This window comes from Kitasatospora sp. NPDC059827 (assembly GCF_042731675.1).
Taxonomy (GTDB): domain Bacteria; phylum Actinomycetota; class Actinomycetes; order Streptomycetales; family Streptomycetaceae; genus Kitasatospora.
Map to the genome: position 1 here is coordinate 113,064 of NZ_JBHWIV010000004.1, position 57,000 is coordinate 170,063.

A 57,000-nucleotide genomic window follows, 5' to 3' on the forward strand; every position below is an offset into this window, starting at 1 on the left:
CGGCGAGCGTGCCCTCGCGCCGTTCGGTGGCGGCGAGTTCGCGCCGGGTACGGACCAGGTCGGCGATCAGCGCGCGCTGCCGGGCGGCCTGCCGGGCCATGAACAGGAACACCCCGGTGGCCAGCGCGGCCACCGCGGGCGGCAGCAGGACGAGGGTGGCGTCCGCCGTGCCGGGCAGCCGGACCTCGGCGCTCACCACCAGCAGCGTCAGGGCCGCCACCAACGGGATCGCCGCCTTCGCGGGCAGCGCCCGCAGCCCGGTGTAGATCAGCGGGACGGCGCACCAGGCGAAGCTCGGCGCGAGCAGCACCAGCACCACCCAGAGCGCGACCACCAGCGCCAGCGGCCACCGGCGGGGCCGGCCCGGCGGGGTCGGGCGGCGGTGGTCGAGCCAGGAGGCGGCCGGCTGGGCGACGGCCAGGGCGGCGCTCAGCCCGATCACCCAGGGGATCCGGGGGCTGTCGGCGTGGTGGGTGAGGTAGCGGCTGAGCGCGGCGGCGAGCAGCAGCAGGAAGGCGGAGTCCAGCAGCAGCGCCAGCCGTCCGGCGTCCGGGTCACCGGCGTCGCGCCCGCCGGGGGGCGGACCGGCGGGCGGGCGGGGCTGCTGCACGGGGGCTCCTGGCGCTACGGGCTCCGGACGGGGCTCGGCCGACGGGGCGACGGTGTTCGGCCGACGGCCGACGCCCGAGCAGTGTCGGGCGGGCAGGTCGGGGCGGGGCGGTACGGGCCGGCGCCCGGTGCACTGACCTGCGCCGATCCCTCGATGCTGACCCGTCCGGCCCGGTCCCGCATCAGCCGATCGGTTGACGCCGGAGTCCTCCATCATGCCCGGACGGTCGCGCCGGACCGTCGATGCCGCGCACCCGGATCCGGCCGGAGGATCGGAGCAGAGCCGGGCGGTCCCCCCGCCGCCCGGCCCCGAACCCGCCGCGGACCCCGCGGACCCGCCGTCCCGTTGAGGAGCTGGACCATGAGCTGGACCATGAAGAAGACCTCCGTGCGCACCCGGGTGCTGACCGGCACCGCCGCCGTCGCCGCGCTCGCCGCCGCCGGCGTCGGCGCCGTCTCGGCCAGCGCCGAGACCACCGAGACCCCGGCCTCCCCGGCCGCGGTGAAGGTCGACGCCCAGAACAAGAACCTCGCCCAGAGCACCGGCCTGACCATCGACGCCGCCACCCGCGCCGCCCAGGCCACCCTGGACGCGGCGACCAAGGCCGGCCAGCACGTCTCCGTCGCCGTGGTCGACCGGGACGGCGTCACCCGCGTGCTGCTCAAGGGCGACGGCGCCGGCCCGCAGGCCCCGGAGTCGGCCGAGCGCAAGGCCTTCACGGCGGTCTCCTGGAACGCCCCGACCTCGGAGCTGGCCAAGCGCCTGGCCCAGGCCCCGAACCTCAAGGACATCCCGGGCACGCTGTTCCTGGCGGGCGGTGCCCCCGTGCAGTCCAAGGGCGCTCCGGTCGCCGGCATCGGTGTCGCGGGCGCGCCCAGCGGCGACCTGGACGAGCAGTTCGCGCAGGCCGGCGTGGCCGCCCTGGCGAAGTGACCCGCCCCGCCCGGTCGGCCCGCCGCCGGGGCCGACCGGCCGGGCGAACTCCCGTACCCGGCACCCGCCGTGCTCCCGGGCGACGGCCCGCGGCGGACTCGTTCGGGTGAACAAGGGGAGGGTCGCCGCAGAACAGGCGGTGACCCTTTGAAAAGCCGGTGTCGTTGTCAGTGCCGCGTGGCAGGCTTCCCGGTATGACGGCGTGGACCCTCAACGACATCGAACGTGCGATCCGCTCCTCCTGGGGTGTCGACACCTGCGCGCCCGAGGACCAGGCCCGCTGGCGTCCCGACAATCCCGCCCGCGGCCAGTGCGGGGTGACGGCCATGGTGGTGCACGACCTGCTCGGCGGCGAGCTGATGATGGGCGAGGTCCACGTCGACGGGGTCCGGACGGACCTCCACTGGTGGAACCGCTTCGCCACCGGCTTCGAGATCGACCTCACCCGGGAGCAGTTCGACCCGAACGAGCTGGTCGGCCCCGGCCGCCCGGTCGCCCGCCCGGCCCGCCCCGGCCGGCTCCAGGCCCAGTACGAGCTGCTGCGCCACCGCGTGGTCACCGAGCTGGAGCGCGGCGCCTCGGCCGGCCGCCTCCGCCGCCCGGCCCGGGTCGCGTAGCCGCCCGGCCGGGGCGGCCCGCCCGGCCAGGGAGTCCTTCCTGGACATCCCCGTCCCGCCGAACTCCCCTGACGTACAGTCGCTCCCGGACGAACCAACGTACGGTGACGGCGGCGGACGGAGTACGCGGATGAGCGGGGCGACGGTCGGTTTCGTGGGGCTGGGCGCGATGGGGCAGGGCATGGCCGGCAGCCTGCTGCGCGCCGGCCACTCCGTACGGGTCTGGAACCGCTCGCCCGAGCCGGTGGCCGCCCTGGTGGCCCTGGGCGCCGAGGCGGCCGGCTCGCTCGCCGAGGTGTTCGCCGCCGACACGGTGGTCTCGATGCTGGCCAACGACCAGGCGGTCGAAGGGCTGCTGCTCGACCCCGGGCTGCTGGCGGGCGCGAAGGCGACCCTGCACGTCAACATGGCCACCGTCTCGCTCGCCCTGGCCGAGCGGGCCGAGGAACTGCACGCCGAGCACGGCATCGGCTACGTCGCCGCGCCCGTCCTGGGCCGGCCGCCGGTCGCGGCGGCGGGGAAGCTCAACATCCTGGTCGCGGGCGCACCCGAACTGCTGGACCGGGCCGAGCCCCTGTTCGCCGCGATGGGCGAGCGCAGCTGGCACTTCGGCGACCGCCCCGGGCAGGCCAACACCGCCAAGATCAGCACCAACTTCCTGCTGGCCTGCGCGATCGAGTCGATGGCCGAGGCGTGCAGCCTGGCCGAGGCCCACGGGGTCCGGCCCACCGACCTGGTCGAGATGCTCAGCAGCACGCTCTTCCCCGGGCCGGTCTACTCCGGCTATGGCTCGATGGTGGCCGAGCGCCGCTACGAGCCGGCCGGGTTCCGGCTGCCGCTCGGTCTCAAGGACGTCGGCCTGGCCCTGGAGGCCGGGGCCGCCCGGCACGTCCCGCTGCCCTTCGGCGGCATCCTGCGGGACGCCTTCCTGGACGCGCTGGCGCACGGCGACGGCGAGAAGGACTGGGCGGCCGTCGCCGAGGTCGCCCGCCGCCGGGCCGGGCTGCCGGCCTGACCGACCGCCGGAACCCCTGGCCGACCGCCGGAACCCCTGGCCGGGGCCGCGGAATACCCGGCGGTCCGCCGGTGCTCGCTCGGGTGTCCACAGCACCTGACCGGGGGAGTACCGATGACCGACCAGCCGTCCGACGCCGGGGCGCCGCGCCGTTTCCTGTTCCTGGACGCGAGCTCGCGCGTCGGCGGGAACACTCAGCAACTCGCCCGGCTGGCCGCCGAGTCGAGCCTGCCCGAGGGCGCCGAGCAGCAGTGGCTGCGGCTCGACGAGCACCCGCTGCCGCCTTTCCAGGACCTCCGGCACACCGGTGACGGCCGCTACCCGGAGCCGGTCGGGCACGAACGGACGCTGTTGGAGGCCACCTTGGCGGCCACCGACCTGGTCCTCGTCGCGCCGCTGTACTGGTACACGATGCCGACCAGCGCCAAGCTCTACCTCGACTACTGGTCGGCCTGGTTCCGGGTGCCCGGGCTGGCCTTCCGGGACGGCATGCGCGGGGGCACCCTGTGGGACGTCACCGTGCTGGCCGGGACGGAGGAGCACGCCGAGCCGCTGATCGGCACCCTCAAGCTGACCGCCGAGTACATGGGGATGCGTTGGGGCGGCGCGCTGATCGGCAACGGGACCAAGCCGGGGGACGTCCTGCGGGACGAGCGGGCGCTGATCGCGGCCAAGTCCTTCTTCGCGGGCTGACCCGACCGGAGGTGGCCCGGGGCGGCCCGGGGCGGCCCGGGCCGCCTCCGATCGGACCGATGGATTCAAGCCACCCGGGCCCGTGCGCTACTGTCTTCGCGGGCGTGTACCCGTCACTTTGCGGTCGTCCTTTGCCGAGGTGCAAAAGCCCTACCGACGGACGGAGTTGGGCGATTCGGGCGCCCCGGGCCCGGTCGTGGAACGGAACCGGGCACCCGCCTTCCGAAGTGGCCGAATCGTTCGGTACTCTCCGTCGGAATTTCAGCTTCGCGGGGGAGTGGCGGCATCCACAGCCGCCCCCTCGCGCCCGGGCCTCGCCCGGACACTTCCGTGAGGTCTCCTTGTCCATACGTCGCAGTCTTGCCCTGGCCGGCGTCGCCGCGCTCACGTCCTCGCTGGTGCTCACCGGCGCCCAGGGCGCCATGGCCGTCGGTTCCACCGGCACCCCGTCCGCCGCCGCCCAGGCCGCGCAGGCGAACCACCAGAACCTCGACCTCTCGGTGCGGGGCGTCCCGGACACCTTCGTCGCCGGCGGTGACGCCCGCGTCTTCTCCTACCGGATCCAGAACTCGGCGAAGAACGACTTCGTCGCCTTCCCGCTCCTGAAGTTCAAGAACAAGGCCGGCTCGCTCAAGGCCAAGGACCTCAAGGTCGAGTACCAGCTGCCGGCCGGCCTGCCCGGCGGCGGCACCTGGCGGACCGGCTCGGTCGCGCCCGGTGGCGGCGACGGCGACGACAGCGCCGTGCTGATCCTGCTCGGCGGCGTGAACGACGGCGGCCCCGCCGACGACGCGCTGCTCTTCCTCGCCCCCGGCAAGCGGATCGACATCGACGTCCGGGTCTCCTTCACCAAGGACACCCCGCTGGGCAAGGCCGGTGTCGTCCCGGTGGTCTTCTCGGCCAACGCCGACGACGAGTCCGACAACGGCCACTTCAGCTGCGACGGCATCAAGGGCGCCGGCTTCACCATCAAGGCCGGTGGCGGCGGCAAGCCCACCCCGACCCCCACGCCCACCAAGACCGGCAAGCCGACCCCGACCACCAGCGCGTCGCCCTCGGCCACGACCACGGGGACCCCCACCACGGCGCCGACCACCCCGGCCCCGACCACCCCGGCGCCGACCACCTCCGCGCCGACCACCCCGGCCACCGGCACCGCCTCGCCGTCGGCCCCCTCGACCGACTCCGGCGCGCCGACCACCCCGGCCCCGACGGCCGGCGGCACCGACGTGCAGCAGCCGATCGACTTCCCGGTGGACGTGCCGAAGGTCACCCCGCCGAAGATCACCCCGGCCGTCGTCACCAAGGCCAAGACGGCCGCCGCCGACGCCGGCAAGACCCTCGCCACCACCGGTGGCGGTGACGACACCACCATGATCGCGGCCGCCGGTGGCGCCGTCCTGGTCGCCGGTGTCGGCACCCTCGTGGTGCTCCGCCGCCGCAAGGCCGGCCAGCAGGGCTGATCCGGGGCCGACCCGGGCCCGCCCGGAGCGGCTCCCGCTCGATCGACCCCGTGCCGCCCGGCCGCCGCCGGGGACGGACCTCCCGTCCCCGGCGGCGCGGCGCCGCCGCCCCCGAGGGGCTGCGGCGACGGGCGGCACGGGCGGTTCTCCTCCGTCACATAGGATGTCCGGCCGGAGGGGGCGGAACGGCGGGGAGAGGTACAGGTGCGGGGAGATCGCACGGCACGGGCCACCACCGACTACGAAGCCACGACCGGTCGGATCGCGGGTCTACCGCTCCGCCGGCACCACGTGCTGCTGACAGCGTGGACGGTGCTCTGGTTCTTCCTGGTGGAGCCCAGCGGCGGCTTCTCCTGGCACTACCTGCGCCAGGGCGAACAGCTGCTGTTCAGCGGCCAGCCCGACGGCGGCCTCTCGCTCTACGCCCACCACCCCGAGCTGCAGATCGGCCCGGTCAGCCTGGCCGCCGCCCGGCTCACCGCCCCGTTCTCGCCGCACGTCGGCCAGCTGATCGCCGAGGCGGCGAGTGCCGGGCTCGGCCTGGTGATGCTGGTGCTGGTCGGCCGCACCGCCGCCCTGTACTACCTCGGCACCGGCACCAACCACCGCCGGCTCCAGCAGCGGCTGCTGATCGCCGGGCTGGCGTTCATCCCGATGTGGGTCGAGGTGTCCGTCCGCTTCGCGCACCTGGACGACGTCCTCGCGCTGTTCTTCACCACCCTCGCCGCGCACGCCCTGGCCCGCGGCAAGCCCGTCCAGGTCGCGGTGTTCCTGGCCCTGGCGGTCGATTCCAAGCCCTGGGCGCTCGCCTTCGCCCCGCTGATCCTGGCCCTGCCCCGGCCCGCCTGGCTGCGTACCGTGCTCTGGTTCTGCCTGCTGGTCGCGGTCGCCTGGCTGCCGTTCTACCTGGGCAACCTGGACACCATGGCGGCGGCCAAGTTCACCATCCCGAACCAGCCCGCCTCCGCGCTGCGCTGGTTCGGGGTCACCGACCCGGCCACCCCCTGGTGGGACCGTCCGACCCAGTTCGCGCTGGGCATCGGCCTCGGCTGCGTGGCCGTCTGGCGCGGGCGTTGGCCGGCCGTGGTGCTGCTCGGGGCGGACGCCCGGATCCTGCTCGACCCGAGCGTCTACACGTACTACACGGCCTCGATCCTGCTCGGCACCCTGCTCTGGGACGCGGTCGGCCAGAAGCGGCTGGTCCCGTGGTGGAGCTGGATCGCGCTGGCGGCGCTGTACGGGGGCACACTGTTCCTGCCGTCCGACGCGGCCCGCGGCTTCGTCCGGCTCGCCTTCGTGGTGGTCTCCGCCGCGTACGTGCTGCTCTGGCCCACCCAGCAGTCCCGCCGGCCGCGGCCACCGGCCCAGGGCGGCGGGGAGGGCCGCCGGCGTTCCGCCCGGCGGCGCGAGCGGGAGCTGGTCGACGCCTGAGGCCTCCCGGAACACGGCTTGACCCTCACGCGACGTGAGAGCGGAGGGTGGTGGTCACCACCAGGGAGGAGCTCCGGATGAACGGGGACGAGGGCTACGCGGTCGGCGCCGTGGCGAAGATCGCCAAGGTGACCGTCCGCACCCTGCACCACTACGACGAGATCGGACTGCTGTCCCCCGCGGGACGCACCCGGGCCGGCTACCGCCGGTACGTGGACGCCGACCTCGACCGGCTGCAGCAGATCCTGTTCTACCGCGAGCTCGGATTCGCCCTGGAGGAGATCACGGCGATCCTGGACGACGACTCGGTCAGCCCGACCGAGCACCTCCGGCGTCAGCACCGGCTGCTGACCGACCGGATCGGCCACCTCCAGGAACTCGCCACCGCCGTCGAACACGCCATGGAGGCACGCAGGATGGGCATTCAGCTGAGCCCGGAGGAGAAGTTCGAGATCTTCGGCGAGGGCTACCGCGAGGAGTGGGAGCAGGAGGCCGAGCAGCGCTGGGGGAAGACCGAGGCCTGGGCCGAGTCCCAGCGGCGCACCGGCGGCTACAGCAAGGCCGACTGGCAGCGGATCCAGGAGGAGTTGGCCGGGCTCAACGCCCGCCTGGTCGCGGCCGTCACCGCCGGCGAGCCCGCCGACAGCACCGCGGCCATGGACCTCGCCGAGGAGCACCGGCAGCACATCTGCCGGAACTTCTACGACTGCACGTACACCATCCACCGCGGCCTGGCCTGCCTCTACGTCGAGGACCAGCGCTGGACCGCCACCTACGAGGAGCTGGCCCCCGGGCTGGCGCAGTGGCTGCACGACGCCGTCGTCGCCAACGCCGACCGGCACGAGAAGGCGTAGCGGCGCAGGCGCCCGCTACGCGACCCCGCGCCCGAAGGAGCGCCGGTAGGCGGTCGGTGAGGTGCGCATCACCCGGCCGAAGTGGTGGCGGAAGGTCGCGGCGCTCTCGAAGCCGACCGCCACGGCGACCTCCTCCACCGAGCCCTCCGGCGACTCCAGCAGCGTCAGACTGGCCGCGATGCGCTGGGTGACGACCCAGCGCATCGGGCTGGTGCCGTTGCGGGCGGTGAAGTGCCGCAGGTACGAGCGGTCCGACATCCGGGCGGCCCGGGCCAGCACCGAGACGGTGAGCGGCTCGGCCAGGTGGTCCAGCGCCCACTGCATGCTGCGGGCGACCCCGTCCTCGTCCTCCTCGACCGGACGGACCGCGGCCTCGATGAACTGCGCCTGCCCGCCGTCCCGGTGCGGCGCCACCACGAAGCGGCGGGCCACGCTGTTGGCCACCTTGGCGCCGTGGTCCCGGCGCACCAGGTGCAGGCACAGGTCGATCCCGGCGGCGCTGCCCGCGCTGGTCAACACGTCGCCGTGGTCGACGTACAGCACGTCCGGGTTGACCCGCACCCGCGGGTAGCGCTGCTGGAGGAGGTCGGCGTACCGCCAGTGGGTGGTCGCCTCCTTGCCGTCCAGCAGTCCGGCGGCGGCCAGCGCGAAGGCGCCCGAGCAGATCGAGACGATCCGGGCGCCGCGCTCGTGCGCCGTCCGCAGCGCCTCGACCAGGCCGGGGGAGACGTCGCCGCCGAAGGCGTTGCGCACGCCGGGGACGATGACGGTGTCGGCCGCGGCGAGTTCGTCCAGGCCGTGCCGGGCGGTCAGCGCGAAGCCGCCCACCGCGTCCAGGGGCGTGCCCGGCCGGTCCGCGCACACTTTCAGCCCGTACCAGGGCGCGGCCAGCAGCCCGCCCAGCTCGGGCCGGGCCAGCCCGAACACCTCGACCACCACGCCGAGTTCGAACGGTGCCATGCCCTCGAAGGCGTACACCGCGAGGTCGTGCACGGGCTCCGGGCGGCGGCCGATGGTGACGGCCACCGGCCGCGGCCGGGCGGGCGCGGCCGCGTCGACCGGCTCCTCGACGTACTGCTCGGCCATGCGAACCCCCTGCTCACGGGTGCCGGAACTGCCGGTGAGTCTAGGCCCTGTCCGGTCGTCGCGGCCCGCCCGGAACTTCCCGCGAACTTCCCGCGAATCCCCCTGCAACCTCCACCCGCGCCGCACGTCCATCACTACGGGGGCGGAGGGATCCGGGTCGGACGCGGCTGCGAGGATCTCCCCGATCTCGATCTTGATCAGGTGCCTGACGGTCCGGCGAGCACGCCGCCCACCGTCCCGGGGGAAAGCAGAACCGCACATGTCCATGGCCATCGGCCCGTCCGCCGCGCCACGGTGGGGGCGCGGCTTCTCCGGCCGCGCGGCCCGCGGAGTCCGGGGCGCGGTCGTCGCGCTGTTCGGTGCGCAGGAGGCCGGTGCACCGGCCTCCGTGCTCACCGCGGAGCAGCAGCAGCAGCCGGCGCAGCGCCGCTCCGGCTTCCGACTGGTGCGCGGCGGCCGCGGGCCCGCGGAGGACCGGCCCACGCTGACCGACCTGTACCACGCCCACCGGCTGGGTCTGGTCCGGATGGCGGTCCTGCTGGTCGACCACCAGGACCTGGCCGAGGACGTCGTGCAGGAGGCCTTCACCCAGCTCTACCAGCGTCACGGCGAGCACCTGGACGACCTCGACAACGCGCTCGGATACCTGCGGACCTCGGTGGTCAACGGCGCCCGCTCGATGCTGCGCCGCCGCAGGACCGCCCGGGAGTACGTGCCCCCGCACGAGGCGGACGCCCCCTCCGCCGAGGACCACGCGGTGCTCAACGACGAGCACCGACGGGTGCTCGTCGCCTTGCAGGAGTTGACCCCCCGCCAGCGTGAGGTGCTGGTGCTGCGCTACTGGTCCGACATGTCGGAGGCGCAGATGGCCGAGACCCTGGGGCTCTCCCGGGGCGCCGTGAAGTCCACTGCCAGCCGGGCCCTGGACGCCCTGGAGAAGCACCTGGAGAAGGTTCGATGACCGACAAGTTCCCCCGCTCGGGCGGCGGTGACGGCGGTGGGCCGGCCGAAACCGCTACCGAACGGCTGCTCCGCGAGGCGATGGACGCCCGTGCGTCCCTGATCACCGTCCACGACCTGCGCCCGGCCGCACCCCCGCGGGGCCGGGTCCGCAGGCTCCGCCCGATGTACCTGACCGCCGTGCCGGTCCTCGCCCTGGCCGCCTCCCTGGGGATCGGCCTGCTCGCCTTCCACGGCGACCCGGTCGCCAAGCAGGACGTCCCCCCGCCCCCGGCCGCGAGCATCACCACGCCCCCGACCCCCGGTCCGGACGCGACCCCCACCCCGGACGCGTCGCCCACCCCCGACGGCACCACTCCCACCACCGGCGGTCCCGCCGCGGACCGGCCGCTCTCCGACCTCGTCCCGTCCTCCTCCGGCTCGGGCGTGCCGACCGGGCCGGGCACGCCGTACACCTTCCGCGGCGTCAAGTTGAAGGTGCCGGCCGGCTGGAAGGCCGTGCCGCTCTCGGACCAGGCGGTCTGCCTGCTGAGCCCGGGCGCGCCGACCGATCCCCAGCGGAACTGGTCGTCGGCCGTGTGCGCGCCGTACGGCGTCCAGGTCACGGTCTACAGCTCGGCGGGCGAACTCCAGGGCGGTGCCTGGCCGACGACGGCCGACCTGGACGCCCCGGCCGGCTGGGCGCACCAGGGCAGTTGCCCGGTCTGGGGCAACCCCCACCCGCCGGCGGCGGGCGAGATGAACAGCGCGGGGCCGACGAAGAGCGCGGTCACCGTGGCGGGGAGTCCCGCGGTCAGGTCGCAGTGGCAGGTCACCTGCGGCAGCGACTCCTTCACGACCCAGCTGTGGGCCCTGCCCAAGGACCAGGTCTTCGTCTCGGCGCAGGGGCTCAGGTCCGATTACCAGCCCGGGCTGACGTCCATCGTCAACAGCCTGGACCCGAGCGGCCACCAGGCCCCGGCGGCGGCGGAGCCCGGCCCGAACGACCTCGCGGTCAGCATCGACGGCCTCTCCTCCGGCCAGCAGATGCGGATCGGCAGCGCGGTCGCCACCTTCTCGGTGACCTTCCGGAACACCGGACAGGGCACCTACGACCAGGTCCAGCCGCTGGTCTTCACCGACCGCTACGGGGGCACGCCGACCACGCCCGGCCAGCTGCTGCCCAACGACGGCAAGCTGGAGGTGCAGACGGACGGCGGCTGGTCGGTCCGGGCGATGTCCCGGGGGAGCGACACGTCCTACGCGGTGGCGCAGGACCAGGACGTCTTCTCGCTGGGCCCGGGGCAGAGCAGGCGGCTGACCTACCGGCTGACGATCGGGCCCAAGGACGGGACCGGGGACATGCCGCTGAGGGCGCAGGCCCTGGTGCCGTACCGCGGCAGCGGCGACCTGACCGTGCTCGGGCACCAGGACATCGCGCTCAGGATCGTCCAGTAGCGCGCGGGGCCCGGCCTCCCCGCGGTGGGGAGGCCGGGCCCCGGCTCGGGTTCGGGCTCAGTCTCAGGCTCAGGCCAGCGAGGCCATCCAGGCCTCGACCTCGTCGCCGCGCCGCGGCAGCCCGGCCGAGAGGTTCTCGTTGCCGTCGGCGGTGACCAGGATGTCGTCCTCGATCCGGACGCCGATGCCGCGGTACTCCTCGGGCACGGTCAGGTCGTCCTGCTGGAAGTACAGGCCGGGCTCGACGGTGAGCACCATGCCGGGCACCAGCAGGGCGTCGACGTGCTCCTCGCGGCGCGAGTGGGCGCAGTCGTGCACGTCCAGGCCGAGCATGTGGCCGGTGCCGTGCAGGGTCCAGCGGCGCTGCAGGCCGAGCTCCAGGACCTTCTCGACGTCGTACACCGAGGCGTCCAGCAGGCCCCAGGCGAGCAGCCGCTCGGCGAGGACGCGCTGCGAGGCGTCGTGGAAGTCGCGGAAGCGGGCGCCCGGGCGGACCGCGGCGATGCCGGCCTCCTGGGCGTCGTACACCGCGTCGTAGATCTTCCGCTGCAGCCCGGTGAAGGAGCCGCTGATCGGCAGGGTGCGGGTGACGTCGGCGGTGTAGAGGGTGTGGGTCTCCACGCCGGCGTCCAGCAGCAGCAGCTCGCCGGGGCGGACGTCGCCGTCGTTGCGGACCCAGTGCAGGGTGGTGGCGTGCGGGCCGGCCGCGGCGATGGTGCCGTAGCCGACGTCGTTGCCCTCGACCCGGGCGCGGCGCCAGAAGGTGCCCTCGATCCAGCGCTCGGAGGTGGCGACGGCCTGCCCGAGCTCGCGCACCACGTCGGTGAAGCCGTTGACGGTGGCGTCGCAGGCGGCGCGCAGCTCGCCGATCTCCCACTCGTCCTTGACCAGGCGCAGACCGCTCAGGAACTCCTTGAGGTCGGCGTCCTTGTCGGCGTCCAGCACCTCGGCGAGCGCGGCCTCCAGGCCGGCGTCGTAGCCGCGGACGATCCGGGTCGGCACGGCGGAGTCCTTGGCGCGCCCGGCCAGCTCCTCGGCGGCCTTGCGGACGTCGCGGGCGGGCAGGCCGAGCAGCTGCTCCTGCTCGGTCAGGCTGTGCCGGCGGCCGACCCACAGCTCGCCGTAGCCGTCCAGCCAGAACTCGCCGTTCTCGCGGTCCGAGCGGGGCAGCAGGTAGAGGGTGAACTCGTGGCCGGCGTCGCCGGTCGGCTCGCCGACCAGCACCGCGTCCTCGGTCCGGTCGCCGGTGAGGTGCACGTACTCGCTGGCGGCGCGGAAGTTGTAGTCGGTGTCGTTGGAGCGCACCCGCAGGTTGCCGGCCGGGACGACCAGGCGCACGCCCGGGTGGGCGGCGGACAGCGCGGCACGGCGCGCGGCGGCGTACGGGGCCTGGGCGACCGGGGTGAGGCCGTGCAGCTCGGTGTCGGCCCAGCCGGTCCTCATCGAGGCGGACAGCTCGTCCGAGATCTCGCCGTAGAGACCGTTCTTGCGGCCCTTGAACGGCGGCGGCTCCTCGCCGCCCTCGGCCTCGGGGTTCTCGGCCACTGCGGGGGTCCGGTCCTCGGTCACGTGCAACGCCTCCTTGGGGGTGGTACCGCCGCCCTCGGGGGAGGTGTCGGGTCGCGACACGCGCGGGCGGCCGTGCGTCCATGGTACGGACGCCCGGCCGCCCTCCAGTCCGGGGTTCGCATACCTACTCGAAGCGCGCGGCCAGCAGCATCAGGTCGTCGGTGGCCGGGGAGGCGTCCGGGGCGGGGCAGACGGCCAGCAGGTGGGCGCAGAGCCGTTCCGGGTCGATCCGCACGTCGCGCGGGGCGTCGGCGGCGGCCCGGCGCAGGTTGGCCTGTCCGGCGTGCAGGGTCGGGCCGCAGCGGCGGGCCAGGCCCTCGGTGTAGAGCAGCAGGGTGTCGCCGCGCCCGGCGGTGAGCTCGACCCCGGGGGCCTCCCAGCAGGCCAGCATGCCGAGCGGGGCGGAGAGCGAGGTCTCCACGAACTCGGCGCCGTGCCGGCCGACCAGGACGGGCGGGCAGTGCCCGGCCCCGGCCAGGGTGATCCGGCGGTCCTCGGGTTCGATCCAGGCGTAGACGGCGGTGGCGGTGCGGGTCGGCTCGGTGGTCTTGAGCAGCAGTTCCAGGTCGCCGAGGACGGAGACCGGGTCCTCGCCCTCCAGCACCGCGTACGCCCGCAGCGCGGCCCGGATCCGGCCCATCGCGGCGGCCGCGCCGGGGGCGGAGCCGGGGCCCGCGCCGGGGCCGTCGCCGGAGACCGAGCCGACGGTGAGGCCGACGGTGCCGTCCGGCAGCGGGATGGCGTCGTACCAGTCGCTGCCGCTGGAGCGGTCCAGGCCGGCCGGGACGAGCCGGGCGGCCAGCCGCAGTCCGGGGGTCTGCGGGAGGTGGTCCGGCAGCAGGCCGCGGCGCAGCGCCTCGGTGGTGCGCAGGGTGCGTTCCGCCTCCAGCTGCTTGGCGAGCAGCGGGGCGGCGATCTCGCAGTAGTGGCGGGCGAGTTCGCGCTGGCAGTCGGTGGGCTGGGCGGGCCGGTCGTAGAACCAGACGGCGGCGGCGAGCGGGCCGTCCTCGACGGTGGCGAGCGGGAGGCCGTAGGCGCCGCCGAGGCCGAGGTGGACGGCGAGTTCGCGCAGCCGGGCGCCGACGGCCGGGTCGTCGGCGAGGTCGGCGGAGTGCAGCTGTTCGGGCCGGTCGTGCTCGCTCAGCAGCCGGGCGAGCAGGCTCTGTTCGGTCGGGACGGTCTCCAGGGCGCCGAGGCTGGCCCGGTCCAGGCCGAGGCCGACGGGCTGGCCGGTGCCGCCGCCCGGCAGCAGGGTGACCAGGACGCCGCGGTCGGCGCCGAGCAGGGCGGCGCCGGAGGCGAGCACGGCGTCCAGGGTGGCGGTGGTGCCGCGGGCGCGGGCGAGCCGCTCGGTGTGCTCGTACAGGCTGGTGATATCGGACAGGCGTCCGGCCAAACGGTCCTGCACCGTGGTGGACGGTGCCGCGGGGCCGTCGGCTCCGCCGTCCGGCGCGTCGGTGGGGCCGGGCAGGTCCGGCGGCGGGTCGAGGACGGTGAGCCCGCCCGCACAGCCGGTCTCACCCGGCTCTGCGGGCGGCGTCGACGGCTGGGCGGCCGACGCGTGGGACTTGGTCATGCCGCCACTCCTGACGCGGTGCTACGTGCCATGCGAAACCCCCAGGTACGGCCAATGTGGAGCGAGCACGGCCAAAGGACGCGTTTCGCCTCGATTCGCTACTACTCGTCATTGATCGACAGCAATGCCACCACTTCTACACAGGCCATTCGGGGCATGTCCAGATCCAGGACGACGCGGTGGCCGGTTCCACGTCCGCGCGACCCGGTCGGAGGGCGCGCACCGGGCGCGGCGCGCCGGTCGGAGCCGCAGGCATGGAGAGAGCCGGGAGCGGGCAGAACCGAGGGGACGGACCGGGCGGCCGTCCGGATCGTATGTCCGCGCCGCCCGCGATCCCGGCTGGCCGGAAGTCTCTCACTCGTACGGTGGAACCAAGCGCGCCCGGGCGGCGTCCATCCGGTCGCATACGGGATTCTCGTTCCAGGGGCTGTTCCAGTGCGCGGCCCTTCTCATGTCGTGCTCCACACCGTGCTCCACGTCGTAGCCGCGCCGTCCGCCGTGCCGCCCGCCCCGCTCCGCGCCCTTCCGGGGCCGTGCCGCCGCGGGCCCCTGCGGCGGGTCCCGACGGATGTCGGTGGGGCGGAGCGAACCGAGCGGTCAGGGAAAGGAACGAGCGCCATGCGTGAGAACCCGAAGAGCCCGAGGAGCCGGTCGCAGGAGTCCCGGGAGCCGCAGGAGTCGTCCGCCCGGCTGGCCGCGGCCCTCACGGCCGCCGTCGAACACCGCTGGCCGGTGGTGCCCGGCACCGTGCTGTGCGGCGGCCGCTGTTCGTGCGGGGAGCCGGACTGCCCGGCGCCCGGCGCCCATCCGCACGATCCGTCCCTGCTGGCCGCCACCACGGACCCCCGGATGGTGCGCTGGTGGTGGGAGCGGCAGACCCCGGACGCGCCGGTGCTGGCCGCCACCGGCTCCGCGGTCTCGGCGGTCAGCCTGCCCGCGGCGGCCGGTGCCAGGGCGCTGGTCCACCTGGGCGCGCTGCGGCTGCCGCTCGGCCCGGTGCTCGCGATGCCGGGCCGCTACGCCCTGCTGGTGGCCCCGTACTCGCTCGACGCCCTGGGCGAGATGCTCGCCCAACTCCCTTCGGTACCAGGATCGTTGCGCTACCACGGGCCGGGCGGCTTCCTGCCGCTGCCGCCCGGCGGCGGGGCCGGGAGGGTGCGCTGGGTGCTGGCGCCGCGGCCGGCCGCGGACGGTGGGGTCCGGTTGCCGCAGGTCGGGCCGCTGCTGGGGGAGTTGGTGGAGGCGACGGTCCGGCTGGACAGCGGGCGCTCGACGTACTGACGGATCGCCGGGTCGGGCCGGACGCCGGGCCCGGTGGTGCGGGGCGTTCCGGAAAAGAAAAGATCCGGCCGCTGGCGACGGGGGATGCACCAGCGGCCGGACTCTTTAGACAGTAACAAGGATCCGCGCCCGCGCCAATTTCCAAGACGCCCTCCAGGCCCGGAAATTGCGGCTTCCCGGCGACAATGTGACGCGTATCACCCGGATCCTGCGCGCTTTAGTTCAGGGTGACCTGACGGTTCACCAGGTTCGCGCGGGCGCGCCGCTCCTCGGCGGTCAGCTCGGTCGGGTCGGCGAGGACGGCGGCGAGCCGCTCGCCGAACTCGGCGGCCGGCTTCTCGCAGTCGGCGGCGGTCATGGCGAGCGGGAGGTCCCACACCGGGACGGTCAGGCCGTGCGCGCGGAACGAGCCCACCAGGCGGGTGTCCGCGCCGAGCGAGGCCTCGCCGGCGGCGTTCAGCCGGGCCAGCGCGTCCAGCAGCCGCTCCTCGGGCACGGTCATCACCCAGCGCAGGTGGTTCTTGTCCGGGGTGCCGCACCAGTAGGCGGCGTCGACGCTCGCGAGCTTCTCGGTCGGGATGGCGGAGGCGTTGGCGCGCTCCAGCGAGGCGGCGACCTCGCCGGTGGCGGTCTCGGCGTCCTCCAGCCAGAACTCGAAGCCGGTGTGCACGGTGGGCGTGAACGCGGCGGAGGCGTCCAGCAGGTCCTGGAGGCGGCGGCCGCCGGGGACGGTCCGGCGGGCCGGGACGGGGCTGCCCGGCTCGGTGGCCAGGGCCAGCTCCAGGGCGTCCGCGAGGTCGCGGCTGAGGTCGCCCGAGGAGGACTGGGTCTGCAGGCCGAGCAGGATCGAGCCGTCGGGGCGGCGCAGGGCCGGCCAGGCCAGCGGCAGCACCGTCGCCAGGGTCACCGACGGGACGTCGCCCCCGGCGGTCGCGGTCACTCCGGCGGCCAGCGTCAGCGGCACCGTGGCGGCGGGCACCAGCTCGCGCAGCGCCACCCAGTCGGCCTCGCCCGGCAGGCCCTCGAACGGGCGGTGCACCAGCTCCTGCACGGCGTGCGAGGCCTCCCGGCCGTGGCACGCCTTGTAGCGGCGGCCCGAGCCGCAGGGGCAGTCCTCGCGGGCCCCGACCACGGGGATCTCGCCCGTGACGGCGGTGGTGGACTGGCGCTGCGGCGCCTTCTTGGCGGCCTTCTTGCCCATGCTGCGGCTCTCCCGGGGACGGTGGTCCTGTTTCACGGGAAGCCTACTGAGGTTCTCCCGGCGCGCGGGAACGCGCCGGGGCGGGTGCCGTACGCCCGGGTGCCGTACGCCCGGGTGCCGTACGCCCGGGGATCGGGCGCCCTCGTACCGGGCGCCCTCGTACCGGTCGGACGGGTGCCGGTCGGACGGCTACGCGCTGCGGGCGGTGCCGCCCCCGGTGCGCCGGGCGTGCCGGGCGCGGGCGGGCAGCGCCGCCCAGACCGTGACCTCGCCGGGCGCGTCCCGGACGCCCCAGTCGCTGGCCAGCTGGTCGACGATGGCCAGGCCGCGGCCGCCGCGCGAGGTCAGCGAGGGGCTGGCGGGCAGCGGCCGGGTGGCCGCGCCGCCGTCGGTGACCTCCAGGGTGAGCACGCCGTCGGCGTGCATCTGCCAGCGGACCAGCACACCGCCGGCCGGCTCGGCCGTGCCGTCCTCGGGCTCCCGGCCGCCCGGCGCCGGGTGCGTCCCGGAGGGGACGCCGACCAGCACCTGGTCCACCACCTCCGCCCGGGCGCCGCGGCCCAGGGCGGGCAGCGGGCCGAGTGGACGGGCGTACCGACAGGCGTTGCTCAACAGTTCGGAAAGGATCAGAACAGCATCATCGATGACCGGTTCCGGTATCTGCCGGTCACCCAGATCTCGACGCAGTCGGCGCCGTGCGACCCCGACACTCGCTGGGCCGTGCGGCACTGCCATGGTCGATGAAGTCGGCACTTCACGCGCCACCATCAACGCCACCCCCGGACCTCCTTCAGCGTATGCCGAGGGATGGATGCCCCTTGGTAATGCGTCGGAAACGACCGTCGGAGGATCCTGCGGGCCCTTTTCCGGCGGCGCGACTCAGGGTCGACAAGAGGTCATTCCGTGCTCACCCTCCGTCGCCCGATCGCAAGAATTCCGGCAATACCGTGCGCGGAAGGTTTGACTGCCGACCAGGGTGATCAGGTTTCCCCGGGGACGCGGGGCGCCCGGCTCCGGCTCAGCGGCCGAGCTGGGCCAGCACCTCGGCGGGCCTGTTGGTGATGATCGCGGAGACCCCGAGCTCCAGGCAGAGCTCGACGTCGGCCGGCTCGTCCACCGTCCACACGTGCACCTCGTGGCCCAGCTCGCGCAGCCGGGGCACCAGCTGCGGCTTGGCCTTGATCAGCTCGATGCCGGGGCCGGCGATCCGGGCCCCGCCCGGCAGCGGCTGCCCGGGGCGCAGGCGGCCCAGCAGCGGCAGCATCCGTTCGATCAGGAACACCCGCCGGTAGTCGGGCGCGGCGGCGGCCACCCGGTTCAGCGCGATCGAGGAGAAGCTCATGATCCGGGCGGACGGGCGCTCGCCGTCCGGCGCGGTGCCGATCTTGTACCGCTCCAGGGTGCGCAGCAGCTCGGCCTCGACCCGGCCGCGGAACCGCACCGGGTGCTTGGTCTCGATCGCCAGGTCCACCGGGCGGCCGCAGTCCACCACCAGTTCGAGCAGCCGCTCCAGCCGCAGCACGCCGCGCAGCTCGGGGTCGGTGCTGGGCCGGCCGGTCTTCCAGGCGCCGAAGTCGTACGCCTCCAGCTCGGCCAGCGTCATCGCGGAGACGGTGCCGCGGCCGTTCGAGACCCGGCCGATCCGGCGGTCGTGCACGCAGACCAGGTGGCCGTCGGCCGTCACCCGCACGTCGCACTCGACGGCGTCCGCGCCCTCGTCGAGCGCGCGCCGGTACGCCGCGAGGGTGTGCTCGGGCAGGGCGTGGGAGGAGCCGCGGTGGGCGATCACCTGGACGGAGGGCGTGGTGCGCGCCGCCGCCGAGGGCAGTTCTGGGCTGGTCACGGCCCCAACGATAGGGGGCGCGGGTGAACCCGGGGCGAAGCCGGTCCCAACCTGCGGGGCCGGCTCCGCCCCCGGTGCGTCAGGCCCGGGCGGCGCGGCGGGTCAGCGGGGTGAGCCCCCAGGTGACCAGCGCCGGCACCAGGAAGGCGAACAGCGAGGCCGAGGTCCACTCCTGCGGGGTGAAGTGCAGGGTCCGCTGGGCCGAGGTCCAGAAGTCCACCCACCCGTCGCCCACCGCGGTCGGCGCGATCAGCTGGTAGACGGCGAAGCCCAGCACCCACGGCAGCAGCATCAGCCAGCGGGACGGCGCCCGCTCGGAGAGGTCCCAGCCGTGCCGGCCGGCGCCGAAGAAGTAGTCCACCGCCAGCACCGCCAGCAGCGGCACGAAGACCGAGCCGATCAGGCCGAGGAAGTTGCTGTAGGTGTCGGTGAACCGGTCGATGCGCAGTGCCAGCACGGTGGTCAGCACGCCGATCCCGCCGCTCAGCACCCGGCGGTCCACCCGCGGCAGCAGGTTCTGCAGCGACATCGCGGTCGAGTAGACGTTGGCGAAGGACTGGTCGGTCTCGCGCAGCACCAGCACCAGGAGGAACAGCCAGCCGGCCCAGACACCGAGGAAGGAGTCGAAGATCCGGCTCGGGTCGCCGTCGGACTGGAGCAGCGCCATCAGCCCCAGCACGTAGCACCAGACCTGGGCGACGGTGTAGCCGGAGAAGCTGCCCCAGAAGGCCGACTTCGGGCTGCGCGAGTGCCGGGTGTAGTCGGCGGCCATCGGGACGAAGGAGATCGACACCGCGATCATCGCGTCGGTGGCGCCCAGGAAGCCGTGCCAGTTGCCCGCGCCCGGGTCCGGCACGCCCTGGCGGCCCAGCTGGACGGTGAAGTACACCATCGCGACCGCGACCGCCCCGGCCACGAAGCGGCGCAGCACCGCGATCGAGCCCAGCGGCCAGATCGTCAGCGCGGTGGTCAGCGCGCCCGCGAGCAGCACGAACAGCCAGCGGTAGTCGCTGGTGTGGGCGACGGTCTGGGCGCCCGCCGCGATGGTCAGCAGCTCGAACACGCCCCAGCCGACGCACTGGACGATGTTCAGCACGGTCGGCAGGTAGGACAGCCGGGTGCCGAACAGGCCGCGCAGGTTGGCCATCGCCGGGGCGCCGGTGCGGGCCCCGATCAGCGCGGCGACGCCGAGCATCGCGGTGCCGACCGCCGTACCGGTCACGATCGCCGTCACCGCGGCGGCCAGCGACAGCTCGCTGCCCTTCTCTCCGAGCACGGTCGCGGCGGTGGAGAAGCCGATCAGGCTGACGCCGAGGTTCATCCAGAGCGCGAAGTGGTCCCGGAAGCGCAGGGTGCGCGGCGGCTCGGTGTCCAGGACCAGCGGTGCCTCGACACGGTGGTCCAGCAGCGCGGCGCCGGCCAGGTCCGGGGGGAAATCCTTGGACGCGGGCGCGCCAGGAGAAGAGGATGGCGAAGCAGGCGGCATGGCCGATACTCCCTACGCCGGCATTACCCGGACAGGTTCCGGCGGTCAGCGCCCCCTCGACGGTCCGCCGGTCACTGGCCTGGCGTACGGTCGACATGCGCACTCTCAGCCTGGTCGGTCCAAGCTCCCGCGTGTCAGTTTGGAGCGACAGGCTAACCGGCACGGGTACGAACGCCAAAGGCCACGGGGTGCGCGGTCCGCATCGCGGGACGCCGGGCGGGGGTGGGGAGCCCCGGTTGTCGGTGGCGGCTAAGGATTCTTATGAGTTATTCAGAGGGGTCCTTACGGCAATCGAATCGCCGGTGCGAAAAACTATGGTCCTTGGTTCTGTCAGCTATGGAGGTCGTCCGTGAGCACCGAGCGCGAGGTTGGGCCCACCGGGCCGCAGGGGGAGCAGCCCGCGGGGGCCCCGGAGGCGGCGGGTGCCGTTCCCGACGGCACCGCTCAGGGCGGCCACAAGCCGACCATGGCCTTCAGCCGGGTTCCCGAGCCGAAGGACGAACCGGTGGACAACCCGGTGGCCGGGCCGGTGGACGGGTCGGCCGACGCCGCCCCGGCCGACAGCGGTCACCAGCCGACCATGGCGTTCGGCCGGGTCCCGGAGCCGGCCGCCGCGAGCGCGGCGGCCGAGGCCGCCCCGGCGGAGGGCGGGCACAAGCCGACCGTCGCCTTCACCAAGGTGCCCGCGCCGGAGGCCCCGGCCGCGCCGGCCGCGCCCGCCGTCGAGGAGCCCGCCGTCGACCCGGCCACCGGCTACATCGACGCCCCGCCGCCGGTCCTGCCGCCCGCGCCGCCCGCCGCCCCCGCCCCCGCCCCGGTCGCCGCCGCTCCGGCCGCGCCCGCCCTGCCGCCGGGCACCCCGGGCAGCAACCCGTACGCGACCCCGACCCACGGCGTGCCCGCCGCCGGCGCCCACGAGGGCTACGGCGTCCCGGCCGCCAACGCCCAGGAGCCGTACGGCGCTCCGGCCGCCGGTGCGCCCGTCGCGCCCGGCGCACCCGGTCACCACCCCTTCGGCGCCGGCCAGCCGCTCGGCGGCTGGGGCGGCGGCCACGACGCCGGCGCGGGCCACCCCGGCGGCCCCGGCGGTCCGTTCGGCTACCCCGCCGAGTACCCCGGCGGCCCGGGCGGCCACGGCCCGCGCAAGAAGCGCGGCGGCCTGGTGGCCCTGCTCGCGGCCGTCGCGCTGGTCGCCGGCATCGCGGGCGGCGCGGTCGGTGTGGTCGCCAGCGACCACGCGGGCAGCAGCAGCTCGGCGGACGACCACCGCAGCACCACCGTCCAGGCCAGCAACACCCAGAAGAACGAGCCCGTCCCCGGGTCGATCGCCGCCATCGCCCAGAAGGCGCTGCCCAGCGTCGTCACCATCAAGGCGCAGAACAGCACCGAGTCGGGCACCGGCACCGGCTTCGTCTTCGACACCGAGGGCCACATCCTCACCAACAACCACGTGGTCGCGCCGGCCCTCAACGGCGGCAAACTGACCGTCAAGTTCGCCGACGGCACCTCCTACACCGCCTCGGTGCTGGGCCACGCCGAGGGCTACGACGTCGCCGTGGTCAAGATCGACAACCCGCCGAAGAGCAAGCTGTCGCCCCTGCCGCTGGCCGACTCCGACAAGGTCAACGTCGGTGACGCCACCGTCGCGATCGGTGCGCCGTACGGCCTGGAGTCCACCGTCACCAGCGGCATCGTCAGCGCGAAGGACCGCCCGGTCGCCTCCGGCGACGAGACCGGCTCGCAGGCCTCGTACATGAACGCCCTGCAGACCGACGCCTCGATCAACCCCGGCAACTCCGGCGGCCCGCTGCTGGACTCCAGCGGCGCGGTGATCGGCATCAACTCGGCGATCCAGTCCAACGCCTCCGCCAACGGCCGGGCCGGCAGCATCGGCCTGGGCTTCGCCATCCCGATCAACCAGGCCAAGTGGGTCGCGGACACCCTGATCAAGACCGGCAAGCCGGTCTACGCCAAGCTCGACGTGCTGCGCAACGACGACTACAAGGGCGACGGCGCGCAGATCCAGACCAAGGACATCCAGGGCCAGCCGGCCGTCACCCCCGGCGGCGCGGCCGACAAGGCCGGCCTCAAGCCGGGCGACGTGATCACCAAGCTCGGCGGCGCGCCGATCGAGAACGGTCCCGCCCTGGTCAGCCGGATCTGGACGCACAAGCCGGGCGAGACCGTCGACGTCGAGTACACCCGCAACGGCCAGACCATGACCACCAAGGTCACGCTCGGCCAGCGGGACGGCGATCAGTGACCCCCCGGGCCCGCGGAATCGTGTGCGCCGAAGGCCGTCGGACCCGTTAGGCTGACCTCCGCCTGGAGAGCTGCCCGAGCGGCCTAAGGGAACAGTCTTGAAAACTGTCGTGGCGTGACCCGTCACCGTGGGTTCGAATCCCACGCTCTCCGCCGGTAGGAGAAACCACCTGCTCAGGGCGGGTGCCGAGATCGTTTCGGCACCCGCCCTCGGTGTTTTCCGGGGCGGGCCGGCGGCGGGCCGGCGGTGCGCCGACGCGGGGTCGCGGCCGGGCCGGCGGCCGGGGGTTGACCCTGACACAGGGGGAGACGGTGGAGTGGGAGCACCATGTTGAACATCGGAGACTTCGCCGTCCACGGCCGGGTGTCGGTGCGGATGCTGCGCCACTACGACGCGATCGGCCTGCTCACGCCCGCCAGGGTGGACCCGGCCACCGGGTACCGCTCCTACGAGGCGGTCCAACTCGCCCGGCTGAACCGGGTGATCGCGCTCAAGGAGCTCGGCTTCACGCTGCAGCAGGTGCGGGCCGTGCTGGACGAGCACCCGGACCCGGCCGAGCTGCGCGGGATGCTGCGGTTGCGGCGGGCCCAGCTCGCCGAGGCGATCGCGGCGGACGAGCAGCGGCTGGCCCGGGTGGAGGCGAGGCTCCGGACGATCGAGAGTGAGGGGAACATGTTCGAGCACGATGTCGTGGTGAAGCCCGTTCCGTCCGTGCGGGTGGCCCAACTGAGCGGTGTGGCGGCGAGTTACGCGCCGGAGGACATCACCCCGGTGATCGGCCCGCTCTTCGACGAGCTGTGCCGGCGGGTGGAGCAGGCCGGGATCGAGGTGGTCGGGCCGTCCGTCGCCCGGTACGAGGACGGGCCGGAGGGCGACGGCTCGGTGGTCGTCCGGGTGGCCCTCCAGGTGGCGCCGTCCGTGCGGGCCGACCGGGACGGCATCGAGGTGGTCGACCTGGCGCCGATCGAGGAGGCGGTGACCATCGTCCACCGCGGCTCGATGGACGACGCGATGGGCAGCTTCCAGGCCCTGGCCCGCTACATCGACCAGAACGGCTACCGCTCGACCGGCTACGCCCGGGAGCGCTACCTGGAGACCCCGGCCGACCGGTCCGACTGGGTCGTCGAGTTCCAGGAACCGGTGGTCCGCAGGTAGCGGCCGCCGCTTGCCCTCGACCAGGTCGAGGGTCCTAGCGTCACCCGGCATGACCACCGCGATCTCCGCCGGGACGGCCCGGCGCACCGCCCTGCCCCGGCCGTACCTGCTCTGGCTGGCCGGGGCCCAAGCCGGGCTGCTGGGTGACGCCGCGCTGTCCTTCGCCCTCGGCTGGGCCGCCTCCGGGTACGGCGGCGGGGCGGCCGGGCTGGTGCTGACGGCGGTCACCGTGCCCCGTACGGTGCTGGTCCTGCTGGGCGGGGCGGTGGCGGACCGGTTCGGCGCCCGCCGGGTGATGCTCGCCGGGGACGCGGTGATGCTGGTGGTGACCGCCGCACTGGCGCTCGCGGTGGCCGGCGGCCGGGGCGCGCCGCTGTGGCTGCTGGTCGGGGCGGCCGTGGTGACCGGGACGGTCGACGCGTTCTACCTCCCGGCGAGCGGCTCGATGCCGCGCCGGCTGGTGCCCGCGGACCGGCTGCCCCGGGCGCTCGCGCTGCGGCAGGCCGGCGGGCAGTGCGCGGTGCTGCTCGGGGCGCCGCTGGGCGGCCTGCTGGTCGCCGGGGGCGGGCTCGCGGGCGCGGCGGCGGCGGACGCGGTGAGCTTCGCGGTCGTCCTGCTGGTGCTGCTGCGGGTCCGGCCGGACGGGGAGGGGCCCGGTCCGGCTCCCGCCGCCGCCCCGGTGGGCCTGCTGCGGGAGGCGGGGGCGGGCGTCCGGCTGGCTCTGGGGGATCCGCTGCTGCGGGCCGCGCTGCTGCTGACCGGGGCCGCCGCGGGGGCGCTGCTGCCCGTGGTCTCGCTGCTCGGCCCGCTGCTCGCCCGGGCACACGGCTGGGCGGCGGGCACCGCCGGACTGGTGACCGCCGGTCAGGCGGCGGGGGTGCTCGCGGTGGCGGCGTCGGTCGCCTGGCGCGGCGGGCTGCCCCGGCCGGGGGTCGGGGCGGCCGCCGGGCTCTGCACGGCCTCGGTGGGTACCGTGCTGCTGGCGCTGTCCGGCGGTCCGGGGACGGCGGTGGTCGGCAGCACGGTGGTGGGCCTCGGCTCCGGACTGTTCGCCTGTCACCTCGGGCCGCTGGTGCTCGGCGGTGCTCCGAGCTCCCATCTCTCGCGGGTGCAGGCGCTGTTGACGCTGGTGCAGAGCCTCGCCCTGGTGCTGTCCACCGGGCTGCTCGGGACGGCCGCGGACGCGACGGGGGCCGTCCTGCCCGCCCTGCTCTGCGCCCTCGCCACCGGGGCGGCCGGGCTGGCGGCCCTCGCCACCCCGGTGCTGCGCCGGGCCTGAGCGACCGGCACCGCCGGTCGGCGGGACGGGGGCCGGCGTCCGGGGGCCGGTGCCGAGGCCCACTTGCCCGGCTCCGGGCCTCGGGGCAGAGTGCGGAGGTGGCGGCGGTGCGGTGGTGACTGGAGGCGGCGATGAGTGATCTGACGGACCGACTGGCACTGGGCCTCCCGGCGGAGGCGGTGGTGGTGGATCCGGACGTGACCGCCGCCTACAGCCACGACATGGCGGGCTTCTGCGCCGCCGGGACGCCCGCCGTGGTGGTCTTCCCGGAGACGGTCGAGCAGGTGCAGCACGTGCTGCGCACCGCGACCGAGCTGCGGGTGCCGGTGGTGCCGCAGGGGGCCCGGACCGGGTTGTCGGGGGCGGCGAACGCCGTCGACGGCTGCGTCGTGCTGTCGCTGGTGAAGCTGAACCGGATCCTGGAGATCGACCCGGTGAACCGGGTGGCGGTGGTCGAGCCGGGCGTGGTGAACGCGGAACTGTCGCGCGCGGTCGAGGAGTTGGGGCTCTGCTACCCGCCGGACCCGTCCAGCTGGGAGACCTGCACGATCGGCGGCAACATCGGCACCGGCGCGGGCGGGCTCTGCTGCGTGAAGTACGGCGTCACCAGCGAGTACGTGCTCGGGCTGGACGTGGTGCTGGCGGACGGCCGGCTGCTGTCCACCGGGCGCCGCACGGCCAAGGGGGTGGCCGGGTACGACCTGACCCGGTTGTTCGTCGGCTCGGAGGGCACCCTCGGGGTGGTGGTCCGGGCGGTGCTGGCGCTGCGGCCCGCGCCGGAGCCGCAGCTGGCGCTGGCGGCGGAGTTCCCCAGCGCGGACGCGGCGGGGGCGGCGGTCTGCGCGGTGATGGAGCGCGGGCTGACCCCGTCGCTGATGGAGCTGATGGACGCGGTCTCCGTCCGGGCCGTCAACGAGCTGGGGCAGATGGGGCTGCCGGAGTCGACCCGGGCGCTGCTGCTGGTGGCCTTCGACGGGCCGGACCGGGAGGCCGGGCTGGCCCGGGTCGCGGAGCTGTGCCGGGAGGCCGGGGCGACCGAGGTGGTTCCGGCCGAGGACCAGGCGGAGTCGGACCTGCTGCTGGCGGCCCGGCGGCTGGCGCTGCCCGCGCTGGACCGGCTGGGCACCACGATGATCGACGACGTGGCGGTGCCGCGCTCCCGGCTGGCCGAGATGCTGAACGGCGTCGCGGCGATCGCCGAGCGGCACGCGCTGACGATCGGGGTGGTCAGCCACGCCGGGGACGGCAACACCCACCCGATCGTGATCTTCGACGCCGCGGACCCGGAGCAGACTGCGCGTGCCCAGCGCTCCTTCGACGAGATCATGGCGCTCGGGCTGGAGCTGGGCGGCACCATCACCGGGGAGCACGGGGTGGGGCTGTTGAAGCGGGACTGGCTGGCCCGTGAGCTGGGGCCGGTCGGGCTGGACCTGCAGCGGCAGGTGAAGGCGGTCTTCGACCCCTTGGGCATCCTCAATCCGGGCAAGATGGTCTGATTTTCAGCGCGGATATCTTCTCCTTCTTCGCGCCCTTCGGCCCGCATTCTCGGTACGACTTTCCGATGGTCTGCGAATGGCTGGAAAGTCGACATGGAAGGGTGGGCGAACCTTTCGGGGGCGTGTTCAGGGTTGGCCCGCGCCGGGGGTGGTGCGCCCGGAGGTTCGTACGGCACCGACGCGCCGTCGTCCGACCTCCGCGGAAAGGCCGCCGAACGGGCGAAGGCCCAGCTCAGTAGCGGTGTGTCGGCGCACTGTCCGATCTTCCGCCCGTTATGCGCGGCCCGGGTGGATATCACGCTAACGGGCGAAAACTGCTCCGCCGACTAGTGCTTTGTCGATTTGTTGCGGAAGTCTGGCTCCCGGCGTCGCAGCCCGCAGGTGTTCGTCTGGCCGGCGAACCCCCGCACCATGCTCGACCAATGCACGATTAACGGCTTCTTGGAGGCTCACATGGCTCGCTTCAACACCCGCCGGGTGTCCGGGTTCCTGCTCGCCGCCCCGCTGGCGGCCGGTCTGCTGCTGGCCGGTGCCGGGGTCGCCGCCGCCGACAACGGCGCGGGCGCCGCGGCCGGTTCCAACGCCGGCGTGGTGTCCAACACGGGCACCGGCAACATCTTCGGCGGCCTCGACGGCAACTACGTCTCCAACCAGCAGACGGCCACCGGCGCCGGCGCCTCGAACCAGAACAACACCGTCGCGGTGAAGGACAACGCGGGCAACGTCCTGGCCGGTCAGGGCAACAAGAACATCAACGTCATCTTCGCCCCGATCTTCTCCTGACGGCCCCGGGTGCCACTGCCGGCGGGGGCGCCGGAGGTGGACGGCCGCGGGTGAGCTGAGCATCCGCGGTGGGGTTCGGAACGGTCGCCGGGCGGGCTTCCCGCCCCGGGCGGACCGGGGAGACCGGACGAACGCATGGACCGGCCAGCGGAAAGGGTCGCCGCGAAACCGGCCTCGTGGGCGGTGCCGCCATCGGCACCGCCCACGAGTGCGTCCGGGCCCGGGTCCCCACCGGCCCGCCACCCGCGCCCGCACGCCCCGCCCGCACGCCCGGCCCCTATGCCCGTCCGTACGCCCCGCCCGCACGCGCCCCGCCCCCCGCGAGCGGCCCGGATCCCTCCAGCGAGGGCCCGCGCCCGGAGCCGTCGGTCCACGGCGGTACGGTTGCGCTCCGACAGCGCTCCACGTGCCCGGGCCCGGAACGGACGGCCCGGTCGGGGCGGCGACCGCGGCAATCGGAAGGAAGGCGCGCGATGGCGGCGGAGGACGAGGGCCTGACCGGCCCGGACGGGGCCAGGCCCGCACCGGAGCCGCAGCCGCAGCCGTGCCCGGCACCACTGGACGAGCGCCGGCCCGGGCCGAGGTCCGTCCCGGAACTGCTGCTCGGCCGCCCGCCGATGGCCCGCCCGCTGCCCTCCTTCGACCCCGCGGCCGCCCCCGCCGAGCCCGGCCCGCTGTTCGTGGACTGGCTCGCCACCGCCCTCGACGCCGGGGTGCTGGACCCGCAGGCCTTCACCCTCGCCACGGTCGACGCCGACGGCATGCCGGACGCCCGGGTGCTGGTGCTGCGCGACGTGGACGCGGCCGGCACCGGCTGGAACTTCTCCGCGGCCGCCGACAGCCCCAAGGGCCGCCAGCTCGCCCACCACCCGGCCGCCGCGCTGAACGTCTACTGGCCGCAGCTGGGCCGTCAGGTCCGGGTGCGCGGCAGCGTCGAGCGGGCCGCCGACCTGGTCGCCGCCGCGGAGTTCGCCACCCGCTCGCCCGCCGCCCGGGTCGGTGCGCTGGTCGGCCGGCAGAGCGAGCCGCTGGGCGAGCTGACCGAGTACGACGAGGCGGTGGCGGTCGCCCGGCGCCGGCTGGAGGCGACCCCGGACGCCGTCGCGCCCGGCCACGCGGTCTACACCCTGTGGGCGCACGAGGTGGAGTTCTGGCAGGGCGACGCCCAGCGCCGGCACGTCCGGCTGCGCTACACCCGTACCGGCCCGGTCCGCACCCCGGAGTGGTCCCGCACCCTGCTCTGGCCGTAGCGCCGTTGCCGTGCGGGCCGGCCGCGCACGGTCGGCCCCCTCTCGTCAGGCCTGTCCCGTCAGACCCGTCCGGTCAGCGCCGTCCGGTCAGCGTGGCCCCCACGCTGGCCGCGACCACGCAGCCGATCCCGGCCAGCTGCGCGGCGCCCAGCAGCTGGCCGAGCACCACCAGCCCGACCAGTGCGCTGACCGCCGGCTCCAGGCTGACCAGCACGCTGAACACCCGCTGGGGCATCCGCCGCAGCGCCGTCATCTCCAACGCGTACGGGAGCACCGGCAGCAGCAGCGCCACCCCGGCCGCCGAGGCGAGCAGCACCAGCGGCGAGGCACCGGGGGCGGTCAGCCCGTCCCAGGCCTCGCCGAGCCCGAACGGCGCGAGGAACAGGGCACCGACCGTCATCGACACCGCCAGTCCCTGGAAGCCCTGGAAGGCGGCGCCGACCTTGTCGGTGAACAGGATGTACAGCGCGTAGCAGCCGGCCGCGCCGAAGGCGTAGAGCAGGCCGACCGGGTCGAGCGAGCCGCCGCCGTCCCCTTCGCCGAGCAGGGTCAGCAGGACGACCCCGGCCGCCGCGAGCAGTGCCCAGAGCAGGTGGCTGGCCCGCCGGGCGAAGACCAGGGCGACCGCGAGCGGGCCGAGGAACTCGATGGTCGCGGCGGTGCCCATCGGCAGCCGGTCGATCGCGCCGGCGAACAGGAAGGTCATCCCGGCGGAGGCCATGCCGAGCAGCGCGGCCGCGGCGAGGTCGCGCGGGCGCTTGTCGCGCAGCCGGGGCCGGGTGACGGCGAGCAGGATCACCGCGGCGAAGCCCAGCCGCAGGAAGGTGGTGCCGCTGACCCCGAGCGGGCCGAACAGCGGCTTGGACAGGGCGATGCCGGTCTGCACCAGGAACATCGCGACCAGACACAGAAGCGGCGCCGGGATCCTGTCCGGGCGCCGCAGGGCCTTGCCGATCCGGCCGGTGGACCGGCCGGGGCGGAGCCCCGGGGGCGCCGTGGAACCGGGCTCCCCACCTCGTCGCCAGCTGCCCCGCTCGCCGGCGGGCTCGCCCTTGGGGGCGGGCGGCATGGCAAGGGCCTCGGCGACGGCGGCGGCCGAGGTGGGGGCGACGGTTTCGCCGGTATGGGAGCTGGGCATGCTGACGAGTTTGCCGTAAGGAGTGACCAACCAGCAAGCTCGTTACAGCCCGTTCACGGAAACCGGGACGGATGCGGACGGGTGCGCCCGAAAGGGTGGACTCGAACGGGCCGCGCGGCGTGGCGGACGCGTTCGTCCGACGGTCCGTCAGTATCAAGGCCGGGTGCGCTGTCTCCGCCCGGCGGCCTTCCTCGCCGCCTCCCTCGTGCTCCTGCTGGCCACCGGCGGGACGGGCGTGAGCGCCGAGGCCTCCGTCCCGGCCGCCGCCGCCCTCCCGCGCATCCGGGCCGTCCGGCTCCCCGACCGGATCGGCCCGCCCCGGTTCCGCGACACCTGGAGCGGCGCCGCCTTCGACGTCTGCACCGCCCCCTCGACCGACGCCCTGCGGGCCTGGCGCGCCGCCTCCCCGTACGGGGCGGTCGGCATCTACGTCAGCGGCTCCCAGCGCGGCTGCCCCCAGCCCCGGCTCACCGCGGACTGGATCCACCAGGCGCGCTCGATGGGCTGGCGGTTCCTGCCGGTGCACGTCGGCCTCCAGGCGCCGTGCGCCGATCCGAGCCGCAAGCCCCGGCGGATCGACCCGGCCGAGGCCGTCCAGCAGGGCCGGGACGAGGCCGGCGAGGCCGTGCGCGCGATGCGCTCACTGGGCTTCGGCCGGGGCGCCCCGGTCTACCTGGACATCGAGGCCTACCCGATGCACGACGCCGGCTGCGGCCGGGCCGTGGTCGACTTCACCCTCGGCTGGACCCAGGCCCTGCACGCGGCGGGCTACCGCTCCGGCTTCTACTCCAGCCTCGACTCCGGCGTCGCCGACCTGGCCGCCGCCGCCCGGGCCGGCAGCGCCCCGCTCCCGGACGCCGTCTGGTACGCCCGCTGGGACGACCACGCCGACACCGCCTCCTCCGGCCCGCTCGGCCCGCAGCTCTGGGCCTCCCACCAGCGCGTCCACCAGTACCACGGCAACGTCCAGGAGACCTACGCCGGCGAGACCCTCACCGTCGACCGCGACCGGGTCGACGGCCCGACCGCCGGCTGACCGGGTACGTCCGGCCGGTCCCGTGATCCGTGCAACGGGTTCCGGATGCTGACAGCGGGCGGACGGAACGGCACAATCGGGCACGTCCACGCGCATTACCGCCCGGTAGGAAATGCCGTGGCACCGCCAGTGCCGCCAGGTCGAGGAGGACCCGTGTTCAGCACGATGCAGGACGTACCGCTCACCGTCGCCCGGATCCTGGAGCACGGGTCCACCGTCCACGCCCGTTCCACCGTCACCACCTGGGACGCGACCGGTCCGGTCGTCCGGACCTACGCCGAGGTGGGCGCGCGCGCCGCGCAGCTGGCGCACGCGCTGCGCGACGAGCTCGGGGTGACGGGCGACGACCGGGTCGCGACGCTGATGTGGAACAACGACTTCCACCTGGAGGCGTACCTCGCCGTCCCGGCGATGGGCGCCGTGCTGCACACCCTGAACCTGCGGCTGCCCGCCCAGCAGCTGTCCTTCATCATCGACCACGCCGCCGACCGCGTGATCGTCGTCAACGGCAGCGTCCTGCCGCTGCTCGCCGCCGTGCTGCCGCAGCTCGCGCCCACGCTCAAGCACATCGTGGTGGCCGGCCCCGGCGACCGCTCGGTGCTGGCCGGCTTCGTCGGCGGCGTGCACGACTACGAGGAGCTGATCGCCGACCGGCCCACCGACTTCCCGTGGCAGCGGGACATCGACGAGCGCCGGGCCGCCGTGCTCTGCTACACCTCCGGCACCACCGGGGACCCGAAGGGCGTGCTCTACAGCCACCGGTCGATCTACCTGCACTGCATGCAGGTCAACACCGGCGACAACTTCGCCTTCACCCCGCGCGACACCGCCCTGCCGGTGGTCCCGATGTTCCACGTGAACGCCTGGGGCATCCCGCACGCCGCCTTCATGTCCGGCGCCAACCTGCTGATGCCGGACCGGTTCCTCCAGCCCAAGCCGATGGCCGAGATGATCGCCGCCGTCCGCCCCACCGTCAGCGCCGCCGTCCCGACCATCTGGAGCGGCCTGCTGGACGAGCTGGACGCGGGCGACTACGACACCTCCAGCCTGCGCATGGTCGTCATCGGCGGCAGCGCCTGCCCGCCCTCGCTGATGAAGGCCTACGACGACCGCCACGGCATCCGGGTGCTGCACGCCTGGGGCATGACCGAGACCTCCCCGCTCGGCTCCTTCGCCCAGCCGCCGGGCGGCCTCACCCCCGAGGAGGAGTGGCCGTACCGGATCACCCAGGGCCTCTTCCCGGCCTCGGTCGAGGCCCGGCTGATCGGCCCGGGCGGCGAGCGGATGCCGCACGACGGCGTCTCGGCCGGCGAACTGGAGGTCCGCGGCCCGTGGATCGCCGCCGCCTACTACGGCGGCGCCGGGCAGGACCCGGTCCGCCCGGAGGACAAGTTCTCCGAGGACGGCTGGCTGCGCACCGGCGACGTGGGCACCATCACCGCCGACGGCTACCTGACCCTCACCGACCGGGCCAAGGACGTCATCAAGTCGGGCGGCGAGTGGATCTCCTCCGTCGAGCTGGAGAACGCCCTGATGGGCCACCCCGAGGTGGCCGAGGCCGCCGTGGTCGCGGTGCCGGACGAGAAGTGGGGCGAGCGCCCGCTGGCCACCGTGGTGCTGCGCCCGGGCGCCGCCGTCGGGCTCAGGGAGCTGCGGGCCTTCCTGGCCGGGCGGATCGCCTCCTGGCAGCTGCCGGAGCGCTGGGCGATCGTCGAGTCCGTCCCGAAGACCTCGGTCGGCAAGTTCGACAAGAAGGTGATCCGGGCCAGCTACGCGGCCGACGAGCTGGACGTCACCACGCTCGGCAAGGAGTAGCGGACACACCGGAGGGCCGGCCCCGTACGGACGGGGGCCGGCCCTCCGGCACGTCCGGGCTCAGCCCGCGGCGGCGACGCCCGCCTCGCCCATCGCGCCGATCCGCCCGAGCAGGTCGACGATCCGGGACTGGACGTCCTCGCTGGTGGAGCGCTCGGCGAGGAACAGCACCGTCTCGCCGGTGCGCAGCCGGGGCAGTTCGCGCGGGTCGAGGTCCACCGAGGTGTAGACCACGAGCGGGGTGCGGTGCAGCCGGTCGTTGGCGCGCAGCCAGTCCAGCAGTCCGATCCGGCGGCGGCGGATCTGGAACAGGTCCATCACCACCAGGTTGGGCTGCACGCTGCTGGCCCGGGCGACGGCGTCGTTCTCGTCCACCGCGTGCTCGACGTGCATGCCGCGCCGCTCCAGGCTGCTGATCATGGCGGCGGCGATGTCCGGATCGCCCTCGACCAGCAGCACCCGCGGGGCGTGGTGCTCGCCGTCGCGCGGGGCCAGGGCGCGCAGCAGCACGGCCGGGTCGGCGCCGTACGCGGCGTCCCGGGTGGCCTGGCCGAGGCCCGCGGTCACCAGCACCGGGACCCGGCTGTTGAGCGCCGCGGTGCGTAGCGACTGCAGCGCGGTGCGGGTGATCGGGCCGGTCAGCGGGTCGACGAAGAGCGCCGCCGGGAAGGCGTTCGCCTGGGCGTCCACCTCCTCGCGGGAGCGGACGATCACCGGCAGGTAGCCGCGGGCCTGGAGCGCCTGGCCGGTGGCCGGGTCGGGCTCGGGCCAGACCAGCAGCCGGCGGGTGTTGGCCAGTTCACCGGACGCGGCCTGCGGCTGCTCGGCGTCCGGGCGGTCGCTCCGGGCTGCGGGCAGTTCGGCCAGCGCGCGCGGCGCGGCCGGTACGGGCGGCTGCGGGGCGACGGGCACCGGGGCGGCCGACGGTCGCGGCGGCGCCAGTTCGGCCAGTCCGCTGCCGACCGGGCGGGGCCCGCCCGGCTCCTCGGCGGCGGGCAGCGCGGGCCGGGCCGGCTCCAGCGCGCCGCCGGTCTGCGGGGCGGGTGCTCCGGCCGGGGCGTCGGCGCCGGGCCCGGGCGGTACGGAGAGCCGGCGGCGGCGGCCGGTCGGTGCGACGGCGGGTTCGGCCGGGGCGGGTGCCGGACCGGCGGGCAGGGCGTGTTCCAGGCCGGGGTAGACCGGGGTGTCGCCCACGCCGGGGAGCGCGAAGCCGCCCGAGGAGTCCTCGGCGGAGGGCAGGGCGCGGCGTCTGCGCGGCTTGGCCTCGCCGCCGTCCTCGGCGGTGCCGTTCGGCTGCGGTTCGACGGGAGCGGACGTGGGAGCGGAGGCGGGGGCGGCGTCGGCGGGCGCCGGGCCGAGCGCCAGCGGCTCACGGCCGGCCGGCCGGCTCTGCGCGGGGCGCGCGCCCTCCACGGGTACGGCGTAGGCGGGGCCGGAGCGGCCGTCGTCCTTGCCCCAGGGGTCGCTCTGCGCCGCCTCCGGGGCGGTCGGGCCGGGGCGGCCGTAGGCGGGGTCGTTGCCGGTGCCGTTCCACTGCTCGGGGACGGCCCGCTCGACCCGGGCGGGGGCGTTCGGCCACTGGTCGGCGGGAGCGGCCGGGGCGGAGCTCCCGGAGGGCCCGGCTTCGATGGCGGGCCGGCCGCGGCGGCCGCGGCGCTCGGCCGGGGCCTCCTCGGCGGGTGCCTGCTCCGGTTCGGCGGCCTCCCGGGTGACCGGCGCGTCGCCGGGGCGGCCGGAGCCGGTCGGGGTGCCGGTGGCGGTCGGGGTGCCGGAGGCGGAGACGGGGGCGGGCCGGGTGGACTCGGCGGCGTCGCCGCTGGTGGGCAGCTGCGGAATGCCCGGCAGCTCGGGCAGGACGGCGCTGTCGCCCTCCTTGGGCCGGTCCGAGCGGCCCTCGGCGGAGGCGCGTTCGGCGGCGGCCTTCGCGGCGGCCGGGTCCAGCGGCAGCTCGACCACATAGGTGGTCCCGGCCTTGCCGGGCAGCTCGTGCGGCTGGAGCACGCCGCCGTGGCGCTCGACCACCGCGCGGGCTATCGGCAGGTGGACGGGGCTGCCGCCGACGCCGGGGCCGCGGATCTCGACCCGGGCGACCTCGCCGCGCTGGGCGGCGGCCAGGACGACGGTCGGCGGTTCGGCGGGAGCCGGCGGGGTGGGCGGGCCGCCCAGCCCGGGCACGGACAGTCCGGGGACGGACAGTCCGGGGGAGGGGGCGGTGGGGGCGTCCAGCGCGAGGCCGGTGCCGCTGACGTCGGCGACCAGGTGGGCCAGCGCCTGGGCGAGCCGCCGCTCGTCGGCGATCACCTCGACCGCGGCGGCGTGCACCGAGAAGCGCACCCGGCCGGGGCCGACCAGTTCGCCGGCCTCCTCGACGGCCCGGCGGACCACCTTGTCCAGGCCGACCGGGACCTGCTTCGCGGTCCTGCGCCCGCCCTTGCCGTCCTTGCCGTCCTTGCCGTCCCGGCCCTCGGCCGGTGCGCCCTCGCCGGCCTCGGAGCGCTGGTGCTCCAGCACGCCGTCGATCAGCTTGCCGAACCGGCGGCACTCGTCGGCGAGCCGGCGCAGGGTCCAGTTGGCCTCGGGCCAGAGCTGCCCGGCCGGGTCGGCGGCGAGGCGGTCCAGCCGTTGGTTCAGCGCGCTCAGCGCGCCGCCGAGCTCGTTCTCCAGGACGGCGGTGAGGTGCTCGTTGCGGGCGACCAGGGCGAGTTCGCGGCTGCGGTCGGTGAAGGTCATCACCGCGCCGACCAGTTCGTCGCCGTCCCGGACCGGGGCGGTGGTGAGGTCGACGGTGACCGGGCGGCCGTCCTTGCGCCACAGCACGGTGCCGCGCACCCGGTGCTTGCGCCCGGAGGTCAGGGTGTCCAGCAGCGCGGACTCCTCCAGCGACAGCGGGGTGCCGTCGGCCCGGGAGTGCTGGATCAGCGGGTGCAGCTCGCGCCCGCCCAGCTCGCTCGCCCGGTACTCCAGGATGTGCGCGGCGGCCGGGTTGACCAGGACGCAGCGGCCTTCGAGGTCCACGCCGAGCACGCCCTCGGCGGCGGCCCGCAGGATCATCTCGGTCTGCTTGTGCTGGCGGCGCAGTTCGGTCTCGACGCCGAGCCGCCCGGAGAGGTCGCGGACCAGCAGCAGGAGCAGGTCGGAGGACGAGGAGGCGCGGGGGCCGTCGCGGTAGGGCTCGTAGGGGGAGCGTCCGTAGCCGTCGCCGCCGTCGGTGGCGAAGTCGTTGCCGGAGACCTCGACCGGGAAGGTCGTCCCGTCGGTGCGGTGGGCGGTCATCCGGACCGGACGGTCCAGGGCGTCGGCGTCGCGGGTGGCCGGGCGCATCGAGCCCGGGATCCGGCTGGGATCGAACTCGGGCAGCAGGCCGAGCACGCCCATGCCGACCAGCGAGGTGCCGGGCGCCTGTAGCGCCTGGACCGCTGCGCTGTTGGCGTCCACCACGGTGCCGTTGCTGTTCACCAGCAACAACGCTTCGGGCAGGGCGTCGAGTATGGCGTCGAGGCGAGCAGCGCCTCGGATCGGCCTGCTGCTCACGTCGACAGGTCTCCTCGGCTCAAGGCAGCTCCTCCGGAGTCGGCAGTATCTCATTCTTCTTTGCGGCGGGAGTGACCCGCCTAGTAACGTTGGCGGTGGTTGGTGCCGAGCCCCACGGTTGTGGCATCATCACTGACACACGGAACGGGTCCGCTCGCGCGGGTACGGTCCATGTGGGGAGGCTTCGCCTAGTCCGGTCTATGGCGCCGCACTGCTAATGCGGTTTCGGGGTTATTCCTGATCGAGGGTTCAAATCCCTCAGCCTCCGCCAGCCGGGGAGCCCCGTCGACGATCACGTCGGCGGGGCTCTTCGCATGTCCGGGGCCCGTTCGCCGGCCGGCCGGGACGGGGCCCCGGGTGGCCGTCCCGGGGTCGGATCAATCGATTTCGTCCTACGTCGCAGGTCATGTAATGTTGTCCACGCAACGCCCCGGGGGCATGGTTCACCAGGGCGAGCGCTCATAGCTCAACGGATAGAGCACTTGACTACGGATCAAGAGGTTGCAGGTTCGAATCCTGCTGAGCGCACCAAACTCCGCAAGATCGGGTTCGCCCGTTCCTTGCGCTCATAGCTCAACGGATAGAGCACTTGACTACGGATCAAGAGGTTGCAGGTTCGAATCCTGCTGAGCGCACCAGCGAGAAGCCCCCGGCCACCGGCCGGGGGCTTCTCCGTTTTCCGGGCACGGTTTCCGCCGCTGAGCGGCGCCGGTCACTCCAGGTCGGTCCGGTTGATCCAGGGCACGTCCCGGCGGTCCAGGAACCAGTCCGAGCTGGTCAGCGGCCGGGCCCGGTTGAAGGTCACCGGCGCCGGGTCGTGCCGGACCAGCTCCGGGGCGGCCCCCAGGGCGAGCAGCAGTCCGGCCAGCTCGGCGACCAGCTCCGGCGGCCCGGAGAGGTGGACCTCCCAGCCGGTGAAGTCGCCCTGCCCGAGCAGCGTCTCCCGCAGCAGCGCGGTGGTCTGGCCCGGGCCGGTGGGCCGGTCGGGGGCGGCGGTCAGCACCCGCAGCCGGGCCTGGCGGGTGAGCATCCGCCGCACGGTGTCCAGGTCGTACTGCCCCGCCGTCGACCGGGCGGCCAGCAGCACGGTGGCCACCCGCTCCGGCTGCCCGGCGGCGAGCTCCTCCAGCAGCGCCTTGGTCTGCCCCCAGCCGCTGCCCGCGGCGACCAGCAGCAGCGGCCGGTCCGAGGCGGGGGCGAGCACGGCCTCGCCCAGCGGCGGTCCGAGCCGCAGCAGCTCGCCGGGCATCACGTCCTCCACCAGGACCGGGCTGAGCAGCCCGCCGGGCACCCGCCGCACGTGCAGTTCCAGGCTGCCGTCCGGGCGCGGGGCGTTGGCGAGCGAGTACGGCCGCCAGACCCGGGGCCTGCGGGGGCTGCTGAGGGTCACGTACTGGCCGGCCGTGAAGGGGTACGGGCGCATCGGGGCCAGGGTGAGCACGACCAGGTCGGGCGCGGCCCGGCGGCGGCGGGCCACCTCGGCCTCCCACCAGGCGGGGTGGTGCTCCGGGAGCTCCCCGGCGGCCCCGCACATGATCCGGGCGATCACGGTGTAGGCCTCGGACCAGGCCCTCTCGGTCTCCGGCGTCCAGGAGTGGCCGGAGCACTGCCGCAACGCGGCGATCAGGCTGGCCCCGACGGCCGGGTAGTGCTCGGGCGCGGCCTGGAACTTCCGGTGGTCGCGCCCGAGCGCCCGCAGGTACGCGGTGAGCCGCTCGGGCTCGTCCAGTTGCAGCACGATCCGGGTGAGCGCGGCGAACAGCCGGTCCCGCTGCTCGTGCAACTGGGCCGGGAAGAGCGGACGCAGGCCGGGGTTGTGGCTGAACAGGTGGGCGTAGAAGTAGGTGGTCAGGTGGTCGGCCCGGCGTTCCACGACGGCGAAGCTGGCGCGGATGACCGCGGGGTCGAAGGCCACCACGCCGCTCCCGGCTAGACCGACCGGGCTTCGGTGAGGGCCGCGCCCATGGTGTCGCTGACCACTCCGTAGACGGCGGTCCAGGCGGCCTCGGCCTCCGGGGTCCACGCGTCGCCGGCGTAGTGGGCGAGGGTGGCGAGCAGGCTCGCGCCGACCGCCGGGAAGTGCTCCGCCAGCGCGCCGTACCGGGCGTGCCGCGCGCCGAGGTCGCGGAGCAGGCCGACCACGGTGTCGGTGTCCTCCAGGTGGGTGACCAGCGCGCCGAGGGCGGCGAACAGCCGGTCCTGCTGCTCGCCCAGGTGCTCGGCGAAGAGGCCGCGGACACCGGGATTGTGCTCGAACAGGTGCTGGTAGAAGTATTCGGCGACGACCGGGCCGTGGGGCTCCACCGCGGCGAAACTGCGCTTGACGAGTACGGGGTCCATAGTCACGGTGCCCGACTCTACTGAGCAGGCGGGTAATTCGAACAGCGTTCCTCGATGAATGGTCAGGTACCGGACACTGGTGTCCGTCTGATCAGCCGGAATTACCCTCTCTCCGCCATTCGGGTGGGCCCGAGCGTTCCCGGCGGGATCCATTGCCGCCTAATGGATGAAATGCAGTCGTTTCGGGTACATCCCGTCCTGCCGCCCGGATGGCCGCCAATCGGGTGGGACGCGGCCAAAAGCGCAGGTGTCGGAGTATGACCGGTCCAGGATCGTGATTCCGTTTTGTCGGATCTTGTGCCCGGACTGCCCGCCGCCCCGGCAGCCGACCGTGAAGGAGAGCCGGATGAGCCGACAGTTTCCCCGCACAGCTGCCGTCCTGGCCGTTCTCACGGCCGGGGCGCTGAACGGTTGGAACGCCCCGCTCTCGGCGGCCCGGCAGGCCCCTGATTCCTGGTCGGCCGAACACCGGGCGGTGCTGCCCTCCGGACTCTCCGTCCAGCTCGACCTCACGGCCGAAACCGGAACGGCGGTCACCTCCGAGGCGGGCCGATTGGCGGATCGTTCCGGAGGGGGGCGTTCCGTCGGGTACGCGGACGGAATGCACGCCGGAGACCCGGCCCAGACCTTCCTCCTCACCCCCGACCGTCCGCAGACGGACGGTTCCTGGCGGACCGTCGGAACCCTCCGGCTGGGTTTCTCCCGGCCGGTCCGCAATCCCCGGCTGCACCTCAGCGGACTCGCCGCCGTCGCCACCGGGAATTCCGGCACCACCAGCACCGCGGCCCGACTGACCCTCACCGGCGGATCCCCCGCCGCCCCCGGCCTGATCGGGCGCACCGACTGGCCCGGCTGGACGGTCGACGGCAACGCCCTGGCACCCGCAGGCACCGACGGCTCCACCGACGCCGCCGCGGGCTCCGCCGCCGAGGGCACCCTGGAACTCACCGGGACGGTCCGCACCGCGGTGTTCCGGATCGAGCAGCGCTCCACCCCCCGGGCCGGCAGCACCACCGCGCCGCCCGTCCTGCGGCAGGCCTACACCGTCACCGTGGACGAGGATCTCGGCACCGCGCCGCAGGCCTACGGCAACGCCTCGCACGTGCTCTCCGACCTCTTCCTGGGCGCCGACGCCACCGGCCCCGGCCACCGCGACCGCCGCCGCCCCGCCGCCGCCCCGGCCGACCGGCCGCTGGTCGAGCTCGACCACGACGCGGTCCGGCGCGGCAACCCCTTCGCGAGCCTGCCCGCCGGCCCGGCCGGCAGCCCGCCGCCGCCCAAACTCCAGCCCGGCCGCGGCGAGTACCAGGGTGCCGACCCCTCGCTCGGCTTCCCCGACGAGGCCGCCATCGGCCGGTACTACCGGGTCACCGTCCCGGTCGCGGTGGGCGACCAGCCCGCCACCCTGGCCGGCTGGATCGACTTCGACCACAGCGGCCGGTTCGACCCCGCCGACCGGGTGCAGACCGAGATCCCGGCCGGCGCCGACACCGCGACGCTGGAGTGGACGGTGCCGGCCGGCGCCGCCTCCGGCGACACCTGGGCCCGGCTGAGGATCGGCCGCGACACCACCCAACTCGTGCCCTCCGGCGGCTTCGCCGACTCCGGGGAGGTCTCCGACCAGCGGATCAAGCTGACCGTCGGCGCCGCCCGGCCCGAGGTCGCCGAGCCGGTCGACGGCACCGTGCTGGCCGACGCCCGCCCCAGGATCAGCGGTGAGGGCGCCGTCGCCGGAGCCTCGATGGAGATCCGGGACGGCGACACCGTGCTCTGCCGGGCCAAGGTCGAGCGCAAGGGCGACTGGTCCTGCCGCCCCGGCAGCGCGCTCGCCGCCGGGCCGCACTCCCTGACCCCGGTGGAGACCACCACCGGCGGCGTGGTGCTGCGCGGCGAGCCCGCCAAGGTCACCGTGAAGACCACCCCGCCGACCGCGCCGGTGCTCACCCTCCCCGCCTACACCAATGACCCGGGGCTGCAACTCACCGGCACCGGCGAGGCCGGCAGCACCGTCTCGGTCACCGACCGGTCCGCCCCCGCGTCCACCCCCGCCTCCGCCGAACTGTGCAGCAGCGCGGTCCACCCGGACGGCGGGTGGTCCTGCCTGCCGGTCGAGAACCTGGCCGACGGCAGCCACCAGCTCGCCCCCGTCGCCGTCGACGCGGCCGGGAACCGGACGCCCGGACAGCCGGTCGCGCTGGTCGTGGACACCGTGCCGCCGGACAAGCCGGTGCTCACCGCGCCCGCGCCCGGGGAGGTCCTGCGGGTCAGCCGGCCCAAGCTCGCCGGACGGGCCGAAGTGGGGGCGAACGTGCAGGTCGCGGCCGCTCCGACGGCGGGCGGCGACCGTACGGTGCTCTGCGGGGCCACGGCGGCGCTGGACGGGAGCTGGAGCTGCACCGCCGGCCGGGACCTGACGGACGGGGAACAGTGGCTGACCGTCACGGTCACCGACCGTGCGGGGAACGGGACTTCGGCGGATCCGGTGCGGGTGCGGGTGGCGGCTGCGGGGGTGGTGAGCCCTTCGGCGGCGAGCTCTCCGGCGGTCAGTCCTCCGGCGGTCAGTCCTCCGGCGGTCAGTCCGTCCGCGACCGGTCCTTCGGCAGTGAGTCCTTCGGCGGTGAGTCCTTCGATGGTCGGTCCGTCAGGGGCGGTTCCGTCGGGGGCGAGTGGGGCGGCGTCCGTGGCGGCGAGTGCGAGCGTGAGTGCGAGCCCGTCGGCTTCGGCTTCGCCGTCGGCGGTGGTGGCGCCGACGGTCGTCGGGTCGCCGAGTCCGAGCGAGGTGCCGGTGTTCCCGCCGATTCCGGTGGGGCTGCTGCCGGTCGTCGTGCCGCCGGTGGTGCCGTCGGTGCTGGTGGCGCCGGCGACGCCCCCGGTGCCGGTGCCGTCGGTGACGTCCGTCCTTGCGGTCCCTGCGGGGGCCTCGGCCGCTCCGACGTCCCCCGGGGCTTCGGCCCGTCCGCCGGTTCCGTTCGTTCCCGCCGTCTCCGCCGTCCCCGCCCCGCCGTCCGGGAGTGCGGTGCCGTCCCCGGGCGTCGGCTCGTCGAGAGCCCTGGCCGCCTCGCCCGGCGGCCGCCCGGCCCCGGTGGCCGCGTCCCCGTCGGAGGTCGCCGCCGAGCCGCCGTCGGCCGCTGAACAGGAAGGATCCAGGGCGAGCGGCACCGCTGCCCGGCCGTTGCCGGCACCCCCGGCCGAAGGGGCGGCGGCCGTCCGGCCCAGGGAGGCCCGCCGGCACGGCCTGCTCGCCGGGGTGCTGCTGGTGCTCGCCGGAATCGGGCTGATCACCCGTCGGGTGTTCGCCCGTGGATCCGGTGCCCGACGGCGCTGACCTGCGCCGAACCGTCCCGACCAACCGACCATGTGCCTGCGCGTCAGGTCAGCTTTGGACGATTCGTCAGCAATTGTCGACACACCTCGGCTCAAATGTCGCATTTGATGACGTATGAACTTAGCCTGACTCTGGCACTGCCCGTCAGATCCGGGCCGCCCGTTGCGCGACACACCAGACCCAGAGGATCCGTGCATGGACGTCACCCGCGATTCTTCGCAGCGACCCGACCACCTGCCCAAGGCGTTCCCCCCGGCCCTGCCGGAACGTTCCGCCTCCGGCGCCAGCCCGCTGCCCAAGGTCTCGACCGTCAAGGCATCCAAGCCGGTCGGCCCGGCCGGCCCGGTCGACGGCGGTCCGGCCACGGCCCCGCTGGCGGTCGTCCCCGCGCCGTCCCCGGCCGGTCCCGTCGACCGGCGGGACCCGCTGGAGGCCGTCGCCCCGGAGACCGTCGAGCTCCCCGAGCTCGGCCCGGCCGATGCCCCCGCCGTCGCCACCTCGCGCCGCCCCCCGCGGGCGGACCGGGCGCTGCGCGAGTACACCGCCGCCGTCCTGCCCGGCTGGGTCGCGCTGCTGGTGGTGCTGCTCGGCCTGGCCGCGGTGGGCTACGTGCTGCTGCGCACCGGCGTCCTCCCGCGCTGGGACGGGCTGCCCGAACTGCGCAGCCCCGCCGCGCTGGCGAGCGGCCGGGCCGGGATCGACGCCCAGGCCATCGCCGCGGTCAGCGCCGCCGGGCTGCTGGTGGTGCTCGCCCTGGCCGGCCTGCTGGCCAACGCGGGCGGCGAGACCCGGGTGCTGAGCCGCTGGGGCCGCTACCGGGGCACGGTGCGCAGAACCGGCCTGGTCTGGGTCAACCCGCTGCTGCGCCGCCGCCGGGTCGACGTGCGGCTGCGGCACTGGCGCAGCGAGCCGGTCAAGGTCGTCGACCGCACCGGCACCCCGATCGTGGTCCGGCTGCTGATCGTCTGGCGGGTCAAGGACACCGCGCGGGCGCTGCTGGCGATCGAGGACCACGAGAGCTACCTGCGCGAGCAGGTCCAGGCGGTGCTCACCCGCACCGCCTCCACGCTGCCGTGCGACAGCAACGCGGCGCCCGGCCCGGCGCTGCGCGACGGGCAGTGGTTCGCCGACGAGCTCACCCGGGCGCTGGCCGCTGAGGCGGCCCCGGCGGGCCTGGAGGTCTACTCGGTGCAGCCGCTGGCGCTGGACTACGCGCCCGAGGTGGCCGAGTCGATGCGCCGCCGCCGGCTGGCGGACCTGGACGCGGGCCTGCGGACCGTCCTGGTCGACGACGCGGTGGAGGCGGCGGCGCTGGCCGTCCGGCGCCTGGAGCGCGCGACCGCGCACGAACTGGACGAGGCCGCCCGCAGCGCGCTGATGGAACAGCTGCTGGTCGCCTTCGTCGCCCCGGCCGGAGTGGCCGCCTCGGTACCGCCCCCGGCCGCCCGGGCCGGGCGGAAGGAAGGACGACCCGCATGAGGATAGCCACCGGCGCGTACGCCGAACCCGGCACCGGCTCCGACGCCGATCCTGGTCTGATCGGCTTCGAGGAGCGCCTGGGCAGCATCCCCGCAATCACGGGCTGCGGCTGCCCGAACTGCGCGGCCCGGCCGCGCACCGCCCGGGACGCCGCGGTCGGCGGTGGCAGCCGAATACACCGGGCCGTGCGAAGTACCTGCCTGGCCACCACCGTGCTGGCGGGTGCCGGCGTGGTCGGCCTGACGGCCGGTGCGGGCTCCGCGCAGGCGGCGGCCGGCAAGCAGGGCTGGGACGGGTCGAAGTACTGGTTCAAGAACGGCAGTGGTCAGTGGCGTTGGACCAGCCACTACGACGTCTACGCCAGTCGAACCGGCCAGTCCGGCTCGTCCGGTTCGAAGACCGTCTCGAACGGCTCGGCCTCCTCCTGGGGCCTGCGCCAGGGCTGGGACGGGTCGAGGTACTGGTTCAAGAACGGCAGCGGCGAGTGGCGTTGGACCAGCCACTACGACGTCTACGCCAGTCGCACCGGCCAGTCCGGCGGCGGATCGGACCAGGGCTCCGGCGGGTCGGGCAGCCGCCCGTCCCCGGACACCACCCCGACCGCCGGGACCACCGAGGCGGCCGTCGACTACGCGCTCGCCCAGCTGGGCAAGCCGTACGTCTGGGGCGGTGACGGTCCGTCCGGCTACGACTGCTCCGGGCTGGTCCAGCAGGCCTTCCGGCGCAGCGGGATAGGCCTGCCCCGGGTGGCCGACGACCAGTACGCGGCGACCACGCCGATCAGCGCGGGCCAACTGCGCCGCGGTGACCTGGTGTTCTGGTCGGACAGCGGCCGGGCCTCGGGGATCCACCACGTGGGGATCTACCTGGGCGGCGGAAAGTTCGTCGAGGCACCCCGGCCGGGCAAGACCGTTCGGATATCGACGCTCAACTCGGGCTACTACCCGACCCACTTCGGGCGGCCGTAGCCGGGGAGCACACCGGGCCCCCGACAGCACGCCGCTGTCGGGGGCCCGGCGCGTGCTCAGGCGGAGGCGTCGGTGAGCAGGGCGGTCTGGGCGGGGGTGAGGGTGAGGGCGGCGGCGGCGAGCAGCGGGGGGAGCTGGTCGACGGTGCGGGCGCTGGCGATGGGGGCGGCGACCGTGGGGCGGGCGGCGAGCCAGGCGAGGGCGACGGTGGCGGGCTCGACGCCGTGGTCGGCGGCGACCTCGTCGAGGGCCGCCAGGACCTTGGGGCCGCGCGGCTCGGCGAGGTAGCGGGTGGCGCCCTCGGCGCGGGCGCTGTCGACGCCCGGGCCGCCCGGGCGGTACTTGCCGGTGAGGAAGCCGGAGGCGAGCGCGTAGTAGGGCACGGTGGCGAGGCCGTGCTCGGCGACCACCTCGGCCAGCGGGCCCTCGAAGGTGCCCCGGGACACCAGGTTGTAGTGGGGCTGGACCGCGACGTACGCGGCCAGGCCCTCGCGCTCGGCGAAGGACAGCGCCTCGGCGAGCCGCTCGGCGGAGATGTTGGAGGCGGCGACCGCCCGGACCTTGCCCGCGCGGACCAGCTCGTCCAGCGCCGTCACGAACTCCTCGACCGGGGTGTCGTCGTCCCGGTGGGTGTAGTAGAGGTCGATGTGGTCGACGCCCAGGCGGCGCAGCGAGCCCTCGACGGAGGACTTGATGGTGGCCGCGGCCAGGCCGGTCGCCTCGGGGTGGCTGCCGACCTTGGTGGCGATCACGATGTCGTCGCGGTTGCCCCGGCTGCGCAGCCAGTCGCCGATCACCGTCTCGGACTCGCCGCCGGTGTTGCCGGGCGCCCAGGCGGAGTAGGCGTCGGCGGTGTCGACGAAGTTGCCGCCCGCGGCGGCGTAGGCGTCGAGCACGGCGAAGGACTGCTGCTGGTCGGCGGTCCAGCCGAAGACGTTGCCGCCGAGGGAGAGCGGGTGGACGGACAGGTCGGAGGTGCCGAGGCGGACCCGGCTCTGGTTTCCGGTCATGCCCGCAGTCAACCAGGCCTGTGCGGCGGGCCATTCCGTCGGTCACACGGATTTCACGATCCGGTCGTACCGCCGTCGCACGCGCGGGTGGCGGGTTCGCCCGGAGAGGGGTCCGGGGTGTGCCTGAGGTGGGCGGATTCGTTAGAGTCCCTGCCATGGCTGACAACGACTACGACCCCGCCGGTAACACCCAGATGTTCCGGGCGTTCGTCGACGAGAGCCCGGCGCGTCCGGCACCGGGCTCCGTCTCCACCTACGGCAGCAGCAAGACCGGCGGCAGTCGCACCGGCGTGATCGCGCTGATCGCCGTCGTCGCCCTGGTCGTCCTGGGCGCCGTCGTCTGGCTGGCGGTCAAGTGACCCTCGCGCGGGTGGCCCCGGTGAGGGTCACCCGCGCGACGGGAAGTACCGGCCTCAGCAGGGCTTGCGCCAGGCGTTGAGGTCGAGCTTCTTCTGCATCGAACTGAACCCCAGGGCCTTGGTCTTGGCGCAGAACTGGTCCGTGTCGAGCTTGTACTCGACGTGGAAGACCGCCTTGCCCGCCTTGACGAAGGGCGCGACCCGGTCGCACTCGTCGAACTGCGAGCACTCCTCGTTGACCGCGAAGTCGAAGTCCGGCAGCAGCGCGGAGATCTGGTCCAGGTCGTTCTTGAGGCCGATGGCGAGGCCGCGTTCGTGGGCGAGCTGGGCCAGCATCCGGTTGTACTTGATCTGGTCGTCCGGGGTCAGCGGGAAGCCGCTGTTCTGGTTGTAGGCCTCGATGGTGTCCGGCTCGATGGCGTCGAAGCCCTTGCTCTTGCACATGTCGAAGCGGGCCGCCATCAGCGGCCGGAGCTGGTCGAGCTTGCGGATGTCGAACCACTTCTCGCCCTTCCAGCCGGTGTCCGAGCCCTGCAGGGCCTTGGCGAAGGCGGCGGAGTCGGGGCGGAAGTTCTCCCAGGAGCCGGCGTTGATGTAGCAGATCACCTTGCGGCCCTTGGCGTGCAGCGCGGCGACCACCGAGGCGTCGTTCTCGAAGCCGTCGATGTCGTAGACCGGCACGTCCACCGACTGGTCCACGGGGCCGCCGCCGAGCTGCCACTGCCAGGTCTGGCCCGGGGTGGGCTGCCAGCGGGCGCCGGCCGGCGGCGGGGTGGTGGTGCCGGGCGGGGTGGTGCCCGGCGGGGTGCCCGGGGCGGTGGTGCCGCCCGGGGTGCCCGGGGCCGAGGTGGTGCCGGGGTCACTGGGCGTGCCGGGGGTGCTGGGCGCGGCGGTGCCGGGAGTGCTCGGCGCGGTGGCCGTGGGCGAGGCGCTCTGGGTGCCGTCGGCCGAGTCGTTGTCGTCCTCCGAGCCCGAGCTGCTGCACGAACTGACCAGCAGCGCGGTGACGGTGGCGAAGGCTATGGCGGCGGGCAGCAGCCGGGTACGGCGGTTCACGGTAGTCGAACTCCGGATCGGGTCAGGTCAGTTCAGCGGCGGTCAGGCCGTGCGGCAGGGTACGCCAGGGGTTGTCCCCGGCGCCCGGTACGGCGCAGCCGACGCCGGCTCGCCGGGCGGTGATCAGTGCGGAGGCGTCGCGGGCGGACTCGGCGGGGACGTCGTAGACCAGGTGGCAGAAGCGGGAGGCCGCGTGGCGGCCGGTCCACAGCGGCAGGGTCATGGCGCGGTACGCGTCCCAGTCGCCCTCGAAGGTGACCAGCAGGTCGGCCAGGCCGACCTCGGCGTACGCCGGGTCCGGGTGCTCGCCGTGGCCGAACACCACGGTGCCGCAGCCGGCCGCCCGGGCCGCCGTGGCGAGGCGGCGGTAGTGCGCCAGCGCGCCCGGGTGGGTGGCGACCTGGTCGAGGTACACGCCGGTGATGCCGTGGCGCTGACGGTACGTCAGGATGTCGTCGACCACGGCGGCGTGCGGCCGGCGGCCGTAGTCGGTGTCGGCGTAGCCGACCAACGGCAGCCCGGCGGCGCGGAGTTCCTCGGCGGCATCGGCGAAGACGTGGTCCGGAACCTCGCCCGGACCGTCCGCGAGGTTGAGCACCACGGCGGCGATCCGGGCGGGGTCGGCGGCGGCGACCGCCCGCCAGGCCGCCGGGTCCACCGCGGGGTGGACGTACAGCGGCACCAGCAGGCGGCCGTCGGGGGTGGTCCCGGAGGTCATGCGACCACCGGGGTCGGCGTCGGCTCGGCGGTGCTGAGCCAGAGGTCGCGCAGGGTGTCGGCGAGCCCGGTCTCCGGGTGCCAGCCGAGCTCCCGGGCGGCGGCCGACACGTCGGCCTGCTGCCAGGAGACCGCGGCCGAGCGCTCGGAACCCGCCCCGCTCTCGTCGATCCGGCCGGTGAAGCCGGACGCCGCGACCAGGCCCTCGGCGATCGCCCGGACCCGCTGGGCCCGGCCGGAGGCGAGGTTGAGCACCCGGGGCAGCGGGCCCTCGGCGGTGACGGCGAGGCCGACCGCCCGGGCGATGTCCCGGGCGTCCACGAAGTCCCGGTAGGCGGAGAGGTCCCCGACCGTGACCACGGCGTCGGCGCCCTCGGGCGCCGCCCGGCGCAGTTCGGCCGCCAGCCGACCGGGCAGTGAGCCCGCCGGGGCGCCCGGACCGACCGGGTTGAACACCCGCAGCACCACCGCGTCCAGCGGCGAGCCGGCCACCGCGAGGGAGCCGGCCAGCTTGGTCGCGCCGTACACGCCCACCGGACGGGCGTCGGCCTGCTCGGAGAGCGACTCGCCCTCCGCGCAGACGCCGTACTCGCCGGCCGAACCGACGTGCACCAGGCGGGCCTTCGGGGCGCCCAGGGCGAGCGCCTCGCAGAGCACCGCCGGTCCGCGGGCGTTCACCTCGGCGAGCTTGACCGCGCTGCCGGCCACCGCGCCGGCGAAGTTGACCACCACGTCGGGGGCCAGCGCGGCCAGTTCCTCGCCGAGCGGGCCGGCCTGGGCGGTGCCCAGGTCCAGCCGGAGGTCGTGGGCGGGCCGCCGGCCCGCGGTCAGCACGGTGGCCCCGGGCAGTGACCGCAGGACGGCGGTGGCGTGACGGCCCAGGAAGCCGTCGCCGCCGAGCAGCAGGATTCTCACGCGGCCCGTCCGTCGCTCTCGGCGCCCGCGGCGGCGGGCTGCTCGGCCGTGTCGTCCGGGGCGGTGCGGGCGGCCGGGAGCGGCAGTTCCGCGACGCCCGGCACGGTGCCGGCCGACTCGAAGGGCATCAGGACCGGGCGGATCGAGGAGAACTCGGCGTTCGCCCGGTCGTAGTCGTCCGGGCGGCCGATGTCCAGCCAGTAGCCGCCGAAGTCGTACGCGGCCGGCGGGGTGTCGGCGGCCAGCAGGTCGAGCACCAGCTCGTCGAAGCCCAGCGGCAGGCCCGGGGTGTACTTGGCGAGCGCGGAGCGGGAGACGCCGTACACGCCCATCGAGACCCGGTAGTCGATGCTGGGCTTCTCCTGGAAGCCGGTGATGGTGCCGGACTCGGCGGTCAGCACACCGAAGTCGATCTTCACCTGACGGGCGTAGGTGGCGATGGTCAGCGGGGCGCCGGACGTCTCGTGGTGCTTGAGCACCCCGGCGAAGTCCAGGTCGGTGAGGATGTCGCCGTTCATCACCAGGAAGTGCTCGGGCAGGCGGTCCTGCATGGTGAGCAGCGGGCCCATGGTGCCGAGCGGGCTGTCCTCGACGGCGTAGCCGACCCGCAGGCCCCACTGGGAGCCGTTGCCGACGTAGGCGCGGATGATGTGGCCGAGGTGGCCGATGGCCAGGGTGACGGTCTTGAAGCCCGAGGCGGCGAGCTGGCGCATCACGATCTCCAGGATCGCGTGCTGGTCGCCGATCGGGACGAGCGGCTTGGGAAGCGCGGTGGTGTAGGGGCGGAGTCGAACGCCCTTACCGCCGGCCAGGATCACTGCGTGCATGGTGTTTCCCCCACGGAAAGGATGTGCAGGCCACGAACCTTGGTAACCAGGACGAGCATGATCGTTACGGCGGTCAGACGTTGTAGATGTCGGTCTTGTAGCGGGCCAGGTTGGCCGGGTCGCGGAAGAACTCGATGGTCTGCTCCAGGCCCTGCTCCAGCGTGAACTGCGGCGCCCAGCCGGTGGCCGTGCGCAGCCGGGTGGCGTCCGCAACCAGGCGCATGACCTCGGAGTTGGTCGGACGGATGCGCTGCTCGTCCTCCTTCACCACCAGGTCGACGCCCATCAGCTTGCCGACCAGGGTGACCAGGTCGCCGACCGAGATCTCGCCGCCGGTACCGGCGTTGAAGGTCCGGCCGACCACGGTCTCGGCGGCCGCGGTGCCCACCGTGCGGAAGGCGTTGGCGGTGTCCTTGACGAACATGAAGTCGCGGGTCGGGCGCAGGTCGCCGAGGGTGATCTCGGTCTGGCCGGCCGCGACCTGGGCGATCACGGTCGGGATGACGGCGCGCATCGACTGGCGCGGGCCGAAGGTGTTGAACGGGCGCAGGGTGACGACCGGGGTCTCGAAGCTGGCGTGGTAGCTGTCGGCCAGCCGGTCCCCGCCGGCCTTGGAGGCGGCGTACGGGGACTGGGTGTTGATCGGGTGGTCCTCGGTGATCGGCACGGTCTGCGCGGTGCCGTAGGTCTCGCTGGTGGAGGTGTGCACCAGGCGCGGGATCTCCAGGTGGCGCACGGCCTCCAGGACGTTCAGGGTGCCGGTGACGTTGGTGTCCACGTACGAGTGGGGGGCGCTGTAGGAGTACGGGATCGCGATCAGGGCGGCCAGGTGGTAGACCGCCTCGGTGCCCTTGACCAGGCCGTTGACCGAGCCCGGGTCCCGGACGTCGCCGAGGACGATCTCGACCGAGTCCAGCACCTCCGGCGCCAGGGTCTCCAGCCAGCCGAAGGAGGAGAAGGAGTTGTACTGGACCATCGCGCGGACGTGGTGCCCGTCGGCGACCAGGGTCTCGACGAGGTGGGAGCCGATGAAGCCCTCGGCTCCGGTAACCGCGACGCTGCTCATGCGTTTTCGCTTTCTCGTTTTCGGGAGCGGCCGGACGTCTGAGCACGGCCGGCCGGTGGTGCCTCGAAGGAGGCGGATTATCAGCGGTGTTGGGTGGTGCGGCCGAGCGCGGGCCCGGCGGTTGCGGTGAGGACGAGGGCGGCCGCCCCGCAGCCGATCAGCTGCAGGACGATCGGGTCCGCACCGGTCAGCAGCCCGACGCTCTCGGCGGTCGCGGCGGCCAGACAGATGAGGGCGGTGCTCCAGCTGAACCCGAAGGCGTTCAGCAGCAGCGCCAGCCAGAGCGAGCCGCCCAGGAGCAGCATCGCGCCGAGCTGCGGCACGCCGAGCGACGGGGCGCCCGGCCACAGCACGGTCGCGGCGGCGTCCAGCGCGGCCACGGTGGTGAGGTAGATGAACAGGCAGCCGAGCAGGATCCCGCCGGTGCGGCGGGTGAACTGCCCGGTGGTGTGGCTGGTGCGCAGCGCGGCCACGGCCATCGCCCGGTAGCGGAACAGCAGCCACTCGGCGAGGCCCAGGCTGAGCGTCAGGGCGATCATGGCCGGGCCGGTCGGGGTGGTCCGCACCTCGTGCACGGCGTGCGCGCCCTGGGCCGCGGCGTGCACCGCGGGCCCGGCGGCCCGGACGGCCTGGTGGATGGTCTCGCCGAGCCCGGCGATCAGCGTCAGCGCACCGCAGGCCAGGCCGAACAGCAGGTGCGGGACCTCCTGGCGGATCGGCAGCCTCAGCTCCACGCCGTCCCGTTCGCCGCCGCGGGCCGCGACCAGCAGCTCGCGGACGGCCAGGCCGACCGCGAGCACCACCGAGGCGAGCAGCACGACCGTCCGGACCAGCTCCGGGACGTCGACCGCCAGCACCACGCCCGCGCCGACCGAGGCCGGGGCGAGCGCGAGCAGCAGGAACTTCTCCCGCCCGAGCACCAGCAGCGCGGTGGCGGCCGCCAGGTAGCAGGACTGGCCCGCGGCGAACCACAGGGCGCCGAGCGGACCGCCGACCACGTACGCGGACGCGGCGGCCAGCAGCGCGCCGACCGGTGCGCCGACGGCCAGGCAGACCGCGGCGTCCCGGCGGCGCAGCCGGCTCAGCCAGCGGTACGCGCGGTGCGCCAGGGCCTGGTTGAAGCCCCAGCTGACCAGCGTGGCGATGGACAGCGCGAGCATGCCCGAGGGCAGGCCGAAGCGCATCCGGGTGGTCGCGAACAGATTGGCACCGAGCAGGTAGCCGAGCCCGGGCAGGGCGAACACCAGGCCGCGCACCACGCAGCGCCAGGGATCGGCCCGCCAGGGGTTGGCGAACTCGGAGCTCGGGCCGGGGTAGCGGCGCTCGACCTTCTCGAACAGCTCCTCGGCGACGGTGAACGCGTCGGGGCGGCCGTACAGCAGCGCGGCCTGCTCGTCGGAGAGGCCGTCGGACTCCAGGAAGGCCGCGATCTCGTACGGGTGGACGGCGTCGGCGCAGACGTCGCGCAGGCGCTCGGCCAGTTCGTCCAGCGGGTCGTCGGAGAGGCCGAGCTGCTCGGCGGGGTCGGGCTCGGCCGACGGGGCGGGGCGGCGGAGCTTCAACGGCAGGGTGCGCAGCTGCATCGTCCGCTCCGCGCCGCCCTCGTCGGGGACCAGGCGAATGGGACCGCTCATGCGCACACCTCGCGGAACGCGCACCTGCTGACGGTTCGCTCGTTCACGCCCCCACCTCGCTGGGCTCGGGGCGGGCGGCGGCCAGCTGCTGGTCCCAGTCCGGGCTGGGGACGGCGTCGGTGACGGCGACCATGCCGCCGGGCATCCAGCGGGCGGTGCCCAGGAGTTCGGTGTAGATGCCCCGGAAGCCGTCGATGTTCTGGCGGAGCGTGAACTGCTCGATGACCCGCAGTCGGGCGCCCTCGCCGAGCCGGGCGCGCCGCGCGGGGTCGCGCAGCAGCTCGATCGCGGCGGCCGCCATCGGCTCGGGCTCGCGCGGCGGGACGACCAGTCCGGTGTCGCCGACCGCCTCGCGCACGCCGCCGACATCGGTGGAGACGGTGGCGCGGCCGCAGGACATGGCCTCGATCAGGGTGAACGGGAAGCCCTCGCTGATGCTGGAGAGCATCACCACGTTGCCCGCCGCGTACGCGTCGGTGATGTCGGCGACGCGGCCTTCGAAGGCCACCGAGTCGGCGATGCCGAGCTCGGCGGCCAGGGCTATGCAGCCGTCCCGGTACGCCTCGCCGCCCTTGGGGGTGCCCCCGAAGAGCCGCAGCCGCGCCTCGGGGATCTCCTGGTGGACGATGGCGAAGGCCCGGATCAGCGTCTCCAGGTCCTTGATCGGGTCGACCCGGCCGGCCCAGCTGAGGGTCGGCGTCTCGGGTTCCGGCCCGGCGGGCGGGAAGGCGGCCGGGTCCACGCCGTTGTAGACGGTGCGGATGTGGTGGGACGGGGTGCCGCCGCGCTCCTCCCAGCGCCGGTTGTACCGGTTGCCGGGGGTGACCAGCGCGGCCTGCCGGTAGCTCTCCTCGGCGAGCATCCGGTAGAAGCCGAGCAGCAGGGCCTTGACCGGCCAGCGGTACGGGCCGGTGCGGTAGCCGAGGTAGCGCTCGCGCAGGTAGATGCCGTGCTCGGTGAGCAGGAACGGTACGCCGTACTGCTGGGCGGCGATCAGCCCGGGCAGGGTGGCGAGTCCGCCGCTGGCCGCGTGGGCGACGCCGTCGGTGGGCGGGTCGACCGAGAGCGGCCGCAGCGCGTGCTCCAGGAGGTCGGTGGCGTTCAACGCGTCGTGCAGGGTGGGCCGGGAGACCGCGGTGGGCAGGTAGTCGCGGGTCCACACGTGCTGGAGGGTGCGCAGGGCGCGCTCGCTGCGCAGCGCCGGGCTGAGCAGCCCGCGCCGGGCGAGGTCGGCGAAGCCGTACAGCTCGGTGCCGAAGTGGGTGGTGTAGACCGGGTCGAGGATGGAGTGCAGGAAGCGCTCGTACGCGTTGAGGAAGCGGCGCATCTCCTTGCCGCGCGGCGCCCGGGCCTCGGAGGCCGGGCCCCACAGCGGTGCGGTGGTGACCGACCGTACGTTGGCGGGCAGCTCCCAGGCCAGCGGTTCCTGGCCGGTTCCGGTGACGGCGATGACGTCGAAGTCGACGTCCGGCATGCCCTGGACGAGCTGGTCGCACCAGACGCTCACGCCGCCGTGCTGGTGCGGGTACGTCCCCTCGGTGAGCAGGGTGACGCGCATCTCCTGTCCCCCCTCCTGTTCTTGCGTCGGTTGTCCGGCCTGGGTGGCCGGAGCGGGAGCCGTGGCGGGGCCGGGCCGGGCGACCGGCCCGACCCCGCCACGGGGTGCTACGGATTACCGGTTGCCGGGGCGTCCGGTGGTGGTGGTGCCGTGCGAGGCCGTCCCCCCAGAGGCCTTGCCGGAGCCGTTCTGGCCGTTACCGGCCGGGGCACCGTTGCCCTGGGTCTTCGCGCCCTGGACGACGTCCTTGCCGGGCACCGGGGTGCCGCTGCCGGGGACGAGGGACTGGGCGGGCTTGCGGGTGACGTCGCCCGGGCCGGCCGGGACCGGGGTGGCGACGCCCTGGGGCACGACCTTCTTGTCCGCCGGCGCCGGTGCCGGGACGGACTTGGCGGCCACGTTCGGGGCGACGGCGGCCGGGGCGGCCGGCGCACTGCCGGACGGGAGCTGCAGGGTGATGCCGCTCTGCAGGGCGCCCGGGGACGCCCAACCGGAGAGCGTACCGGCGTAGGACGAACCGAAGGCGGCCGTTCCGATGGCCATCTTCTGAGCAGTTCCGGTCGGCACGGTGGCCTGGACCTGAACACCGGCGGGCGCGTTGACCGTGACGGTGTTGCCGATCTTGTAGGCGGTGACCTGGCCGGCGGCGACCGCCTTGTCCCAGGCCGCGCGCTTCTGGAACTCCTGGCCGATCTCGCGCTCGCCGAGGTTCACGATCGGGGCGTTGTCGGCGTACAGCGAGCGGTAGGTGCCGAGGATCTTCTCCAGCACCGGGTACAGGATGCGGTCCTCGGAGAGGTTCGACTGGTGCACGAAGTGCGGGCGCGGGTCGTTGCTCAGCACGTGGCCGAGGTCGATCCGGGCCTCCAGCGGCACGATGTACGACTGGTAGCCGGTGGTGGTGTCCAGCGGCGCGGGCAGGCAGGTGGAGTTGGCGTTGTTCTCGCAGACGCCGCTGCCGCCGTTGGCCTTGCTGGTGTAGATCCAGTTGTACTCGTCGGCCTCCTCCTTCGCCGAACCGGCGTTGTAGAAGACGTTCATCGGGTACCGCGGCACGGTCAGCGTGGACGAGCCGACGGCCCGCTGGGCGGGCTCGCGGGAGGCGTCGCTGCCGGTGAACTTGATGCCGTTGGCGACCAGCGCCGGCGCCAGGTTCGGGTTGTCGCTGGTCTCCTGCGGGGCGGTGAGCAGACCGGAGTGCTCACCGGTGACGAGCACCTGCGGGTCGACCTTGAGGCCGTTGGTGGTGGCCCAGTCGAAGTTCTGCTTGATCTGGGTGGAGATGGTGTTCTGGTCGGTCCAGACGGTGTTGCCGGACGCGTCCTTGGTGCACTTCCACGGGACCACCGAGACGTCCTGCACGCAGCCCAGGTAGGGGTGGGTGTAGGTGTGGTTGACCCAGCGGTAGCTGGTCTGGTCGGTGATCATCTGGGTGGCGGTCGGGTCCACCGTGGTCTGGTGGTCGGACTTCCAGTCCTCGCTGCCGCCACCGTTGAACACCATGTCCAGGGTGAAGTTGTTGGCGGTCTGCCACTGCTTGAGGTACTGCGCGTCGGCGGGGGTCATCCGGATCGGGTTGGCGGTGTCCGGGGTGCCGGGCGGGCAGGTGACGTCGCCGGGGGTGCACTTGAGCGCGGTGTCCCAGCGGTCGTCGGCCAGGAACACGTCGTCGACGTGGGTGGCGAAGTAGTTGCGGTCGTAACCGAGGTGGACGCCCTGGGTGATCCAGTCGACCATGCCGCGGGCCAGCAGCCGGTACTGCTGCTGGTACTGGTTGTAGACGAAGGTGACGACCAGTTCCTTGCGGCCGTCGTGGGTGTACTCACCGACCAGCGAACCGCGGCTGGTCGAGTCGGGTATCGCCGCGTCGACCAGCGGGACGAAGGAGGCGCCGGACGGCAGGTTGGCGAGTGGGGTCGCCAGGTAGCCGTAGCTCTCGCTGACCTTCGGGTCGTTGTCCTCGAACGGGACGCTGCCCTTGAGGTACCCGAACGGGCCCGAAGTTCCGGCCGTGGTGGTGGCGGCCTGGATTCCGTCGAGGGTCCCGACGAATCCCGGATTCTGGGCGTAGTTCAGGCCGACGGCCGGGTTGGCCCAGGTGTAGGCGTCGATCTGCCGGACGTTGAAAGCCGCTTCGTAGGTGGCGATCGCGGTCATCTCGGCGGCGCTGTTCGGGAAGGGGTTTTCGTTGGGCAGCACGATGCCCTGGTACTTGCCCCGGGGGAGCCCGTTCACCGTGTCGCTCAGGAAAGCGGCGTTGATGACGGGGCGGTTGGTGTCATTGAGGCTGACGACCTTGTAGGGCGTGCCCTGGCTCTTGAGCTCGGCGGTGATCGCCGCGACCGACGGGCCTCCGTCGTCGATGACCAGGATGGTGAGGTCGATCCTGGGCGGCGTGGTGTCGCCGTGGGCCAGGGTGGTCTGCAGGCCGCTGGCCAGCAGAACTGCCGCTGCGCAAGCGGCGACTCTTCGGGTCGCTCGACCCATGTCTGATCCTCCCCTTGGGTCAGGCGCCGCGCTGCTTCGGCGCTCGCCTGCCCGTGTAGCTGTTCGCGGGCAGCAGGCTGCCCGGCGCCCATCCTGGTCGAGGGTCGGCAGTCCGGGGGACCAATTGGGCGATAGTGCAGCGAACCTGTTACCAACGTTCATGGTGAAGCCATGGAGGCGCTGATTGTGACCGTAACCGGACCGCTCGCGCAAATAATGAATTGAAAATGAAAAACCGGAAGCCGACTGCTACAGCTGGTTACCGACTGTGCGCCTCGCACGGCCCTGTGCGGCACCTACACTGTCGTCGTTGCGCATGACACTCTTGCACATCCTGCCGCTCCAATGGGCAGGTTCATGCAATATCGGGCGCCGCTGTGCCATGTGACAGTCCGAATATGCAATGGAGGTCGCAGGTGGTCGATCGTCAGATCGCGTCCGAGCGAATCGGGGACGCACGGAATGCGCTCCCGGAGCCCGCCGGAACCATCCTGGTCGGCCGCAGTCTCGGGCTGCGCGGTGCGGTCAACGCCCGCGATCTGGGCGGGTACCGGACGGCCGGCGGAGGGGTGCTGCGGGCTGGCGTGGTCCTGCGCAGCGATGGCCTGAACCGCGTCACGGCCGAGGACCTCGGCCCGCTGGGCGCGCTCGGCCTGCGCGCGGTGGTCGACCTGCGCAGCGCCGACGAGGTCCGCGAGGCCGGTCCGGACGTCCTGCCCGGCGGTGTGACGGCGCACCATCTCCCACTGCTGGCAACGGACTTCGACATCCACGCGACACTGCGCGGCGCCCTGGCGGAGCGCAGCCCGGACAGGCAGCGCGCCCTGCTCGGCGACGGCCGGGCGGCCGCCATGATGACCGGCCTCTACCGCTGGTTCGTCACCGACCGGGAGGCCCGCGAGACCTTCGCCGCCCTGCTGCGGCTGCTGGCCGCCCCGGACGGCGTGCCGCTGCTGTTCCACTGCTCGGCGGGCAAGGACCGCACCGGCTGGGCCGCGGCGCTGCTGCTGACCGCGCTGGGCGTGGACCGCGAGACCGTGCTCGCCGACTACCTGCTCACCAACGAGCGGGTCGCGGCCGTGGTCGAGCTGGTGCTGGCGGACTTCGCCGGCCGCGGCCTGATGCGCGAGCCCGAGCTCCTGCTGCCGGTCTTCCGGGCCGAGCGCGACTACCTGGACGCGGCCTTCGCCGAGGTCGCGTCCGGCTGGGGCGACTTCGCCGCGTTCTGGCGCGAGGGGCTCGGGCTGGACGACCGGGTGCTGGCCGGGCTGCGCGCCAACCTGCTGGACGGCGACGGGAGTTGATCCCGCCGCCGTCGGCGGTCAGCCCTCGTTGATGAGCCCCGCGCGGAGCTGGGTCAGCGTCCGGGTGAGCAGCCGGGAGACGTGCATCTGGGAGATCCCGATCTCCTCGCCGATCTGCGACTGGGTGAGGTTGCCGAAGAACCGCAGCATGATG

At 74.3% G+C, this 57,000-nt stretch carries 44 protein-coding genes, 4 tRNA genes, 1 pseudogene and 1 riboswitch (2 of these 50 running past the window's edge); of the genes and pseudogenes, 27 read left to right on the top strand and 22 right to left on the bottom strand.

The features are described 5' to 3' along the window. Positions 1-610 carry the start of a sensor histidine kinase gene (locus tag ACFV8H_RS04090; RefSeq protein ID WP_380396413.1) on the bottom strand. 623 nt of this gene lie to the left of the window's left edge, so only the first 610 of its 1,233 coding nucleotides appear in the window; its start codon is at positions 608-610; the stop codon falls past the left edge of the window. 372 nt (positions 611-982) lie between these two features. Between ACFV8H_RS04090 and ACFV8H_RS04095 the strand changes: the two genes are divergently transcribed. The 7 genes from ACFV8H_RS04095 to ACFV8H_RS04125 all read left to right on the top strand — a co-directional run bounded on the left by ACFV8H_RS04095 (position 983) and on the right by ACFV8H_RS04125 (position 7,616). After that, positions 983-1,543, top strand: coding sequence for a heme-binding protein (locus ACFV8H_RS04095; protein ID WP_380396508.1), 561 nt, complete (start codon positions 983-985; stop codon positions 1,541-1,543). A gap of 194 nt (positions 1,544-1,737) precedes the next feature. Then, positions 1,738-2,160 carry a hypothetical protein gene (locus tag ACFV8H_RS04100; RefSeq protein WP_380396414.1) on the top strand — a complete coding sequence of 141 codons (423 nt, stop codon included), beginning with the start codon at positions 1,738-1,740 and terminating at the stop codon, positions 2,158-2,160. A gap of 130 nt (positions 2,161-2,290) precedes the next feature. Then, positions 2,291-3,175, top strand: coding sequence for an NAD(P)-dependent oxidoreductase (locus ACFV8H_RS04105; protein WP_380396415.1), 885 nt, complete (start codon positions 2,291-2,293; stop codon positions 3,173-3,175). Between the two features lie 114 nt (positions 3,176-3,289). After that, positions 3,290-3,868: a flavodoxin family protein gene (locus ACFV8H_RS04110; protein ID WP_380396416.1), complete on the top strand. Its 579-nt coding sequence runs from the start codon at positions 3,290-3,292 to the stop codon at positions 3,866-3,868. A 341-nt stretch (positions 3,869-4,209) separates the two neighbouring features. Continuing rightward, positions 4,210-5,331, top strand: coding sequence for an LPXTG cell wall anchor domain-containing protein (locus ACFV8H_RS04115; protein ID WP_380396417.1), 1,122 nt, complete (start codon positions 4,210-4,212; stop codon positions 5,329-5,331). Positions 5,332-5,622: 291 nt separating this feature from the next. Next, a complete protein-coding gene (locus ACFV8H_RS04120; protein WP_375882674.1) occupies positions 5,623-6,762 on the top strand; it encodes a hypothetical protein in 1,140 nt (379 codons plus the stop codon). Positions 6,763-6,839: 77 nt separating this feature from the next. Continuing rightward, on the top strand, positions 6,840-7,616 hold the full coding sequence (locus ACFV8H_RS04125; RefSeq protein ID WP_380396418.1) for a MerR family transcriptional regulator: 777 nt from the start codon (positions 6,840-6,842) through the stop codon (positions 7,614-7,616). A 15-nt stretch (positions 7,617-7,631) separates the two neighbouring features. On the opposite strand, the gene ACFV8H_RS04130 is transcribed toward ACFV8H_RS04125, so the two are convergent. Next, on the bottom strand, positions 7,632-8,702 hold the full coding sequence (locus ACFV8H_RS04130) for a helix-turn-helix domain-containing protein (protein ID WP_380396419.1): 1,071 nt from the start codon (positions 8,700-8,702) through the stop codon (positions 7,632-7,634). Between the two features lie 259 nt (positions 8,703-8,961). On the opposite strand from ACFV8H_RS04130, the gene ACFV8H_RS04135 reads away from it, so the two are divergent. Together ACFV8H_RS04135 and ACFV8H_RS04140 are read left to right on the top strand one after the other, a co-directional pair. Next, the gene (locus ACFV8H_RS04135) at positions 8,962-9,663 is read left to right on the top strand and encodes an RNA polymerase sigma factor (protein WP_380396420.1); all 702 of its coding nucleotides are present in this window, start codon (positions 8,962-8,964) and stop codon (positions 9,661-9,663) included. Beyond that, positions 9,660-11,099 carry a hypothetical protein gene (locus ACFV8H_RS04140; RefSeq protein WP_380396421.1) on the top strand — a complete coding sequence of 480 codons (1,440 nt, stop codon included), beginning with the start codon at positions 9,660-9,662 and terminating at the stop codon, positions 11,097-11,099. The genes ACFV8H_RS04135 and ACFV8H_RS04140 overlap by 4 nt, the downstream gene beginning before the upstream one ends. Before the next feature lie 69 nt (positions 11,100-11,168). Here ACFV8H_RS04140 and ACFV8H_RS04145 read toward each other — a convergent pair whose 3' ends face one another. Then, positions 11,169-12,668 carry an aminopeptidase P family protein gene (locus ACFV8H_RS04145; RefSeq protein ID WP_380396422.1) on the bottom strand — a complete coding sequence of 500 codons (1,500 nt, stop codon included), beginning with the start codon at positions 12,666-12,668 and terminating at the stop codon, positions 11,169-11,171. A 124-nt stretch (positions 12,669-12,792) separates the two neighbouring features. Next, entirely contained in the window at positions 12,793-14,244 is a 1,452-nt protein-coding gene (locus tag ACFV8H_RS04150) for a PP2C family protein-serine/threonine phosphatase (protein WP_380396423.1), read from the bottom strand. Positions 14,245-14,862: 618 nt separating this feature from the next. On the opposite strand from ACFV8H_RS04150, the gene ACFV8H_RS04155 reads away from it, so the two are divergent. Continuing rightward, complete coding sequence (locus ACFV8H_RS04155) at positions 14,863-15,525, top strand: bifunctional DNA primase/polymerase (protein ID WP_380396424.1); 663 nt, start codon at positions 14,863-14,865, stop codon at positions 15,523-15,525. Positions 15,526-15,742: 217 nt separating this feature from the next. Here ACFV8H_RS04155 and ACFV8H_RS04160 read toward each other — a convergent pair whose 3' ends face one another. The 4 genes from ACFV8H_RS04160 to ACFV8H_RS04175 form a co-directional block, all read right to left on the bottom strand. Next, positions 15,743-16,726, bottom strand: coding sequence for a DUF5926 family protein (locus ACFV8H_RS04160; protein WP_380396425.1), 984 nt, complete (start codon positions 16,724-16,726; stop codon positions 15,743-15,745). Between the two features lie 189 nt (positions 16,727-16,915). After that, on the bottom strand, positions 16,916-17,503 hold the full coding sequence (locus tag ACFV8H_RS04165) for an ATP-binding protein (RefSeq protein WP_380396426.1): 588 nt from the start codon (positions 17,501-17,503) through the stop codon (positions 16,916-16,918). Positions 17,504-17,744: 241 nt separating this feature from the next. Then, positions 17,745-18,569: a glycerophosphodiester phosphodiesterase gene (locus tag ACFV8H_RS04170; RefSeq protein ID WP_375882651.1), complete on the bottom strand. Its 825-nt coding sequence runs from the start codon at positions 18,567-18,569 to the stop codon at positions 17,745-17,747. Positions 18,570-18,648: 79 nt separating this feature from the next. Continuing rightward, on the bottom strand, positions 18,649-20,055 hold the full coding sequence (locus ACFV8H_RS04175) for a purine-cytosine permease family protein (RefSeq protein WP_380396427.1): 1,407 nt from the start codon (positions 20,053-20,055) through the stop codon (positions 18,649-18,651). Beyond that, a riboswitch (TPP riboswitch) is annotated at positions 20,048-20,196 on the bottom strand. (Overlaps the previous gene by 8 nt.) A gap of 208 nt (positions 20,197-20,404) precedes the next feature. Between ACFV8H_RS04175 and ACFV8H_RS04180 the strand changes: the two genes are divergently transcribed. The 7 genes from ACFV8H_RS04180 to ACFV8H_RS04210 all read left to right on the top strand — a co-directional run bounded on the left by ACFV8H_RS04180 (position 20,405) and on the right by ACFV8H_RS04210 (position 28,281). Next, the gene (locus tag ACFV8H_RS04180; protein ID WP_380396428.1) at positions 20,405-22,318 is read left to right on the top strand and encodes a S1C family serine protease; all 1,914 of its coding nucleotides are present in this window, start codon (positions 20,405-20,407) and stop codon (positions 22,316-22,318) included. A gap of 64 nt (positions 22,319-22,382) precedes the next feature. Next, positions 22,383-22,470, top strand: a tRNA-Ser gene (locus tag ACFV8H_RS04185). 175 nt (positions 22,471-22,645) lie between these two features. After that, complete coding sequence (locus tag ACFV8H_RS04190; protein WP_380396429.1) at positions 22,646-23,473, top strand: MerR family transcriptional regulator; 828 nt, start codon at positions 22,646-22,648, stop codon at positions 23,471-23,473. Between the two features lie 49 nt (positions 23,474-23,522). Then, positions 23,523-24,752 (top strand): MFS transporter, encoded by a 1,230-nt coding sequence (locus ACFV8H_RS04195; protein WP_380396430.1) that lies wholly within the window; start codon positions 23,523-23,525, stop codon positions 24,750-24,752. A gap of 131 nt (positions 24,753-24,883) precedes the next feature. Beyond that, a complete protein-coding gene (locus ACFV8H_RS04200) occupies positions 24,884-26,248 on the top strand; it encodes an FAD-binding oxidoreductase (RefSeq protein WP_380396431.1) in 1,365 nt (454 codons plus the stop codon). Positions 26,249-26,701: 453 nt separating this feature from the next. Beyond that, positions 26,702-27,031: a hypothetical protein gene (locus tag ACFV8H_RS04205; protein ID WP_380396432.1), complete on the top strand. Its 330-nt coding sequence runs from the start codon at positions 26,702-26,704 to the stop codon at positions 27,029-27,031. A 473-nt stretch (positions 27,032-27,504) separates the two neighbouring features. Continuing rightward, positions 27,505-28,281, top strand: a complete 777-nt coding sequence (locus ACFV8H_RS04210; protein ID WP_380396433.1) for a pyridoxal 5'-phosphate synthase — start codon at positions 27,505-27,507, stop codon at positions 28,279-28,281. Between the two features lie 73 nt (positions 28,282-28,354). On the opposite strand, the gene ACFV8H_RS04215 is transcribed toward ACFV8H_RS04210, so the two are convergent. Further along, positions 28,355-29,419, bottom strand: a complete 1,065-nt coding sequence (locus tag ACFV8H_RS04215; protein WP_380396434.1) for a DMT family transporter — start codon at positions 29,417-29,419, stop codon at positions 28,355-28,357. A 163-nt stretch (positions 29,420-29,582) separates the two neighbouring features. Between ACFV8H_RS04215 and ACFV8H_RS04220 the strand changes: the two genes are divergently transcribed. Both ACFV8H_RS04220 and ACFV8H_RS04225 read left to right on the top strand, forming a co-directional pair. Further along, entirely contained in the window at positions 29,583-30,455 is an 873-nt protein-coding gene (locus ACFV8H_RS04220; protein ID WP_380396435.1) for a DUF1906 domain-containing protein, read from the top strand. Between the two features lie 153 nt (positions 30,456-30,608). Continuing rightward, positions 30,609-32,270 carry a long-chain fatty acid--CoA ligase gene (locus tag ACFV8H_RS04225; RefSeq protein WP_380396436.1) on the top strand — a complete coding sequence of 554 codons (1,662 nt, stop codon included), beginning with the start codon at positions 30,609-30,611 and terminating at the stop codon, positions 32,268-32,270. Positions 32,271-32,330: 60 nt separating this feature from the next. Here the strand turns inward: ACFV8H_RS04225 and ACFV8H_RS04230 are convergent, their stop codons facing one another. Beyond that, positions 32,331-35,801, bottom strand: coding sequence for a PAS domain-containing protein (locus ACFV8H_RS04230; RefSeq protein ID WP_380396437.1), 3,471 nt, complete (start codon positions 35,799-35,801; stop codon positions 32,331-32,333). 177 nt (positions 35,802-35,978) lie between these two features. Between ACFV8H_RS04230 and ACFV8H_RS04235 the strand changes: the two genes are divergently transcribed. The 3 genes from ACFV8H_RS04235 (at position 35,979) to ACFV8H_RS04245 (ending at position 36,439) form a co-directional block, all read left to right on the top strand. After that, positions 35,979-36,072, top strand: a tRNA-Ser gene (locus ACFV8H_RS04235). A 184-nt stretch (positions 36,073-36,256) separates the two neighbouring features. After that, positions 36,257-36,332, top strand: a tRNA-Arg gene (locus ACFV8H_RS04240). A 31-nt stretch (positions 36,333-36,363) separates the two neighbouring features. Continuing rightward, positions 36,364-36,439, top strand: a tRNA-Arg gene (locus ACFV8H_RS04245). A gap of 74 nt (positions 36,440-36,513) precedes the next feature. Here the strand turns inward: ACFV8H_RS04245 and ACFV8H_RS04250 are convergent. Both ACFV8H_RS04250 and ACFV8H_RS04255 read right to left on the bottom strand, forming a co-directional pair. After that, on the bottom strand, positions 36,514-37,716 hold the full coding sequence (locus ACFV8H_RS04250) for a globin domain-containing protein (protein WP_380396438.1): 1,203 nt from the start codon (positions 37,714-37,716) through the stop codon (positions 36,514-36,516). 14 nt (positions 37,717-37,730) lie between these two features. Next, positions 37,731-38,141 (bottom strand): globin domain-containing protein, encoded by a 411-nt coding sequence (locus ACFV8H_RS04255; protein ID WP_380396509.1) that lies wholly within the window; start codon positions 38,139-38,141, stop codon positions 37,731-37,733. Positions 38,142-38,487: 346 nt separating this feature from the next. Between ACFV8H_RS04255 and ACFV8H_RS04260 the strand changes: the two genes are divergently transcribed. From ACFV8H_RS04260 to ACFV8H_RS04270, 3 genes are all read left to right on the top strand, one after another. Next, the gene (locus ACFV8H_RS04260; RefSeq protein WP_380396439.1) at positions 38,488-41,466 is read left to right on the top strand and encodes an Ig-like domain-containing protein; all 2,979 of its coding nucleotides are present in this window, start codon (positions 38,488-38,490) and stop codon (positions 41,464-41,466) included. Positions 41,467-41,661: 195 nt separating this feature from the next. After that, entirely contained in the window at positions 41,662-42,945 is a 1,284-nt protein-coding gene (locus tag ACFV8H_RS04265) for an SPFH domain-containing protein (protein WP_380396440.1), read from the top strand. After that, the gene (locus tag ACFV8H_RS04270) at positions 42,942-43,913 is read left to right on the top strand and encodes a C40 family peptidase (protein WP_380396441.1); all 972 of its coding nucleotides are present in this window, start codon (positions 42,942-42,944) and stop codon (positions 43,911-43,913) included. The genes ACFV8H_RS04265 and ACFV8H_RS04270 overlap by 4 nt, the downstream gene beginning before the upstream one ends. A 56-nt stretch (positions 43,914-43,969) precedes the next feature. On the opposite strand, the gene ACFV8H_RS04275 is transcribed toward ACFV8H_RS04270, so the two are convergent. Beyond that, complete coding sequence (locus ACFV8H_RS04275) at positions 43,970-44,923, bottom strand: aldo/keto reductase (protein WP_380396442.1); 954 nt, start codon at positions 44,921-44,923, stop codon at positions 43,970-43,972. A 155-nt stretch (positions 44,924-45,078) separates the two neighbouring features. Here ACFV8H_RS04275 and ACFV8H_RS04280 point away from each other — a divergent pair, with 155 nt between their 5' ends. Next, a complete protein-coding gene (locus ACFV8H_RS04280) occupies positions 45,079-45,282 on the top strand; it encodes a hypothetical protein (RefSeq protein ID WP_375882615.1) in 204 nt (67 codons plus the stop codon). A gap of 54 nt (positions 45,283-45,336) precedes the next feature. Here ACFV8H_RS04280 and ACFV8H_RS04285 read toward each other — a convergent pair whose 3' ends face one another. The 8 genes and pseudogenes from ACFV8H_RS04285 to ACFV8H_RS04320 form a co-directional block, all read right to left on the bottom strand. Further along, the gene (locus ACFV8H_RS04285) at positions 45,337-46,338 is read right to left on the bottom strand and encodes an endo alpha-1,4 polygalactosaminidase (RefSeq protein ID WP_380396443.1); all 1,002 of its coding nucleotides are present in this window, start codon (positions 46,336-46,338) and stop codon (positions 45,337-45,339) included. Positions 46,339-46,360: 22 nt separating this feature from the next. Further along, on the bottom strand, positions 46,361-47,056 hold the full coding sequence (locus tag ACFV8H_RS04290) for a spherulation-specific family 4 protein (protein ID WP_380396444.1): 696 nt from the start codon (positions 47,054-47,056) through the stop codon (positions 46,361-46,363). Then, positions 47,053-47,970 (bottom strand): NAD-dependent epimerase/dehydratase family protein, encoded by a 918-nt coding sequence (locus tag ACFV8H_RS04295; protein WP_380396445.1) that lies wholly within the window; start codon positions 47,968-47,970, stop codon positions 47,053-47,055. The genes ACFV8H_RS04290 and ACFV8H_RS04295 overlap by 4 nt, the downstream gene beginning before the upstream one ends. A 125-nt stretch (positions 47,971-48,095) precedes the next feature. Beyond that, a pseudogene (locus ACFV8H_RS04300) lies at positions 48,096-48,797 on the bottom strand (NDP-sugar synthase); the annotation flags it as partial. Positions 48,798-48,870: 73 nt separating this feature from the next. Further along, positions 48,871-49,863, bottom strand: a complete 993-nt coding sequence (locus tag ACFV8H_RS04305) for an SDR family NAD(P)-dependent oxidoreductase (RefSeq protein WP_375882606.1) — start codon at positions 49,861-49,863, stop codon at positions 48,871-48,873. Positions 49,864-49,943: 80 nt separating this feature from the next. Continuing rightward, a complete protein-coding gene (locus ACFV8H_RS04310; protein ID WP_380396446.1) occupies positions 49,944-51,497 on the bottom strand; it encodes a hypothetical protein in 1,554 nt (517 codons plus the stop codon). Positions 51,498-51,540: 43 nt separating this feature from the next. Next, entirely contained in the window at positions 51,541-53,055 is a 1,515-nt protein-coding gene (gene pelF / locus ACFV8H_RS04315) for a GT4 family glycosyltransferase PelF (RefSeq protein WP_375882602.1), read from the bottom strand. A gap of 114 nt (positions 53,056-53,169) precedes the next feature. Continuing rightward, positions 53,170-55,542: a hypothetical protein gene (locus ACFV8H_RS04320; RefSeq protein ID WP_380396447.1), complete on the bottom strand. Its 2,373-nt coding sequence runs from the start codon at positions 55,540-55,542 to the stop codon at positions 53,170-53,172. A 416-nt stretch (positions 55,543-55,958) separates the two neighbouring features. Here ACFV8H_RS04320 and ACFV8H_RS04325 point away from each other — a divergent pair, with 416 nt between their 5' ends. Then, on the top strand, positions 55,959-56,846 hold the full coding sequence (locus tag ACFV8H_RS04325; protein ID WP_380396448.1) for a tyrosine-protein phosphatase: 888 nt from the start codon (positions 55,959-55,961) through the stop codon (positions 56,844-56,846). Between the two features lie 18 nt (positions 56,847-56,864). On the opposite strand, the gene ACFV8H_RS04330 is transcribed toward ACFV8H_RS04325, so the two are convergent. Further along, positions 56,865-57,000: the final stretch of an RNA polymerase sigma factor SigF gene (locus ACFV8H_RS04330; protein ID WP_380396449.1), read on the bottom strand. The gene runs 785 nt beyond the window's last position; 136 of the gene's 921 nt are visible here — the last part of the coding sequence; the start codon falls outside the window, past its right edge; it ends in the stop codon at positions 56,865-56,867.

Excerpts from the sequence above, each read along its gene's own strand:
- ACFV8H_RS04140 (WP_380396421.1), top strand. The coding sequence starts at position 9,660 with ATGACCGACAAGTTCCCCCGCTCGGGCGGCGGTGACGGCGGTGGGCCG.
- ACFV8H_RS04130 (WP_380396419.1), bottom strand. The coding sequence starts at position 8,702 with ATGGCCGAGCAGTACGTCGAGGAGCCGGTCGACGCGGCCGCGCCCGCC.
- ACFV8H_RS04215 (WP_380396434.1), bottom strand. The coding sequence starts at position 29,419 with ATGCCCAGCTCCCATACCGGCGAAACCGTCGCCCCCACCTCGGCCGCC.
- ACFV8H_RS04135 (WP_380396420.1), top strand. The coding sequence starts at position 8,962 with ATGTCCATGGCCATCGGCCCGTCCGCCGCGCCACGGTGGGGGCGCGGC.
- ACFV8H_RS04260 (WP_380396439.1), top strand. The coding sequence starts at position 38,488 with ATGAGCCGACAGTTTCCCCGCACAGCTGCCGTCCTGGCCGTTCTCACG.
- ACFV8H_RS04100 (WP_380396414.1), top strand. The coding sequence starts at position 1,738 with ATGACGGCGTGGACCCTCAACGACATCGAACGTGCGATCCGCTCCTCC.
- ACFV8H_RS04195 (WP_380396430.1), top strand. The coding sequence starts at position 23,523 with ATGACCACCGCGATCTCCGCCGGGACGGCCCGGCGCACCGCCCTGCCC.
- ACFV8H_RS04275 (WP_380396442.1), bottom strand. The coding sequence starts at position 44,923 with ATGACCGGAAACCAGAGCCGGGTCCGCCTCGGCACCTCCGACCTGTCC.
- ACFV8H_RS04200 (WP_380396431.1), top strand. The coding sequence starts at position 24,884 with ATGAGTGATCTGACGGACCGACTGGCACTGGGCCTCCCGGCGGAGGCG.
- ACFV8H_RS04320 (WP_380396447.1), bottom strand. The coding sequence starts at position 55,542 with ATGGGTCGAGCGACCCGAAGAGTCGCCGCTTGCGCAGCGGCAGTTCTG.
- ACFV8H_RS04160 (WP_380396425.1), bottom strand. The coding sequence starts at position 16,726 with ATGGGCAAGAAGGCCGCCAAGAAGGCGCCGCAGCGCCAGTCCACCACC.
- ACFV8H_RS04265 (WP_380396440.1), top strand. The coding sequence starts at position 41,662 with ATGGACGTCACCCGCGATTCTTCGCAGCGACCCGACCACCTGCCCAAG.
- ACFV8H_RS04210 (WP_380396433.1), top strand. The coding sequence starts at position 27,505 with ATGGCGGCGGAGGACGAGGGCCTGACCGGCCCGGACGGGGCCAGGCCC.
- ACFV8H_RS04255 (WP_380396509.1), bottom strand. The coding sequence starts at position 38,141 with ATGGACCCCGTACTCGTCAAGCGCAGTTTCGCCGCGGTGGAGCCCCAC.
- ACFV8H_RS04205 (WP_380396432.1), top strand. The coding sequence starts at position 26,702 with ATGGCTCGCTTCAACACCCGCCGGGTGTCCGGGTTCCTGCTCGCCGCC.
- ACFV8H_RS04310 (WP_380396446.1), bottom strand. The coding sequence starts at position 51,497 with ATGAGCGGTCCCATTCGCCTGGTCCCCGACGAGGGCGGCGCGGAGCGG.
- ACFV8H_RS04125 (WP_380396418.1), top strand. The coding sequence starts at position 6,840 with ATGAACGGGGACGAGGGCTACGCGGTCGGCGCCGTGGCGAAGATCGCC.
- pelF (WP_375882602.1), bottom strand. The coding sequence starts at position 53,055 with ATGCGCGTCACCCTGCTCACCGAGGGGACGTACCCGCACCAGCACGGC.
- ACFV8H_RS04105 (WP_380396415.1), top strand. The coding sequence starts at position 2,291 with ATGAGCGGGGCGACGGTCGGTTTCGTGGGGCTGGGCGCGATGGGGCAG.
- ACFV8H_RS04270 (WP_380396441.1), top strand. The coding sequence starts at position 42,942 with ATGAGGATAGCCACCGGCGCGTACGCCGAACCCGGCACCGGCTCCGAC.
- ACFV8H_RS04155 (WP_380396424.1), top strand. The coding sequence starts at position 14,863 with ATGCGTGAGAACCCGAAGAGCCCGAGGAGCCGGTCGCAGGAGTCCCGG.
- ACFV8H_RS04280 (WP_375882615.1), top strand. The coding sequence starts at position 45,079 with ATGGCTGACAACGACTACGACCCCGCCGGTAACACCCAGATGTTCCGG.
- ACFV8H_RS04110 (WP_380396416.1), top strand. The coding sequence starts at position 3,290 with ATGACCGACCAGCCGTCCGACGCCGGGGCGCCGCGCCGTTTCCTGTTC.
- ACFV8H_RS04095 (WP_380396508.1), top strand. The coding sequence starts at position 983 with ATGAAGAAGACCTCCGTGCGCACCCGGGTGCTGACCGGCACCGCCGCC.
- ACFV8H_RS04150 (WP_380396423.1), bottom strand. The coding sequence starts at position 14,244 with ATGACCAAGTCCCACGCGTCGGCCGCCCAGCCGTCGACGCCGCCCGCA.
- ACFV8H_RS04175 (WP_380396427.1), bottom strand. The coding sequence starts at position 20,055 with ATGCCGCCTGCTTCGCCATCCTCTTCTCCTGGCGCGCCCGCGTCCAAG.
- ACFV8H_RS04290 (WP_380396444.1), bottom strand. The coding sequence starts at position 47,056 with ATGACCTCCGGGACCACCCCCGACGGCCGCCTGCTGGTGCCGCTGTAC.
- ACFV8H_RS04305 (WP_375882606.1), bottom strand. The coding sequence starts at position 49,863 with ATGAGCAGCGTCGCGGTTACCGGAGCCGAGGGCTTCATCGGCTCCCAC.
- ACFV8H_RS04190 (WP_380396429.1), top strand. The coding sequence starts at position 22,646 with ATGTTGAACATCGGAGACTTCGCCGTCCACGGCCGGGTGTCGGTGCGG.